We start from the raw sequence: 55732 nt of genomic DNA, 5'->3' as shown, positions 1-55732 counted from the left end.
CCACCACCCACCCCGCCGAACACCTCCTCACCCCCGCCGCCCTCCGCACCTGGATCACCACCACCCCCCTCGTCCCGTCCGGCACCGACCTCTCCCACGTCGACCCCGCCTGGCTCCCCCCGTTCCGCGAACTCCGCGACCACACGGCCCGGTTGACCGAGGAGACCCTCGACCCCCGCACCACGCCCGCCGACGTCCTCGCCGAAGCCCTCGCGCACCTCAACGCCCGCGCCCGCCAGGCGGCACCCCCCGCCCCCCGTGCGCTCCGCGCCCCCGACGGCACCCTCGTCCGCACCCTCCAGGCACCGCCCAGCTGCGCCGCGCTGCTCGCCGCGCTCGCCCGGGACGCCGTGGACCTGCTCACCGACCCGGCCGCCCGTGCGCGGCTGCGCCGGTGCGAGGGCGACAACTGCCCCCTCGTCTACCTGGACACCTCGCGCGGCCGGCGCCGCCGCTGGTGTTCGAGCGAGCTGTGCGGCAACCGCGAACGCGTCGCCCGCCACCGGCGCCGCGCGGCGCTGGCGCGCACCTGAGCCCGCGATACGGAAACCCGGAATACGAGCGCGAATCCGCACGAGCGCGCACGAGCGGCCACGAGCCCGTACGAGCCCGCACGACCCGGACATGCCGTTTCGACATTTTCTCCACACGGGTCAAGCCGAATTTTCACGCCAGGATCTCCGTGCATCACGAAGTGATTAAGACGCCCCTGTGACCTGCGTCTCCCGGCGGTCGCGGCCGAATGTCCCGTAGCGGGTGAAATGGATGCCCACTCGCGTGACCTCCCACACCTGTCGCAACAAAATCGTGCTGTCACGTTGAACACAACGACACCCGCCCACGTACCCGGATGTGAGCGACCGACTGGGGGAACCCCCGGACATCGGAGGTGGGCGTGCGCAAGGATTCCGCCGTGGCTGATGAACGAAGGCCAAGGGCCCGACATCGCATGACTCCGTCCGCGTCGAACTCCTCGGCCGAACCGGACGAGGAGCTGATGCGTGCGTTGTACCGGGAACACGCGGGACCGTTGCTCGCCTATGTGCTGCGTCTGGTCGCGGGCGACCGGCAGCGTGCCGAGGACGTCGTGCAGGAAACGCTCATCCGTGCCTGGAAGAACGCCGGTCAGCTGAATCGAGCGACCGGTTCGGTACGCCCCTGGCTGGTGACGGTCGCCCGGCGCATCGTCATCGACGGCCACCGCAGCCGGCAGGCCCGGCCGCAGGAGGTGGACCCGTCGCCGCTGGAGGTCATCCCCGCGGAGGACGAGATCGACAAGGCGTTGTGGCTGATGACACTCTCGGACGCGCTGGACGACCTGACCCCTGCTCACAGGGAGGTCCTGGTTGAAACGTACTTCAAAGGGCGTACGGTCAATGAGGCGGCCGAAACGCTCGGGATACCCAGCGGCACGGTGCGCTCACGGGTGTTCTACGCCCTGCGGTCGATGAAGCTGGCTCTCGAGGAGCGCGGGGTGACGGCATGAGCAACGTCTACGGGGGATACGGAACCGGTTCCCCCGGCTCCGTGCAAGGTCCACGCGGCGGCTCCGGGGACGACAACGTCCACGAGACCGTCGGCGCCTACGCCCTCGGCATCCTCGACGACGCCGAGGCCACGGCCTTCGAGGCCCACCTCGCCACGTGCGAGTGGTGCGGACAGCAGCTCGACGCTCTCGCCGGGATGGAACCGATGCTGGCCGCGCTCGCGGACCTGCCCGGCGCCGGGACCCCCGCGATCGGCGAGTCCCTCTCCGCGAAGCCCAGCCCGCGTCTGGTCGAACGACTGGTCGACGAGGTGTCGGAGAAGCGTGCGCTCAAGCGGCGCCGCGGTTTCTACCTGGTGGCCGCCGCGGCCGCGCTCATCATCGGCGGTCCGCTCGCCGTGATGGCGGTCAACGGCGGTGACGACGGGGGCGGTTCGACCACCCAGGCGTCGGCGCCGGCCGCCGCGAAGGCGGCGTTCGAGAGCATCGACGACAAGGTGTCCCACACGGACGCGGGGACGGCGGTCAGTGCGGTCGTCGCCATGCAGCAGAAGGACTGGGGCACCGATGCGGTGCTGGAGCTGAAGAACGTCAAGGGGCCGCAGAAGTGCTCGTTGATCGCCGTCGGCAAGAACGGTGAGCGGGAGACGGTGAGTTCGTGGTCGGTGCCGAACTGGGGGTACGGCATCGAGAACGCGAAGTCCGACGAGGCGAAGCAGCCGCTGTACGTGCGCGGGGGCGCGGCCTTCAAACCGAACGACATCGACCACTTCGAGGTCATGACGTTCGACGGCAAGCGGTTGGTCGAGGTCAACGCGTAGCCCTTGGGCCCCGCCGGGTGCGTTGTCGGCTGACCGCCGGTGGGGCTTCTCGCGCAGTTCCCCGCGCCCCTCGAGGGGCGCGGGGAACTGCGCATCTTTTGGGGGTCCGGGGGCGAAAACCCTCGTGGGCGCCGCATCGCGTAGCCGCACGCGTCTCCCTTCGCGTACGGTGGACGGCTGCTCAGCACGTCAGAAGGGGAGCCGGTGGCCGCGCAGGTTCAACCGCCACAGATCACGCCCGCCGCAGGCGACACCGCAGGCGGTGCCGACTCCGCGCGCGACCAGGAAATCCTCGTCGAACAGCGGCACCTCGACCGCGTCTACCGCCGCCTCGAGGAGAAGATCCACGAGGCCGAGTTCCTGATGCACGACGCGGCCCGCCGCGGCCAGGTCGGCACGCCCGGCGCCCTCGCCGAGCGCGACGCCCTCGTCTTCCGCGCCGGCATCCACCTCAACCGCCTCAACAACGAGTTCGAGGACTTCCTCTTCGGCCGCGTCGACCTCCTCCTCGGCAAGGACGGCAAGAAGGGACCCGACGGCGCGTACACCGCCGTCGAGCCCGCCGAGGGCGCCGTCCGCCCCGACGCGACCGCCGACATCGCCGAGACCCTGCACATCGGCCGCATCGGCGTGCTCGACGCCGACTACTCCCCGCTGGTCATCGACTGGCGGGCGCCCGCCGCGGCCCCCTTCTACCGGGCCACTCCGGTGGACCCCGGCCGGGTCGTGCGCCGCCGGGTCATCCGCTCCAAGGGACGCCGCGTCCTCGGCGTCGAGGACGACCTGATGCGGCCCGAGCTGACCGCGTACCTCGACGGCCGCGAGCTGCCCGTGATCGGCGACGGCGCCCTGATGGCCGCGCTCGGCCGGGCCCGTACGCACTCCATGCGGGACATCGTCTCCTCCATCCAGGCCGAGCAGGACCTGGTGATCCGCGCCCCCGCCGCCTCCGTCACGTACGTCGAGGGCGGGCCCGGCACCGGAAAGACGGCCGTCGCGCTGCACCGCGCGGCCTATCTCCTCTACCAGGACCGGCGCCGGTACGCGGGCGGCATCCTGATCGTCTCGCCGACGCCGCTGCTCGTCGCGTACACCGAGGGCGTGCTGCCCTCGCTCGGCGAGGAGGGCCAGGTCGCGATCCGCGCCCTCGGCTCCCTCGTCGACGGCGCGGAGGCCGGGCTCTACGACTCCCCGGCCACCGCCCGCGTCAAGGGCTCCCTGCGCATGCTGAAGGTGCTGCGCAAGGCGGCCCGCGGCGCCCTGGAGACGGGCGGCGCACCCACCCGCCTGCGGGTCGTCGCCTTCGGCCGCCGCCTGGAACTGGAGGCGGAGGAGCTGGCGGAGATCCGCCGCACCGCGCTCGGCGGCACCGCCCCCGTCAACCTGCTGCGCCCGCGCGCCCGCAAGCTGCTCCTGGACGCGCTGTGGGCGAAGTCCGGCGCCGGGTCCCGGCACACCGACCCCGAACTCGCCGCCGAGCTGCGCTCCTCCTTCGACGAGGACGTCTCCACCGAGGACCCCTTCACCGACTTCCTCGACGCCTGGTGGCCCGAGCTGACCCCGCGCGGCGTGCTGGACGCGATGGCCGACGAACGGCGGCTCGGCCGCTGGGCCCGGCGCGTGCTCAACCCCGGCGAGGTCCGCCGGGTCGCGAAGTCCCTGCGCCGCGACGGGTTCTCCGTGCACGACGTGGCCCTGCTCGACGAACTCCAGGCGATCCTCGGCGTCCCCGCCCGCCCCCGCAAGCGGCGCGAGGCGGACCCGCTGGACCAGCTCACCGGCCTGGAGGAGCTGATGCCGGTGCGCGAGGAGTCCCAGCGCGAGCGCGCCGAACGGCTGGCGCAGGAGCGCACCGAGTACGCGCACGTCATCGTGGACGAGGCCCAGGACGTCACCCCCATGCAGTGGCGGATGCTGGGCCGGCGCGGCAGGCACGCCACCTGGACCGTCGTCGGCGACCCCGCCCAGTCCTCCTGGTCCGACCCGGACGAGGCCGCCGCCGCCCGCGACGAGGCCCTCGGCACCCGGCCCCGCCGCCGCTTCACCCTCACCGTCAACTACCGCAACCCCGCCGAGATCGCCGACCTGGCCGCCCGCGTCCTGGCCCTGGCCATGCCGGGCTCGACGGCCCCCTCGGCGGTCCGCTCCACCGGCCTCGAACCCCGGTTCGCGGCAGTGGGGGAGTCACTGGCGCGGACCGTGCGGGAGGAGACGGCAGCCCTGCTGGAGCGGGTCGACGGCACGGTCGGCGTCGTCGTCGCCATGCGGCGGCGTGAGGAGGCGGCCCGCTGGCTGGCCGGGCTCGGCGACCGCGTCGTCGCGCTCGGCAGCCTGGAGGCCAAGGGCCTGGAGTACGACGCCACGGTCGTCGTCTCGCCCGCGGAGATCGCCGACGAGTCGCCCGCCGGGCTGCGCGTGCTCTACGTGGCGCTGACCCGGGCGACCCAGCAGCTCACCGTCGTCTCCGGCGACCGGGACGAACCGGACGCGCACGGGGTGCCGGACCTGCTGCGGGACTGAGCAGGACCCCCAAGAACGAGAGAAGGGCCCGTACCGGCGCACAGCCGGTACGGGCCCTTCTCCTACGTCTATGACACCGGCCCGCCATGCTCGCCTCGCGGCAAGTGGTCGCTCGAAGCGACTAAGGTTGGGCCCGGGGGCTTGGATCGAGCCGGTGCCACATCCAAGGTAACAAACGATTCCCGTAGGGCAATTCCCCTCTCGCGACTTCCTTGCCGAAACCCGAATCTCGCGGTGATTTCCCGGACCCGCGCGCTCCCGCCGCGAGGTTTCCGGCGAACGTGTCCACGAACACAACGTTCGCAATCGGGGGCGGCTACCACGTACTCCGCGGTAGGTGCGACGATCGGACGGCACACCGCGCGCAATACCACGCGCAGACGCGGTCGCGCGAGACCCCGTCCGTGGGGTTCACGCGTCCGCGCCCCACAGCACTACGCCTTGTACGGTGAAAGCAGAGGAAGTCGGCCATGGCAACGGCGCCCAGCGTCTCCTACTCGATGACCATCCGGCTGGAGGTGCCCGCGAGCGGAACGGCCGTCTCGCAGCTCACCCACGCCGTGGAGTCCTCCGGAGGCTCGGTGACCGGCCTCGACGTGACCGCCTCCGGTCACGAGAAGCTCCGGATCGACGTCACCATCGCGGCCAGCTCCACCGCGCACGCCGACCAGATCGTGCAGCAGCTGCGCGGCATCGAGGGCGTCACGCTGGGCAAGGTCTCCGACCGTACGTTCCTGATGCACCTCGGCGGCAAGATCGAGATGGCGTCGAAGCATCCCATCCGCAACCGTGACGACCTCTCCATGGTCTACACCCCCGGCGTCGCCCGGGTGTGCATGGCGATCGCGGAGAACCCCGAGGACGCCCGCCGGCTGACCATCAAGCGCAACTCCGTCGCGGTCGTCACCGACGGTTCGGCCGTCCTCGGCCTCGGCAACATCGGCCCCAAGGCGGCGCTGCCGGTGATGGAGGGCAAGGCGGCCCTGTTCAAGCGGTTCGCGGGCATCGACGCCTGGCCGATCTGCCTGGACACCCAGGACAGCGACGCCATCGTGGAGATCGTCAAGGCGATCGCCCCCGGCTTCGCCGGCATCAACCTGGAGGACATCTCCGCGCCGCGCTGCTTCGAGATCGAGGCGCGGCTGCGCGAGGCCCTGGACATCCCCGTCTTCCACGACGACCAGCACGGCACCGCGATCGTGGTGCTGGCCAGCCTGACCAACGCGCTGCGCGTGGTCGGCAAGGCGATCGAGAACGTGCGGGTCGTCATGTCCGGCGCGGGCGCGGCCGGCACCGCCATCCTGAAGCTGCTGCTGGCGGCCGGGGTCAAGAACGCGGTCGTCGCCGACATCCACGGCGTCGTGCACGCCGGGCGCGAGGACCTGGTGGACGCCGCCCCCGACTCGGCGCTGCGCTGGATCGCGGACAACACCAACCCGGAGAACCTCACCGGCACGCTGAAGGAGGCCGTGCGCGAGGCCGACGTCTTCATCGGCGTCTCGGCCCCCAACGTCCTGGACGGCGACGACGTGGCCACGATGGCCGAGGGCGCGATCGTGTTCGCGCTCGCGAACCCGGACCCCGAGGTGGACCCGGCCGTCGCACGTCAGACGGCCGCGGTGGTCGCCACCGGCCGCTCGGACTTCCCGAACCAGATCAACAACGTCCTGGTCTTCCCGGGCGTCTTCCGCGGCCTGCTGGACGCGCAGTCCCGCACCGTCAACACCGAGATGATGCTGGCCGCGGCGGCCGCCCTGGCGGACGTGGTGAGCGAGGACGAGCTCAACGCGAACTACATCATCCCGTCCGTCTTCAACGACAAGGTCGCCGGCGCGGTGGCCGGCGCGGTCCGCGACGCGGCGAAGGCGGCGGGCGTCACGGCATGACGCCCCCGGCGGCCACGGCGTGACGTTCCGGGACGTCCGGTAGGTTCTGTGCCCCCGCTGTGACGATGGACACGGCGGGGGCGTACCCGGCGCGTCGCGGGGCAGAGGGGCTGCGAGCGCCGCCTAGGGTCTGTCCGGCCGGTACCGGTGGCCGCTTTTCGTGTGACACGCGGGAGTGTTCTCACCATTCCTGCGGGTGCCGGATTGGCTTTACCGCCGCAGGTAGGGGCAGGATGCCTCCCTGGGCGCGAGGGTTCGGACGACGGACCCGGGTCCGGGGACTCACCGGGGACCCTGGCAGCATCGGCTTCGCCGTGCCCGACATGCGGCCTGGCCGCGTGGCACGCCTCCATGGCAAGAAGAACACGGGAGTAAGAACATGAACCGCAGTGAGCTGGTGGCCGCGCTGGCCGACCGCGCCGAGGTGACCCGCAAGGACGCCGACGCCGTTCTGGCCGCCTTCGCCGAGACGGTCGGCGAGATCGTCGCCAAGGGCGACGAGAAGGTCACCATCCCCGGCTTCCTGACCTTCGAGCGCACCCACCGTGCCGCTCGCACCGCCCGCAACCCGCAGACCGGTGACCCGATCCAGATCCCGGCCGGCTACAGCGTGAAGGTGTCGGCGGGCAGCAAGCTCAAGGAAGCCGCGAAGGGCAACTGACGTTGCCGGTCCTGTCGCGCGTCGGGGGACGGCGCGCGGCACCGTAACAGCCGCCGCTGGGGCGGCCCCGGACCCCGGGGCCGCCCCAGCGGCGTACGGGCCACACAGCCCCGCGCCCCTTCAGGGCGCGGTCACGCCAGGGCCTTGCCCGGGAGTTCCACCTTGGCACCGAGTTCGACCAGCTTCTCCATGAAGTTCTCGTAGCCGCGGTTGATGAGATCGATGCCGTGGACCCGGGACGTCCCCTGCGCCGCCAGCGCGGCGATCAGGTAGGAGAAGCCGCCCCGCAGGTCGGGGATGACCAGGTCCGCGCCCTGCAGCTTCGTCGGCCCGGAGACGACCGCCGAGTGCAGGAAGTTGCGCTGCCCGAACCGGCAGTGCGACCCCCCGAGGCACTCGCGGTACAGCTGTATGTGCGCCCCCATCTGGTTCAGCGCGGACGTGAACCCGAGCCGGGACTCGTACACCGTCTCGTGGATGATCGACAGCCCCGTCGCCTGCGTCAGCGCGACGACCAGCGGCTGCTGCCAGTCCGTCTGGAACCCGGGGTGCACGTCCGTCTCCAGGGCGATGGACTTCAGCTGCCCGCCCGGATGCCAGAACCGGATGCCCTCGTCGTCGATCTCGAACGCCCCGCCCACCTTGCGGTAGGTGTTGAGGAAGGTCATCATCGACCGCTGCTGCGCCCCGTGGACGTAGATGTTCCCCTCGGTGGCGAGCGCGGCGGACGCCCAGGACGCGGACTCCAGCCGGTCCGGCAGCGCCCGGTGGGTGTAGCCGCCGAGCGTGTCGACACCGGTGATGCGGATCGTCCGGTCGGTGTCCATGGCGATGATCGCGCCCATTTTCTGCAGCACGCAGATCAGGTCCTCGATCTCCGGTTCGACCGCCGCGTTGGACAGCTCCGTGACGCCCTCCGCGAGCACGGCCGTCAGCAGCACCTGCTCGGTGGCGCCCACCGACGGGTACGGCAGTGCGATCTTCGTACCGCGCAGCCGCTGTGGCGCCTCCAGGTACTGCCCGTCCGCCCGCTTCTCGATCTTCGCCCCGAACTGCCGCAGCACGTCGAAGTGGAAGTCGATGGGCCGGCCGCCGATGTCGCAGCCGCCGAGACCCGGGATGAACGCATGGCCGAGCCGGTGCAGCAGCGGGCCGCAGAACAGGATCGGGATGCGGGAGGAGCCCGCGTGGGCGTCGATGTCGGCGACGTTCGCGCTCTCCACCCGCGTCGGGTCGAGCACCAGTTCGCCGGGCTCCTCGCCCGGGCGCACCGTCACGCCGTGCAGTTGCAGCAGTCCGCGCACCACCCGCACGTCGCGGATGTCGGGGACGTTGCGCAGCCGGCTCGGCGCGCTGCCCAGCAGGGCCGCCACCATGGCCTTCGGTACGAGGTTCTTCGCACCGCGGACACGGATCTCGCCCTCCAGCGGGGTTCCGCCGTGGACAAGCAGGACGTCGTCATTGCCGTTGACGGTCATGTATCTCGCGTTCCGGTGAGGGGGGCAGGGCCGAAGAGGCAAGGGTAATGGCCGCGCACCCCCCTGGAGTAAGCCCAGGGACCACCCAGGCAGGTCATAGCTTTGCCACAACACGAGCCGTACGTGCGCGGGCACTTGCGGTGACCGGCGGGCGGCCGGGAGGCGGCCGGCGGATGGCCGGAACCGTACCTGCCCCCCGCCGTGCGCCCGGTGCCGCTTCCCTGCGCCCCGGCCGGCCCTCACCCGCGTACCGGATTGCCTCCCCACGCGGGGGGAAGATGCGGGATCATGTCTGGCATGACCGAGGTGTCCTCGCTCACGGGGCGGCTGCTCGTGGCCACGCCCGCCCTGTCGGACCCGAACTTCGAGCGCGCGGTGGTGCTTCTCCTCGACCACGACGAGGAGGGCTCGCTCGGCGTCGTCCTCAACCGTCCGACCCCGGTCGACGTGGGGGACATCCTCGAGGGCTGGGCGGATCTCGCCGGCGACCCCGGGGTCGTCTTCCAGGGCGGGCCCGTCTCCCTGGACTCGGCGCTCGGCGTCGCGGTCATCCCCGGCGGCGGCTCCGGCGAGCGGACACCGCTGGGCTGGCGGCGGGTGCACGGCGCGATCGGGCTCGTCGACCTGGAGGCCCCGCCGGAGCTGCTGGCCTCCGCGCTGGGCTCGCTGCGGATCTTCGCCGGGTACGCGGGCTGGGGCCCGGGCCAGCTGGAGAACGAACTCTCGGACGGCGCCTGGTACGTCGTCGAGTCCGAACCCGGGGACGTCTCGTCGCCGTCGCCGGAGACGCTGTGGCGCGAGGTGCTGCGCCGGCAGCGCAGCGAGCTGGCGATGGTGGCCACGTATCCGGACGACCCGTCGCTCAACTGAACCGGGCGCGTTTCAGTACCCTTGGCCCCATGAGCACTCTCGAGCCCGAGCGCGGGACCGGTACGGGGACCCTCGTCGAGCCGACGCCGCAGGTGTCGCACGGCGACGGCGATCACGAGCGCTTCGCGCACTACGTCCAGAAGGACAAGATCATGGCGAGCGCCCTCGACGGCACGCCCGTCGTGGCGCTCTGCGGCAAGGTATGGGTCCCGGGCCGCGACCCGAAGAAGTACCCGGTGTGCCCCATGTGCAAGGAAATCTACGAGTCCATGGAAAACGGCGGCGGCGACGAGGGCGGCAAGAAGTAACTGCCGCGGGCGTCCTACGGGGGTGCAGGGGGCGGAGCCCCCGCCGGGGTACCGGGGCGGAGCCCCGCACACACCCCACCCCACCCCCACCCCCCTCGGGGTCGAAGGGGCGGAGCCCCTTGGGGATGGGAAGGGTAAGGGCGGCGGGGGCGAACACCTCTTCGGTGAGGCCACCGCCCCGCACCCCTGGAGGCCACCGCATGACCGACCCCGAACCCGCACCCCCCGCCCTCGTCCCCGCCCCCCGTCACACCACCCCCACACCCCACACCCGCACCCCCACCCTCGACGCACACACCACCCTCGAAGAGCCGGCCGGCACCACCGCCACCGCCCACTGGCTCCGCACCACCCTCGGCCCGGCCCTCGGCCTGCCTCTCCCGCCGCACACCCCCGGCACCCCCGCCCGCACCCGCATCCGCCTCGCCCTCGCCCCCCACCTCGGAGCGGAACTCGGCGGCCCGGAGGGCTACCGCCTCACCACCACCCCCCACTCCGTCACGCTCACCGCCGCCGCGGAACCCGGCCTCTTCCACGCCGCCCAGACCCTGCGTCAGCTCCTCGGCCCCGAGGCCTTCCGCCGCGCCCCCGTCACCCCCCGCCGGCACTGGCCCGTCCCGGCCGTCACCCTCCACGACAGCCCCCGCTTCCACTGGCGCGGTCTCATGCTGGACGTGGCCCGGCACTTCATGCCGAAGGACGGCGTCCTGCGGTACCTCGACCTGATGGCCGCGCACAAGCTCAACGTCCTCCACCTCCACCTCACGGACGACCAGGGCTGGCGCATCGAGATCCGCCGCCACCCCCGCCTCACCGAGGTCGGCTCCTGGCGGTCCCGTACCAAATTCGGCCACCGCGCGTCACCCCTGTGGGAGGACAAACCGCACGGTGGTTTCTACTCACAGGACGACATCCGCGAGATCGTCGCGTACGCCGCCGCCCGGCACATCTCCGTCGTCCCCGAGATCGACATACCGGGTCACTCCCAGGCCGCCATCGCCGCGTACCCCGAGCTCGGCAACACGGACGTCGTCGACACCTCCTCCCTCGCCGTCTGGGACAACTGGGGCATCTCTCACAACGTACTCGCCCCCACTGACACCACCCTCCGCTTCTACGAAGGGGTGTTCGAGGAGGTCCTGGACCTGTTCCCGCCGGACGCGGCGCGGTTCTCGTCCTTCTTCCACATCGGCGGCGACGAGTGCCCCAAGGACCAGTGGCGCGACTCACCCACCGCGCAGGCGCGCATCCAGGAGCAGGGACTGGCCGACGAGGACGAACTCCAGGCGTGGTTCATCCGGCACTTCGACGACTGGCTGGCCGCCCGCGGCCGCCGCCTCATCGGGTGGGACGAGATCCTCGAGGGCGGCCTCGCGCCCGGCGCGGCGGTCTCGTCCTGGCGCGGCTACGAGGGCGGCGTCACGGCCGCGCGCGCGGGTCACGACGTCGTCATGTGCCCGGAGACGGAGGTTTACCTGGACCACCGTCAGGACCCGGGCCCCGACGAGCCGGTGCCCATCGGCTTCGTCCGCACCCTGGAGGACGTCTACCGCTTCGAACCCGTTCCACCGGAACTCACCCCGGACGAGGCCCGGCACGTCCTCGGCGCCCAGGCCAACGTCTGGACCGAGGTGATGGAGGACCAGGGGCGCGTCGACTACCAGGTGTTCCCGCGCCTGGCCGCCTTCGCCGAGGCCGTCTGGTCCCCCCTGCCCCCGCCCGCCGCCCGGGACTTCACCGACTTCACCACTCGCATGAAGTCCCACTACCCCCGCCTCGACGCCCTCGGCGTCACCTACCGCCCACCCCAGGGCCCCCACCCCTGGCAACGCCGCCCGGGAGTACAGGGCCGACCCCGCTGACAAAGGGGCGGGGGGAACTGCGCAAAACGGAGCGAAGCTCCGTAGGGGGGTCCGGGGGCGCAGCCCCCGGGGAAGGGGCGGCGGGGGCGAAAAAGCCCCCCACCTCCACGGCCGAAACCCCCACCCCGCAACCCCGTCACACCCACCCAACCCCGCCAAACAACCCCAACCCACCCCGACCCGTAATGCCGGGCCAAACCACCCGCAACCCCCGCCGGGAGGGCGAACACCCCCTAGCGGACCCCCGCATCCACCCCTCGCGAAGATGTGCCAGAGTTGCCACGTCCGCCCTGTCAGCACGTACCGTACGGCAGCACAGGCAGGACCAGGTGGGGCAGCGGGAAGGGGCAGCCGGTTTGACCACGCACGCACCGCAGGCGGCGCAGGCCGTGACGCTGCCCGGGTCGCTGGACGAGGCCGTGGCGGCACTCGCCGCCATGCCCGCCGCAGTGCCCGTGGCGGGCGGCACGGACCTCATGGCGGCGGTCAACTCCGGGCAGTTGCGCCCCGCCGCCCTCGTCGGCCTGGGCCGCATCAGCGAGATCCGCGGCTGGCAGTACCAGGACGGCCACGCCCTCCTCGGCGCCGGCCTCACCCACGCCCGCATGGGCCGCCCCGACTTCGCCGCGCTCATCCCCGCCCTCGCGGCGGCGGCCCGCGCGGCCGGCCCTCCGCACATCCGCAACGCGGGCACGCTCGGCGGCAACATCGCCTCCGCCGCCCCCACCGGGGACGCGCTGCCCGTACTGGCCGCCCTGGAGGCGACGCTCGTCATCGCCGGACCGGGCGGCGCCCGCCGCGAGATCCCGGTCTCGCACCTCCTCGCCGGCATGGAGATGCTGCGCGGGGGCGAACTCATCGGCTACGTGCGCGTGCCGCTGCTGCACGCCCCCCAGGTCTTCCTCAAGGCCACCGGGCGCACCGGCCCCGGCCGCGCCGTGGCCTCCGTGGCCCTGGTCCTCGACCCCGCCCGGCGCGGGGTGCGCTGCGCGGTGGGCGCCATAGCGCCGGTGCCGCTGCGCCCCCTGGACGCCGAGCACTGGGTCGCCCAGCTCATCGACTGGGACAACAACCGCACGATCGTCCCGGAGGCGCTGACCGCCTTCGGGGACTATGTCGCCGCGGCCTGCATCCCCGACGCCGTCCCGGCCGAGGACGGCACGGTGGAGCAGCTGCCGCCCGCCGTACTGCACCTGCGGCGCACCGTCGCCGCGCTGGCCCGACGAGCACTGGGGAGGGCGCTGTCGTGACCGACGACCAGCACGGGGAGGACCCGCGCCCGGAGGCCCCCCGCGGCTCCTGGGAGCGACTGCCCCAGGGTGACTACGACGACGGTGCCACCACCTTCGTCCAGCTCCCCGAGGGCGGCATCGACGCCCTGCTCGCCTCGCACACCCCGCTCGCCGCGCCCGGTCACGGCTATGTGCCGCCGTCCATCACGCCGACCCCGCAGCAGGGCGATCCCGCCGACGGCGCCGCTCCCAACGCCCCCGGCGCGCCCGGCGGCTGGGGCGCCCCCGCCGAGGGCACGGGCTGGCCCGACGCGGCCCCCGGCACGGACCCGGGATACCCGCGGCACCCGCGGCCGGCCCATCAGGACCCGTACGGCAATCCGCACCACGACCCGCACCACGATCCCCGCCGGGACCCCCCTCACGATCCCCGCCAGGACCCTCGTCAGGGGCCGGCGGGCGGTGACACGTCGGGCCACGGGTTCGCCTACCACCCGCAGTCCACCGGGCAGTGGACCTTCGAGGAGCCCGCGCACCCGGGCGCCGCCCAGGGCGACGCCCGCCCCGGTCACGACGTCACCGGCGAGTGGTCGATCCCCGTCGCCGGCGGCGATCTGCCGGACGAGTCGGGCGAGTTCACCACGTCGTCGCTGGTCGAGCAGTGGGGCGGCACCCCGCCGCCGACCCTGCCCGGCGGTGCCGCCGCGCCCTGGGCGCCCCCGGGGTCCGAGGAGCGGCCCGCCGAGGCCCCTGGCGGCCCGTTCGACGGGCCGTACGCGCCGGAGGGCCCCGCGAGTACCCCGGACGCCCCCCAGGCCGTCCAGGGCCCGTCCACGCCCACCGGCCCCGTACACCCCGGCCCGCACGACCCGTACGCCGGGAACCGCCCCGGCACGGACCCCTACGCCGCCCACGGGGACCCGGCGCGCCCGGAGCCGTACGCCGCCGGACCGGACCCGGCCGCCGGTGCCGACGCCGGCCGTGCCCCCGTCGAAGAGCACGCCCCGGACGCCGAACCGCCCGTAGCGACACCCGAGGACGCCCCCGAGGGCGATGAGGCTCCTGAAGAGGCGGATCAGCCTCAGGAGGCCGATCAGCCTCAGGAGGCGGATCGGCCTCAGGAGCGGCCTTCCGCCGAGGAGCTCACCCCGCACCCCCAGGACGCACCCGCACCCCGGGACGCCGACGCGCCCCAGGAGGCGGACGCCCCGGACGGCACCCAGGAGGACCCCGCCCCCGTCGGCGAGGCGCCCGCGCCCCTCCCCGACGAGCACCCCCTCGTCTCGTACGTCCTCCGGGTGAACGGCACCGACCGCCCCGTCACCGACGCCTGGATCGGTGAATCGCTGCTCTACGTGCTGCGCGAGCGCCTGGGCCTCGCGGGCGCCAAGGACGGCTGTTCCGAGGGCGAGTGCGGGGCCTGCAACGTCCAGGTGGACGGCCGGCTCGTCGCCTCCTGCCTGGTGCCCTCGGTCACCGCCGCCGGCACCGAGGTGCGCACCGTCGAGGGGCTCGCCGTCGACGGGCAGCCCTCCGACGTGCAGCGGGCGCTCGCCCGGTGCGGGGCCGTGCAGTGCGGCTTCTGTGTGCCGGGCATGGCGATGACCGTGCACGACCTCCTGGAGGGCAACCCGGACCCCACCGACCTGGAGACCCGTCAGGCGCTCTGCGGCAACCTGTGCCGCTGCTCCGGCTACCGGGGCGTGCTCGACGCCGTACGGGAGGTCGTCGCCGAGCGCGAGGCCCTCGGTGCGGCCGAGGACGAGGCCGACGACGGTCCGGGCGACGAGGCCGGGCCCGGCGAGCCGCTCATCCCGCACCAGGCGGGCCCCGGCGCGGGCAGCGTCCACCACGACCAGTCGTACGGCCAGGACGGAGGCCAGCGTTGAGCAACGAAGCCGTCACCGCGCCCGCCGCGGCGGCCGTACCCGCCCCCGAGCCGCTGCCGCACGGCATCGGTGTGTCCCTGCCCGGCGCCGACGCCCGCGCCAAGACCGAGGGCACCTTCCCGTACGCGGCCGACCTGTGGGCCGAGGGCCTGCTGTGGGCCGCCGTGCTGCGCTCGCCGCACCCGCACGCGCGCGTGGTGTCCATCGACACCAGCCACGCGCGCGAGATGCCCGGCGTGCGGGCCGTGCTCACCCACGAGGACGTGCCCGGCACCCCGCTGCACGGCCGGGGCCGCGCCGACCGCCCGGTGTTCGCCTCCGAGGTCGTACGCCACCACGGGGAGCCGCTGGCCGCCGTCGCCGCCGACCACCCGGACACCGCGCGGATGGCCGCCGCCGCCGTCATCGTCGAGTACGAGGTGCTCGACCCGGTCACCGACCCCGAGCAGGCGTTCGAGGCCGAGCCGCTGCACCCGGACGGCAACCTGATCCGGCACATCCCGCTGCGCCACGGCGACCCGGAGGCGGCCGGTGACATCGTCGTCGAGGGCCTGTACCGGATCGGCCGCCAGGACCCCGCCCCCATCGGCGCCGAGGCCGGACTCGCCGTGCCGCGCCCCGACGGCGGCGTCGAGCTGTACCTCGCCTCCACCGACCCGCACGCCGACCGCGACGCGGCCGCCGCCTGCTACGGCCTGCCACCCGATCAGGTGAAGATCGTCGTCACCGGGGTGCCGGGCGCCACCGCCGACCGCGAGGACCAGGGCTTCCAGCTGCCGCTCGGCCTGCTGGCGCTGAAGACCGGCTGCCCGGTCAAACTCACCGCCACGCGCGAGGAGTCCTTCCTCGGCCACGTCCACCGCCACCCCACCCTGCTGCGCTACCGCCACCACGCCGACGGCGAGGGCAGACTCGTCAAGGTCGAGGCGCAGATCCTGCTCGACGCGGGCGCCTACGCCGACACCTCCGCCGAGGCCCTGGCCGCCGCCGTCTCCTTCGCCTGCGGCCCCTACGTCGTCCCGCACGCCTTCATCGAGGGCTGGGCGGTGCGCACCAACAACCCGCCCTCCGGGCACGTGCGCGGCGAGGGCGCCATGCAGGTGTGCGCCGCCTACGAGGCGCAGATGGACAAGCTGGCCAAGAAGCTCGGCGTCGACCCGGCCGAGCTGCGGCTGCGCAACGTGCTGGCCACCGGTGACGTGCTGCCCACCGGGCAGACCGTGACCTGCCCGGCGCCGGTCGCCGAACTCCTCCAGGCGGTACGGGACTTCCCGCTGCCGCCGCTGCCCAAGGACACCCCCGCCGACGAGTGGCTGCTCCCGGGCGGCCCCGAGGGCGCGGGCGAGCCCGGCGCGATCCGCCGGGGCGTCGGCTACGGCCTCGGCATGGTGCACATGCTCGGCGCGGAGGGCACCGACGAGGTCTCCACGGCGACGGTGAAGGTCCAGGACGGGGTCGCCACCGTGCTGTGCGCGGCCGTCGAGACGGGGCAGGGCTTCAGCACGCTGGCCCGGCAGATCGTCCAGGAGACACTCGGCATCGACGAGGTGCACGTGGCCCCCGTCGACACCGACCAGCCGCCCGCGGGCGGCGGCGCCCGGGGCCGGCACACCTGGGTGTCGGGCGGGGCGGTGGAACGGGCCGCGAAGATGGTCCGCACCCAGCTTCTCCAGCCGCTCGCACACAAGTTCGGCATGTCCACCGAGCTGCTCCAGATCACCGACGGCAAGATCACCTCGTACGACGGCGTCCTGTCGACCACCGTCACCGAGGCGCTCGACGGCAAGGAACTGTGGGCCACCGCCCAGTGCCGCCCGCACCCGACCGAGCCGCTGGACGGCTTCGGCCAGGGCGACGCCTTCGTGGGGCTCGCGTTCTGCGCGATCCGCGCGGTGGTCGACGTCGACATCGAGCTCGGCTCGGTACGGGTGGTCGAACTGGCGCTCGCCCAGGACGTGGGCCGCGTCCTCAACCCGGCACAGCTCGCCGCGCGCATCGAGGCGGGCGTCACGCAGGGCGTGGGCGTGGCGCTCACGGAGAACCTGCGCACCGCGCGCGGGGTCGTGCGCCACCCGGACCTCACGGGGTACGCGCTGCCGACCGCCCTCGACGTCCCCGACATCAAGATCGTGAAGCTGGTCGAGGAGCGGGACGTGGTGGCGCCGTTCGGCGCCAAGTCGGTGAGCGCGGTGCCGGTGGTGACCTCCCCGGCGGCCGTCGCCTCGGCGGTGCGCGCGGCGACGGGCCGCCCGGTCAACCGCCTCCCGATCCGGCCGCAGGCCGCGGTGGTGACGTCGTGACGTCCCCGAGCGCCGACCCGGGGCCCGGGGCGGACCCGCAGCCGGACGCGGAGCCGACGGCCGTGCCGGGTGCGGTGCCCGGGGAGCGGTACGAGCCGCCGCCGAGCATGGGCAAGCTGCTGCTGTGGATCCTGGTGTTCGTCCTGGCCGCGGTGGTCGTGGTGGCGGGCGGGGTCTACTTCACCTGAGCCGGCCGGGTCGCGGCCGGAACCCGGCGGCGCGCGCGGGCCCCGGTGCGGGGGTCACGGTGTGCGGGCCATGGTGCGCGGGCCACGTCCTGCGAGCCGCGGTGTGCCCCAATTCACGCTCCGAATCGGCCTGTTGGGGCCATCCGGCGGTGCGTTGTGCGGGCCGTTGTCAGTGGGGCGGCGTATGGTTTTTCGTGTCGGGGAGGCCCGCGGGGGATGTGGGCCGCCTCGCCGCTGTGACCACATGCGGCGGGGTGCACAGGACACGGGCCACGGTGCACGGGGGAAGCGATGAACACGATCTGCCCGAACGGGACGGCGGACACGGCGGCGGAGCAGCTGCCGCTGTGGACGGCCGTCCGGGCCCGCACGGAGACGCGCCGCTGGCCGACGGGCCGCCCCGGCCGGCCGGGCGGACTCGCCCTGGACCTCCCGGACCGCTTCCTGGACGACGCGTTCGGCCCGGGGGCGATCGTCCGCTTCGAGGACGTCGACTTCCCGGCCACGCTCACGCACGAACCCACCCGCCGCTTCCTGCGCGAGGTCGGCCTGCCCGAACGGGGCTACGGCTTCGAACTGGACACGGACGTCCCGCTGCCGACGCTCACGGAACACGCCGAGTACGAGGCGGAGCACGCGCACTTCGGGCCGGCCCCGGCGCCCCGTCGACTCCCGTACCTGGCCGACCGCCTGATACGCCTGGGCACCCTGACGCCCGGCACGGAGCTGGTCCTCGACGGCGCCACCGGCGAGGTGCGGTGCTGGCGCGGCCCGGACCCCGCCCCGCACCCGCTGACGGCCGACCTGTCCACGCTCATGGTCACCATCTGGCTCCTGCACCGCGACCGCCGTATCCCGACGGCCCACCGGACGTACGTCTGACCCGGCGCCCCGGGCGGGCCCCCGGCGCGCATGGCCGTGCGTGCCGCGGGTCAGCCGACGTGGGTCCGGTCCACGCCGTTCAGCAGGGCACGGACGGTCTCGCGAGCGGCGGGAACCGTGTGACCCGCCTCCAGTTCGACGAGGGCGGCCTCCGAGCCGAGCGCCATGATCAGGCGGGTACTGATCGGCGCCGGGGCCAGGCCCATCGCGCGCACGCTCGGCTCCGCCAGGTCCATGAGCCGTGCCACGCGGTCGGTCATCGTGACCGTGAGTTCTTCCCGCGCCCTCGCCTCGAAGACGAGTGCCTTGACGCCGTGGTGGGCGAGGCACGCGTCGAGATAGGCGTCGAGCGCGGCGAGCAGGAACTCCCGGCCGGGTGCGAGCCCGGCGGTGGCGGTGGCGACGGCGCTGCCGATCTGCTCGTAGAAGCGCTGGTGGAGGGCGTCGACGAACGCGTTGCGGTCGGGGAAGTACACGTAGAAGGTTCCCTTGGCGACGCCCGCCTGCGCGGCGACGGCCGCCACGCTCAGCCCGCCGAGCCCGTCCCGCTCGGCGACCGCCTCTCCCGCCCTGAGCAGGGACTCCTTGGTGCTGCGCCCCTTCGGGGTCACCGGTGTGGAGTCGGGGCGCGCGGCGTCGGCGGGAGGTGTGGGCACGCCGTCATTGTAGGAGGCCGGCACGGACATGACCGAGCAGTCATAAAAAACTGACCGAGAGGTCACTTCGGTGCTACCGTCGAGAACGACCCGAAGCACGGGCCGGCGGCCCGGGCATGCGAGCAGCCGTGCGAAGAGAGGGAAGTGAGGCGTCATGAGTGAGGAGACCGGCGAAGGGGCGAGTGGCGGGCCGCGGGGCGGGCCGGTGCTGGTCACCGGGGGCTCGGGGTTTCTGGGGGTGCACTGCGTGCTGCGACTGCTCGAAGCCGGACACCGGGTGCGCACGACCGTCCGTACGCCCGCGCGCGAGGAGACGGTCCGGGAGATGCTGCGCACGGCCGGCGCCGAGCCGGGGGACGCGCTCGACGTCGTGGTCGCCGACCTCACGTCCGACGAGGGGTGGGCGGCCGCGGCGAAGGACTGCGCCTACGTCCTGCACGTCGCCTCCCCCTACCCGCCGACCGTGCCCCGGCACGAGGACGAACTGATCGTCCCGGCCCGTGACGGCACCCTGCGCGTGCTGCGCGCCGCACGCGACGCGGGGGTCCGCAGAACGGTGCTGACCTCGTCCTTCGCGTCGATCAGCTACGGCCATGCCGAACGGGAGCGGACGTACACCGAACGGGACTGGAGCAACCTCGACGGCCCGCACCTCTCGGCGTACGCGAAGTCCAAGACGCTCGCCGAGCGGGCGGCGTGGGACTTCGTGGAGCGCGAGGGGGACGGGCTCGAACTGTCCGTGATCAACCCGGTCGGCGTGCTCGGACCGGTCTTCGGCCCCGACTACTCGACGTCCATCACGCTGGTCCAGCGTCTGCTCGACCGTGATCTGCCGGGCGTGCCCCGCCTGTCCTTCTGCTTCGCCGACGTCCGCGACCTCGCCGACCTCCATCTGCGCGCCATGACCGACCCGGCCGCCCGGGGCGAGCGGTTCCTCGGCTCGTCGGGCGGGCCGATGTGGGTCGCCGACGTCGCCCACGTCCTCCGGGACCGCCTCGGACCGCCCGCCGCCCGTGTCCCCACCCGCCGCATACCGGATGCGTTGATCCGCCTGGCCTCCCGCATGGACGCCACCCTGCGCGGCTTCGTGCCGGACCTGGGCCTGGTGAGAGGGGCGAACGCCGACAAGGCCCGCGACGTACTGGGCTGGCGCCCCCGCCCGCCGGAGGAGGCGATCGTCGCCACGGCGGAAAGCCTGCTGAGGCTGGGCCTGGTCAAGAGCGCTGCGAGTCAATACACCTAGGGCCCGCTGTGGGTCGTTCACTTGAGGCCGTGGCGGGAATCGAACCCGCGTGATTCCCCGCGGACGGAGTCCGCTGATGGATGCTGCGCAGGCGAATCCCTGAACCACTCGGGCACACGGCCCGGGGTCGGACTAGGACCATGGTCGGAGGGGAGCACCGCCCTCCGACAGGGGTCATTGTCAGTGACGCCCCTTACTCTGGCCTGCATGAGCGCCCTCGACCCGCGCGACACCGATGTCGCCGACGCCGTACCGACCGCCCTGCCGCCCCCGCCCGTCGCCGCCGAGGGCGTGCTGAGCGGGCCGTACCGGGCGCTGAGCATCGGCATCGTCTCCGTCGTCCTGCTGATCGCCTTCGAGGCGACGGCGGTGGGGACGGCGATGCCGGTGGCCGCCCGGGAACTGCACGGGGTCTCGCTGTACGCGTTCGCGTTCTCCGGGTACTTCACCACCAGCCTGTTCGGCATGGTGCTCGCCGGGCAGTGGGCCGACCGGCGCGGTCCGCTCGGCCCGCTGACCACCGGCATCGCCGGCTTCGCGGCCGGGCTGCTGCTGTCCGGGACCGCCGGGGCGATGTGGACGTTCATCCTGGGCCGGGCCGTGCAGGGGCTCGGCGGCGGGCTGGTGATCGTCGCGCTGTACGTGGTGGTGGGGCGGGCGTATCCGGAGCCGTTGCGGCCGGCCATCATGGCGGCGTTCGCGGCGGGATGGGTGGTGCCGTCGATCGTCGGTCCGCTGGCCGCCGGTGCGGTCACCGAACAGCTCGGCTGGCGCTGGGTGTTCGTCGGGATACCCGTGCTGGTGGTCCTGCCGCTGGCGCTCGCCCTGCCGCAGATACGCCGCCGGGCGGGCGGCCCGGCCGAGGACGCGGCGCAGACGGCGGCCGAGTCCAGGGCGTCCAACCGGCGCCGGCTGCGGCTCGCCCTCGCCGTCTCGCTCGGCGCCGGGCTGCTGCAGTACGCCGCGCAGGACCTGCGGTGGCTCTCGCTCCTGCCCGCCCTCGCCGGCGCCGCCCTGCTCGTACCGGCCGCGCGCGGACTGCTGCCGCACGGCACCTGGCGGGCCGCCCGCGGACTGCCCTCCGTGGTGCTGCTGCGCGGGGTCGCGGCCGGCTCCTTCATGGCGGCCGAGTCGTTCGTGCCGTTGATGCTGGTCACCCAGCGGGGTCTCTCCCCGACGCTCGCCGGGTTCTCGCTCGCGGCGGGCGGCGGGACGTGGGCGATCGGCTCGTGGGTGCAGTCCCGGCCGCGTCTGGAGCGGTACCGGGAGCGGCTGGTCACGGCGGGGATGGTGCTGGTCGCGGCGGCCGTCGCGACCGCCCCGAGCGTCCTCGTCGACGCCGTGCCCGCCTGGACGGTGGCGGTGGCCTGGGCGTTCGGATGCTTCGGGATGGGGCTGGTGATCTCCTCCACCAGCGTGCTGCTGCTGAAGCTGTCCGCGCCCGAGGAGGCGGGCGCGAACAGCGCGGCGCTGCAGATGTCCGACGGCCTGAGCAGCGTGCTGCTGCTGGCCGCCGGGGGAGCGGCCTTCGCCGCGCTCGGCGGCGGCACGGTCGCCCACACGGCCGCGCAGTCGACGACGACCGGCGCCCACCCGGCCGCCTTCGCCGCGGTGTTCCTGCCGATGGCGGCGGTGGCCCTGGCGGGGGCGTGGGTGGCGGGGCGGTTGCGGGTGCCGCTGCGCTGATACCATGCGGTACCGCGCGGTACCATGCGGACATGGCTGGACTGAACCTTCGCTTCACCGACGAAGAACTCGACGCCCTCCGCGAACGCGCGGCGGCCGAGGGGCGCAGTATGCAGACGTTCGCTCACGATGCGGTGATCGCGGCCATCAACGAGCACTCACGGCTGTTCAACGAGGCCGCCGACCACGTACTCCAGGCCAGCGTCGAGCTGAACCGGAGGCTCGCCTGATGCACTACCTCACGCTCCCCGAGCTGCTGAACCTCTCGAAGCGGCTCGGGGCCGCCGAGGTGCGCGACTACGGGCTCCTGGACTCCGCCCTGGCGCGTCCCCAGTCGAGTGTCTTCGGCCAGGACGCCTACCCGGACGTGTGGCAGAAGGCCGCCGCCCTGATGGAGTCCCTCGCCCGCAACCATGCCCTTGTGGACGGGAACAAACGCACCGCCTGGTACGCGACGTGGGTCTTCCTCCACATGAACGAACATCCACTGGACCCGGACTTCGACGTGGACGAAGCCGAGCGGTTCGTGCTGGACGTGTCGCAGGGTGCCCTGGACGTACCCAAGATCGCTGCTCAGTTGCCGCAGTTCGCACGTTGAGACCGCCGTGGCCACTCCTGTGACGCGTGTCGCAGTCGCAGGGGAGGCCGCACCGTCGGCCGGGGGACCGGGCCACGTCCCCGGTAGGGTGGCCCGGTTGCCGTGCCCGCGCCCGACCCCGCCCCGGAGACCGTGACTACTACCCCCGCCGCCCCCGCAGCCTCCTCCTCGCACCACCTCTCGCCCGCCTTTCCCGGCCGTGCCCCCTGGGGTACCGCCGGCAAGCTGCGGGCCTGGCAGCAGGGGGCGATGGACAGGTACATCCAGGAGCAGCCGCGCGACTTCCTCGCCGTCGCCACCCCCGGCGCCGGCAAGACCACCTTCGCGCTCACCCTCGCCTCCTGGCTGCTGCACCACCACGTCGTGCAGCAGGTCACCGTCGTCGCGCCCACCGAGCACCTGAAGAAGCAGTGGGCCGAGGCCGCCGCACGCATAGGCATCAAGCTCGACCCCGAGTACAGCGCGGGCCCGCTCGGCCGGGAGTACGACGGCGTCGCCATCACGTACGCGGGCGTCGGCGTACGGCCGATGCTGCACCGCAACCGGGTCGAGCAGCGCAAGACGCTCGTCATCCTCGACGAGATCCACCACGCCGGTGACTCCAAGTCCTGGGGCGAGGCCTGCCTGGAGGCGTTCGAACCGGCCACGCGCCGGCTCGCGCTCACCGGTACGCCGTTCCGCTCCGACACCAACCCGATCCCCTTCGTCGCGTACGAGGAGGGGCAGGACGGCATCCGGCGCTCGGCCGCCGACTACACCTACGGCTACGGCAACGCGCTCGCCGACGGCGTCGTCCGCCCCGTCATCTTCCTCTCCTACAGCGGCAACATGCGCTGGCGCACCAAGGCGGGCGACGAGATCGAGGCCCGGCTCGGCGAGCCGATGACCAAGGACGCGATCAGCCAGGCCTGGCGCACCGCGCTCGACCCGCGCGGCGAATGGATGCCGAGCGTGCTGCGCGCCGCCGACCAGCGGCTCACCGAGGTCCGCAAGGGCATCCCGGACGCCGGCGCGCTCGTCATCGCCTCCGACCAGGACTCCGCGCGCGCGTACGCCAAACTCATCCGCGAGATCACCGGCCACAAGGCGACCCTCGTCCTCTCCGACGACGGCGGCGCCTCCGACCGCATCGACGAGTTCAGCCACGGCGACGACCGGTGGATGGTCGCCGTCCGCATGGTGTCCGAGGGCGTCGACGTGCCCCGGCTCGCCGTCGGCGTGTACGCGACGACGATCTCGACGCCGCTCTTCTTCGCCCAGGCCGTCGGCCGTTTCGTACGGTCCCGGCGGCGCGGCGAGACCGCGTCCGTCTTCCTGCCGACCGTGCCGGACCTGCTCTCCTTCGCGAACGAGATGGAGCGCGAGCGCGACCACGTCCTCGACAAGCCGAAGAAGCACGGTGAGGAGGACCCGTACGCCGAGTCCGAGAAGGAGATGGACGAGGCCAACCGGGAGCAGGACGAGGACACCGGCGAACAGGACATGCTGCCGTTCGAGGCGCTGGAGTCCGACGCGGTGTTCGACCGGGTCACCTACAACGGGGCGGAGTTCGGGATGCAGGCGCATCCCGGCAGCGAGGAGGAGCAGGACTACCTCGGCATCCCCGGGCTGCTCGAACCCGACCAGGTGGAACTGCTGCTGCAGAAGCGGCAGGCACGGCAGATCGCGCACAGCCGGAAGAAGCCGGCCGAGGAGGCGGATCTGCTGGAGATGCCGGCGGAGCGGCGGCCCGTGGTCACCCACAAGGAGCTGCTGGAGCTGCGCAAGCAGCTGAACGGACTGGTCGGCGCCTACGCCCACCAGAGCGGGAAGCCGCATGGTGTCATCCACACGGAACTGCGCCGCGTCTGCGGCGGCCCGCCCAGCGCGGAATGCACGGCCGGCCAGCTGACCCAACGCATCACCAAGGTCCGCGAATGGGCGACCCGCATGAAGTAGCCCGGCCCGGGCGTGCGCCCTAGGGTGGTGGGCCCTGTGGACCGTTCATATGCGGGCAAAAACCGCCCGTCTCCACCCGCCCCTGCCCGGATTCTGGACGGAGGCTTCCGCTCAGCGAACTCGCTTCGCTACTGTCCCGCTACGCACACGCCCCGTGGCAGTGCCGCCGCGGAGCGCAGCCGTGAAGCGACTCGAGGTCCGGAACCACCGGGCCGCCGGCCGATCGGCGGCCTTCACGCGCGCCACTGACGGGACATCGGTGACGCATCCGCCGGCGCGGAGGCCCGCCGACCTCACCACTGAAGGAGTGGGCGTCGTGACCGCGGAGACATCCCAGACGCTCGATCGGGGCCTGAAGGTCCTGAAACTGCTCGCCGACACCGACCACGGGCTGACCGTCACCGAACTCTCCACCAAACTGGGCGTCAACCGGACCGTGGTGTACCGGCTGCTCGCCACCCTCGAACAGCACTCCCTCGTCCGCCGCGACCTCGGCGGCCGCGCCCGCGTCGGCCTCGGCGTGCTGCGCCTGGGCCGCCAGGTGCACCCGCTCGTACGGGAGGCCGCGCTGCCCGCGCTCCGCGCGCTCGCCGAGGACATCGGCGCCACCGCCCACCTCACCCTCGTCGACGGCACGGAGGCACTGGCCGTCGCCGTCGTCGAGCCGACCTGGACCGACTACCACGTCGCCTACCGCGCCGGCTTCCGGCACCCCCTCGATCGCGGCGCCGCCGGCCGCGCCATACTCGCCGCCCGCCGCACCCCGCCCGACGACCCCGGCTACACCCTCACCCACGGCGAACTGGAGGCCGGGGCGAGCGGGGCCGCGGCCCCGCTGATCGGGGTCACCGGCGTCGAGGGCAGCGTCGGCGTGGTCATGCTCGCGGACGCGGTCCCCGAGCGCGTCGGCGCCCGCGTCGTCGACGCCGCCCGCGAGGTCGCCGAAGCCCTGCGCTGAGGCGCTCCGGATGCCGGGGGGGGGGGAAGGCCGGACGGTCGTCCGCCGGCGTCACGTTAGATTGACTCCGTGCTCTCTCGCCTCACACGCCCCCGGGCCCTCGCCGTCTGTGCCCTGCCCGTCGTGGCCCTGCTCGCCACGGCGGGCCTCGCGCCGCTGCCGTTCTCCCTGGCGCAGCCCGGGATGACCGCGAACGTCCTCGGCGAGAACAAGGGCGACCCGGTCATCACCATCACCGGGGCCCCCACCCGCCGCACCACCGGGCAGCTGAGGATGACGACGATCGAGGCGACCGGCCCCGACGCGCACATCTCGCTCGGCGACGTGCTCGACGGCTGGTTCCGCACCGACCAGGCGGTCATGCCGCGCGACTCGGTCTACCCCAGCGGCGACAACATCAAGGAGATCGAGCAGCACAACACCGCCGAGATGAAGGAGTCCCAGGACGACGCCACCAAGGCGGCCCTCGCCCACCTGGGCAAGTCCGCCTCGGACGTCGACGTCACGCTGAAACTCGCCGACGTCGGCGGCCCCAGCGCCGGACTGCTCTTCACCCTCGGCATCATCGACAAACTCGACGGCGACGGCAGCGGCGGCGACCTCACCGGCGGCCGCACCATCGCCGGTACGGGCACGATCGACGCCGACGGCAAGGTCGGCCCCGTCGGCGGAGTCGGCCTCAAGACGCAGGCCGCCCGGCGCGACGGTGCCACCGTCTTCCTGGTGCCGAAGGCCGAGTGCTCCGACGCGAGCGCCGACCTCCCCAAGGGGCTGCGGCTGATCCCGGTCACCACCCTCAAGGGCGCGGTCTCCGCACTCGTCGCCCTGGAGAAGGGCAAGGGCTCGGTCCCCAGCTGCTGAACCCTTCCAGCCGCCGGAACCGAGCCCCTCGTCACCCGTCGTCAACGGGTCACAGATTGCCGCGCTTCTCCTGCTCCCGCTCGATGGCCTCGAACAGCGCCTTGAAGTTGCCCTTGCCGAAGCCCATCGAGCCGTGCCGCTCGATGAGTTCGAAGAACACCGTCGGCCGGTCCTGCACCGGCTTGGTGAAGATCTGCAGCAGATACCCGTCCTCGTCCCGGTCGACGAGGATCTTCAGCTCGCGCAGGGTCTCCACCGGCACCCGGGTCTCGCCCGCCCACTCGCCGAGCGTGTCGTAGTACGAGTCGGGCGTGTTCAGGAACTCCACCCCGGCCGCCGACATCGTGCGCACCGTCCGCACGATGTCGTTGGTGGCCAGCGCGATGTGCTGGACGCCGGGACCGCCGTAGAACTCCAGATACTCGTCGATCTGCGACTTCTTCTTGCCCATCGCGGGCTCGTTGATCGGGAACTTGACCTTCAGCGTCCCGTCGGCGACCACCTTGGACATCAGCGCGCTGTACTCGGTCGCGATGTCGTCGCCCACGAACTCCTTCATGTTCGTGAAGCCCATGACCTTGTTGTAGAACTCGACCCACTCGTTCATCCGGCCGAGCTCCACGTTGCCGACGCAGTGGTCGACCGCCTGGAACGTGCGGTGGGCCGGCGGTTCGACGATCGGGTCGGCCGCCACGTACCCGGGCAGGTACGGGCCGTCGTACCCGGTCCGCTCGACGAGCGTGTGCCGCGTCTCGCCGTACGTGGCGATCGCCGCGATCACCACCGTGCCGTGCTCGTCCTTCAGCTCGTACGGCTCGGCGATCGAGGTGGCGCCGTGCTCGACGGCGTACGCGTGCGCGGCCCGCGCGTCCGGGACGGTGAGGGCGAGGTCGACGACGCCGTCGCCGTGGTCGTCCACGTGCTGGGTGAGGAAGTGGCCCCAGGTGGAGGTCGGCTTGATGACGGAGGTGAAGACGAACCGGGCGGAGCCGTTCTCCAGCACGTAAGCAGCGGTCTCGCGGCTGCCGTTCTCCGGTCCGGAGTAGGCGACCAGCCGCATGCCGAAGGCGGTCGAGTAGTAGTGGGCGGCCTGCTTGGCGTTGCCCACGGCGAAGACGACCGCGTCCATTCCCTTGACCGGGAAGGGGTCTGCCTGCCGTGCGGTGTCGGGAGTGTGGTGTGTGGTCTGCGTCATACTCGCAGGCTCTCCCGCATCCGCAAGGTGCGCAATAGTTTGCGTTTCGGCTGGGCACTCTGCCCAGTGAGGGGCCCGTAAGGGCCGTCGATCTGTACAGGATGCCCATGGCCGGGAGGTGGATATGACGATCGACCGCCTGGACGCCCGGCTCATCGTCCTGCTGGCGCGCGAGCCGCGGATCGGGGTGCTGGAGATGTCGCGCCGGCTGGGCGTGGCCCGCGGCACGGCCCAGGCCCGGCTCGACCGGCTGCGGGAGCGGGGGGTCGTACGCGGCTTCGGCCCCGAGGTCGACCCGGCGGCGCTCGGCTACCCGGTGACCGCGTTCGCCACGCTGGAGATCCGCCAGGGCCAGGGCGCGGACGTCCGTACCCACCTGGCGAGCGTCCCCGAGGTACTCGAACTGCACACGACCACGGGCCGCGGCGACATGCTCTGCCGCCTCGTCGCCCGCTCGAACGCGGACCTCCAACGCGTCATCGACCGCGTAGTGGCCCTCGACGGCATAGTCCGCGCCTCCACAGCCATCGTCATGGAGAACCCGGTCCCACTGCGCATCATCCCGTTGGTGGAACAGGCGGCGAGGGACGCGGAGTAAGGGGCGCCCGTCAGGGGCGCGGGGCTGTGTCTTTTGCGCGGCTCCGCCGCGGGTGCGCGAGCAGCTATCCGTGCCCCGTCAGGGGCGCGGGGCTGTGTCTTTTGCGCGGCTCCGCCGCGGGTGCGCGAGCAGCTATCCGTGCCCCGTCAGGGGCGCGGGACTGTGTCTTTTGCGCGGCTCCGCCGCGGGTGCGCGAGCAGCTATCCGTGCCCCGTCAGGGGCGCGGGGAACTGCGCGGCGCACCCCCACCCACCCGCACTCGACAACGCACCCCCGGGGTCCAAGGGGCGGAGCCCCTTGAAGGGATGGGAAGGGTAGGGGCGGCGGGGGCGAAAACATCCGACGCGAACTCCCACCCAGCGGGGTTCACACCCCCACCCCACCAATGCCACGCTCGGATCATGAGCCGCACCGACGCACGCCCCGACGCAGCGACACCCACCACCACCCTCCTCACCCGCCTCCGAACCACCCTCCCCCCGGACGCGATCCTCACCGACCCCGACATCACAGCCACCTACGCCCACGACATGGCGAGCTTCTGCCCCTCCGGCACCCCCGCCGCCGTCGTCCTCCCCCGCACCGTCGAACAGGTCCAGCACACCCTGCGCACCGCCACCGACCTCCGCATCCCCGTCGTCCCGCAGGGCGCCCGCACCGGCCTCTCCGGCGGAGCCAACGCCACCGACGGCTGCCTCGTCCTGTCACTCGTCCGGATGGACCGCATCCTGGAGATCGACCCCGTCGACCGCATCGCCGTCGTCGAACCCGGCGTCGTCAACGCCGCCCTCTCCCGCGCGGTCGCCGCCCACGGCCTCCACTACCCCCCGGACCCCTCCAGCTGGGAGAGCTGCACCATCGGCGGCAACATCGGCACCGCCTCCGGGGGCCTGTGCTGCGTCAAGTACGGCGTGACCGCCGAGTACGTCCTCGGCCTGGACGTCGTCCTCGCCGACGGCCGCCTGCTGCACACCGGCCGCCGCACCGCGAAGGGCGTCGCCGGCTACGACCTCACCCGCCTCTTCGTCGGCTCCGAGGGCTCGCTCGGCGTCGTCGTACGGGCCGTGCTGGCGCTGAAGCCGAAGCCGCCGGAGCAACTCGCGCTCGCCGCCGAGTTCCCCTCCTCGGCCACCGCGAGCGACGCCGTGTGCCGGATCATGGAGAGCGGGCACGTCCCGTCCCTCCTCGAACTGATGGACGCCACGACGGTCCGGGCGGTCAACGCGATGACCCGCATGGGCCTGCCCGAGTCGACGCGCGCGCTGCTGCTCGCCGCGTTCGACACCCCCGACCCGGCGGCCGACCTCGCCGCCGTCGGCGCGCTGTGCGAGGCGGCGGGCGCCACCGCCGTCGTACCGGCTGAGGACGCCGCCGAGTCCGAACTCCTGCTCCAGGCGCGGCGCATGGCGCTCCCCGCGCTGGAGGCGGCGACCGGCACGACGATGATCGACGACGTGTGCGTCCCCCGCTCCCGGCTCGGCGACATGATCGAGGGCGTCGAACGCATCGCGGAACGGCACCGGTTGACCATCGGCGTCTGCGCCCACGCGGGCGACGGCAACACCCACCCCGTGGTCTGCTTCGACGCCGCCGACCCCGACGAGACGCGGCGGGCCCGCGTCTCGTTCGACGAGATCATGGCGCTCGGCCTGGACCTCGGCGGCACGATCACCGGGGAGCACGGGGTGGGCGTACTGAAGAAGGAGTGGCTGGCCCGCGAACTCGGCCCGGTCGGTGTGGAGATGCAGCGCGGGATCAAGCAGGTGTTCGACCCGCTGGGCATCCTGAACCCGGGCAAGCTGTTCTGAACCTCGGACGTCACGCGAGCAGTTGGGACAGATCATCGTCCCACCCGAGCCGGTCGCCCTCGGACCCCGGCGGCACGATCCGCAGGGTCCGCTCCAGCCACGCGGCGACCGGGTCGGCGGGGGCCTGGAGCAGGGCGTCGCCGTCGGGGGAGGTGAGCGCGAGCATCAGGGCGCGGGCGGCGAGCCGGCCGTCGGTCTCCGTCTTCACCGGCCACACCCGTACGTCGCCGTGGCCGGACGGGCGGAAGATCCCGTCGATGAGGATGTCCCGGGCGAAGGTCCAGCGGATCGGATGGACGGAGTCGATGTGAAAGGTGAGGTGGACGGCGTACGGGTCCTCGGTGCGGTAGGCGAACAGGGCGGCCACGGGGACGCTCCGTTCGGGGGAGAGGACCAGTCTCAGCTCCAGCTCCCGCTCGACCTCGGTGAGGTGTTCGTGGCCGGTTCCGTGCGTGTGTCCGTGCATGTGCTCGTGAGCGTGCTCGTCCTGCCCCATGCGGCGCTCTCCTTCTTCCCGTTCTTCCCGTCGCTTCCCACGCGTGCCTGTCGTACGCGTGCCCGCGGTCGGTCCGCGTACGGGGGAGAGCACCCGGGCGTGGGAAGCATTACGCGAGTCGGGGGAAAAAATTCCGACCGATGTGGTCCAGGTGTGAGAAGGGCGTGCGCGGTGTCGCCCGTAAAGGGCCGGGTCCACCCGGACCGGGGTGTCATGTGCGCCGATTCTGATAGAGATGTGGAGCCCCCGATGACCCCTCGAGCAGATACGGGACGACGGACATGAGCGCCCCCACCCCGGCCCCCGGCGACGACAGGCCCCGCGAGGGGTATTACCCGGACCCGTCCATCCCCGGCTACGTCCGGTACTGGAACGGTGCGACGTGGGTGCCGGGCACCAGCCGCCCGGCCCCGACGGACGGCGGCCCGCTCGCACCCCCACCGGGCGTGCGGCCCGCGGCGCCGGCTCCGGCACCGGCTGCGCCCGCGGCTCCGGCCCAGGTGGAGGAGACGGGGCCGCACTTCTTCGACGAGGAAGAGACGGGCGGCGGGGGCAGTGGTGGGTCGGCGGCCGGGCCGACGGCCGACGCCGCGCGCCCACAGCCGAACTCGCGGCCGGAGTCGGAGCCGCAGCCGCAGGCCGCCGAGGGCCCCGGTTCCGCCGACGCCCAGCACGGGCGGCGGCCGGAGCCGGCCTCGGCGTGGGGCGCCGACCGCGCCCAGCAGTCCGGCTTCGGCGGCGACCGGGACCGTCAGGTCTCGTGGGGCGCCCCGGCGGCCGCCGATCCGCGCGTCCCGCACACGTCCGCGCCGCCGGCCCAGCCGGACGGCCGGGCGGCGCGCACGGACGGTACGGCGACGATCCCGCCCGCGGAACCGGAGCCGCAGCCGGGCGCGGGCGCGCGGCCCGAGGGCACGATGGTCTTCCGCCGTCAGGCGAAGGCGGGGGAGACGCCGGGCGGCGGCGCCGACCCGGCGTCCGCCGCGCGCCAGGCGCTCGGCCTGGACCCGAACGCACCGGCGGGACGGGTACCGCAACAGGGCCCGGTGGCGGCGCCGGCACCCCCACCGCAGCCGGCGACACCGGCGGCGCCCGCCGCGCGGGCAGCGACCCCGCCCGCAGCGACCCCGCCCGCCGCGGCCGTACCCGCGCAGGGCCAGAGCGCGCCTCCGTCCTCCCCCGTGACCACGGGCCCCGGCGGCGGACAGCCCTCCTGGGCACAGCAGGTGCACCAGTTGGCCGGCGGATCCGCCGGACCTGCCGGAAACGCCGGCTCCGACGGCGAGCAGGTGGCGCCGTGGAAGCCGGTGGTCGAGGACCCCTTCCAGGCACTCGTCCGCAACCAGGCCGCGGCCAGGCCCGCGGGCCTGGGGAAGCGGCTGCTGGCCCGGCTGATCGACACGGTGGTCGTCGGCGCGATCACGGCCACGGCGGCGGTCCCCCTCGGAACGAAGGCACTCGACCACGTCAACGACAAGATCGACGCGGCGAAGCAGTCCGGCGAGACGGTGACGGTCTGGCTGCTCGACGGCACGACGTCCGTGTACGCCGGCATCGTGCTGGCGGTTCTCCTGATCTTCGGCGCGCTGTACGAGGCGCTGCCGACGGCGAAGTGGGGCCGCACGCTGGGCAAGAAGCTGTGCGGGCTCCAGGTCCGGGACATCGAGGCCCACGAACCGCCGGGCTTCGGCGCGGCACTGCGCCGCTGGCTGGTCTACAGCGTGCCGGGCCTGCTGGCGGTCGGCATCGTGGGCGTCGCCTGGTGCCTGTTCGACCGCCCCTGGCGCCAGTGCTGGCACGACAAGGCGGCGCACACGTTCGTGGCGGCGTAACCCCTCTGCCCAGGGGCTCCGCCCCGCGCCCCCGGGTGACCCCGGTCACCCGGGGGTCCAGAGGGAGGAGCCCTCTTTCCCGCCGTGTCACTCCTCGATGGTGATCGAGTCAACGCCGTAACGCCGGGCAAGGCGGCGCTTGGAAGTCGCCACCACTCCGTCCCCTGTGATGTAGGCGCCTTCCGCTTCCCCGAGATCCCTGAACGAGGCATCGGGATAGCGCTGCTGAAGGTAACTCATACATCCCCTCACGGAACCTCCGATGAGAGAAATCGTCCATCCTGCTCCGGTGCCCATCGCCACAAGCGAGTTGATGCCGTCCTTGAGGCTGGTGCGACCGAATCCCGAGGTGCCGGTGGAGTCGCTGTGAATCATGAAGGCCGTACTGCCGTCGAATCCGCACACGGCAACGCAAGGCCCGAGGTCGGAGGTGTAGAGGACCTTGTCACGACTCCGGGTGGTCTTTCCGTTTCTGTTTCCTTGTCGAACGTATTTCCCCTTGAAAGTCATCGTGCTGCGTTCGGGGGAGGAGCGAGGGGAGCGCTGAACAACCGACTGCGCACCGCTCGCGTGAGCGGCGTTCTGCCGACTGTTCTCCATCGCGGTGGCCACCGCGGCGTTCCCCGCGGAGCGCTTAAGGGTCAGTAAGGAAGCCGCGGTGGGATACGACAGGGTCGCCGCCGCGTCCGCGACGGTCGTGGTCCCGGACCGCGAGACGCTGTGACCGGGACGCCGCGTCGACCTGCCGTGGATTTCCCTGTCCCGGGCGTTCTCGTCTTGCCTTCGCATACGTCCTCTTCCGTGTGCCGCGCAGGTGCGATGTTCGAGGAGCCCACTGTCCACCGAGCGAGCCCGAGCTGTGTCGGCGGAACTGTAATCCGCTGCCTGTAACGGCACGATCAGTGAGCGCGCGGGGAACCGCGCGAGAAGCCCCCACCCACCCGCACCCCGGGAACCCCGCCCGTACCCCGGACGGGCCCCCGCCGGATGCGCGCCCCCGCCCCGCGCGGTCGACTCGTGGCCATGAGCACCGAACCGCCGCCGCCCGACGACGACCCGCTCCGAAAACCCCCGTACGGCAACCCACCCCCACCCGGCGGCCCCTACGACCACCCCGGGGGAAGCCCCTACGGCACCCCCGGGCAAGGGCCCCCTGGATACCCGGGGTACCCAGGCGGCGGTGACCCGTACGGGGGTGGGCCCTACGGGCCGGGCCCGGATCCGCTGGCCGGTATGCCGCCCCTCGCCGACAGCGGCAGACGCGTCCTCGCCCGCGTCATCGACCTCATCCTCGTCGGCATCGTCGTCTGGCTGCTCTCCTACGCCTTCCACACCACCCAGTACGACTACGACATGGACGGCGGCACCGTCGACTACGGCGCGTCGATCGGGCAGTCCGTCATCGCCGCCGTGCTCTACATCGCGTACGACACCGTGCTGATCAGCCGCACCGGCCAGACCCTCGGCAAGAGATGGCTCCACCTCAGGGTCGCCGACCTCGGCAACGGCGCCACGCCCTCCGTGTCCGCCAACCTCACCCGCGCCGCGGTGCTCTGGCTGCCCTTCGCGTTCTGCTGCGCCTGCGTCTGGACGGCGATCTCGGGCGGCTGGAGCTTCTTCGACCGGCCCTACAAACAGGGCCTGCACGACAAGGCGGCCAAGACGGTGGTGGTCAGCACCGACAGATGACGCCCACGGCGCACCTCACGGCTTGGCCGGCTCCCGCACCGCCCCGGCACCGGCGCCCACAGTCTCCGGGGACCTGCCGGCCCTCCTGGAGGACGGCGACGTCGCCGGCGTCGGCACCGGCACCGTGACCGCCACCAGCAGCCCCAGCACCATCGCCGCGACCGCGATCAGGGCGATCGCGAGCACCGAACTCGCCTGCGACAGCAGCAGCATGGCGAGCGTGGAGAAGATCACGGTGCAGGATCCGTAGACGAGCTGTGCGGTGGTCGGACGAGGCATGGTCAGTCCTCGGGGTGGTTCTCCCCCCGGTGCCTCTCGCGCTGGGGGAGATGGCGGACAACGGCTGTGGTGGTGGCGAAGCGGCGGAGCGGACGAGGACGCTTCCGCCGGGCACACTGGGCATCGCAGGGCGACAACGGTGTCAGCCTGACGATCGGTCACCGGTCCGGCGTTCCGGCCTCGACTTCCGCCCGTCGACTCCCTTCCGCTGGCATGCCCCGGGGGAACGTGCGGTAAGCGTGCCCTCACCCCGGGGGCCGGTGCACAGGGGGCGCACGGAGTCATGGACTATGCCAACACGCCGATGCCACGCGCCCGTCGACGGTGAACAGCCATCCACGGGCCACCCGTCCGTATAGCGGACGTAACCTCCGCATAATGCAATTGACCTGTCCAAGTCAAGGACTGTTTTTTCCGGGCAACGTCCGGTCAAATGTTCGTCACTTGACTACACGCGTATACCGCGCGCGGACCCTCGACGGGAACCCCCGTCAACAGGCCCTGGCCCCCCTTCCGCGCACGGGACGCGTCAGGGGAGGACATCAAGTGATACGCAGACCCTGGACGTATCGAGCGGCGACGACACTCGTCGCGCTCGCGACCGCGACCGCGACGTACTCCACGTTCGCCGTCGCCCAGGCCGCCGACAAGGCACCGGCCCCGGCCGTCGACCGGCACGACCCGCAGCCGGTGAACACCCGTGCGCACGACCTCGACGGGCCCATGAGCAAGACCCAGAAGGCCCAGCGCGCCGAGGCGCTCGACCAGGTCATCTCCGGCGACGCCAAGGTCAAGAGCCGGGACGGCTCGCAGGTCGTCCAGCTGCACGGCCGCAAGGGCGACAGCAAGTACGTCGAGCTGGGCCGGGAGAAGACCGACAAGATCTTCACCATCCTGGTCGAGTTCGGCGACAAGGTCGACAGCCGCTACGGCGGCACCGCCGGCCCGCTGCACAACCAGATCGCCGCGCCGGACCGCCGCAAGGACAACAGCACCGCCTGGCAGGCCGACTACAACCAGCAGCACTTCCAGGACCTCTACTTCGGCACCGGCAAGAACACCGAGTCGCTGAAGAAGTACTACGAGAAGCAGTCCTCGGGCCGCTACTCGGTCGACGGCGAGGTCACCGACTGGGTCAAGGTCCCCTACAACGAGGCCCGTTACGGCTCCAACTCGTGCGACGAGTGCGCGTGGAACGCGGTCCAGGACGGCGTCAACGCCTGGGTCGCCGACCAGGAGGCGCAAGGCCGCAGCGCCGCCGACATCAAGGCGGACCTCGCCCAGTACGACCAGTGGGACCGCTACGACTACGACGGCGACGGCGACTTCAACGAGCCCGACGGCTACATCGACCACTTCCAGCTCGTGCACGCCGGTGAGGACGAGTCCGCCGGCGGCGGCGCGCAGGGCGAGGACGCCATCTGGGCCCACCGCTGGTACGCCTTCGGCACCGACGCCGGCGCCACCGGCCCGGCGGACAACAAGCTCGGCGGCACCCAGGTCGGCGACACCGGCATCTGGGTCGGCGACTACACCATCCAGCCGGAGAACGGCGGACTCGGCGTCTTCGCCCACGAGTACGGCCACGACCTCGGCCTGCCGGACGAGTACGACACCAACGGCGGCGACAACTCCACCGGTTTCTGGACGCTGATGTCCTCCGGCTCCTGGCTCGGCACCGGCAAGCAGGCCATCGGTGATCTGCCCGGCGACATGAACGCCTGGGACAAGCTGCAGCTCGGCTGGCTGGACTACGCCACCGCCAAGGCCGCCACCAAGTCCCGGCACACCCTGGGCCTGGCCGAGTACAACACCAGGAACAAGCAGGCCCTGGTGGTCACGCTGCCCGAGAAGGCGGTCAAGACCGAGGTCGTCCCGCCCGCGCAGGGCTCGACCCAGTGGTGGAGCGGCCAGGGCAACGACCTGCGCAACTCGCTGACCCGCAGCGTCGACCTCACCGGCAAGTCCGCCGCGTCCCTCACCCTCGACGGCTGGTGGGACATCGAGAACGGCTACGACTACCTGTACACCGAGGTCTCCACCGACGGCTCCAACTGGACCGCCCTGGACGGCACCCTGGCCGACGGCACCGCCATCCCGCGGGACGCCAGCGACAAGCCGGCCCTCACCGGCTCCGTCGACGCCTACCAGAAGCTGACCTTCCCGCTGGACGCCTACGCCGGCCAGAAGATCCAGCTCCGCTTCCGCTACCAGACCGACGGCGGCGTGGCCCAGAAGGGCTTCGCGGCCGACGAGATCGCGGTCACGGCCGACGGCGCCACCGTCTTCTCCGACGACGCCGAGTCCGCGGACGCCGCCTGGACCGCCGACGGCTTCTCCCGCATCGGTGCGGACTTCACCAAGGACTACGCGCAGTACTACATCGCCGAGAACCGCCAGTACGTGTCGTACGACACCACGCTGAAGACCGGCCCGTACAACTTCGGCTTCTCGACGACCCGTCCGGACTGGGTCGAGCACTACCCGTACCAGAACGGCCTGTTGATCTGGAAGTGGGACACCTCCCAGCCCGACAACAACACCACCCAGCACGCGGGCACCGGCCTGATCCTCCCGGTCGACGCCCACCCGAAGGCGCTGAAGTGGAACGACGGCACCCTGATGCGCAACCGCATCCAGTCGTACGACTCCACGTTCACCACCGCCCGCACCGACGCGCTCACGCTGCACTCCGCGGACAAGGCGACGCGGGTTCCCTCCCAGAAGGGTGTGCGGGTGTTCGACGACGGGGCGAGCACGTACTACGACACCGCCAACCCGACCGGCGGCGTCAAGATCACTGACACCCACACGACGATCCGCATCGTCCGGGCCCCGCACGACGGCTCGACGATCACGGTCGAGGTGGGGCGCTCCCACAAGTAAACGAGCGTTAGTGCAGGTCAGAGCGTGATCGGCCGCGACCCCCTGGCGGGTCGCGGCCGATCGTGTTTAGGTGCGTGCTGTGAGCTGCTTATTGACGCCGGTCCTCGTGGAGGTGTGACTGCATGGCCGCAGGAGGTTTCTGCAAGCTGCCGAACGGCCATGTGGTCGTGGCCCTGAACCTGCCCAGTCCGGCGGAGACGGCGGGGCCGGCCTCCGGGGCGGTACCGCCGGGCGGGGTACGCGTGCTGGTGCACGCGGTGAACCGGGCGCGGGCGCTGACGCGGTTGCGGAATCTGGGGATGCGGGCGGTGTACTTGCGGGGCAACGCGGCGCCCCCGACGCCGGACGAGATCACAGCGGTGCTGCACCACCCCGACGGCCTGGTCTGGCGCACGACGCCCGGTGTCGGCCTACCGACCCCCGAACTCTGGCACCCCATCCGCGCGCTACTACGCCGCCCGGCGGTGCGAATGTAGTGGGGGCTCCGCTTTCAAGGGGCGCGGGGAACTGCGCGACCAGCCACAACGCACCCGCACCCGCCGACGAACCCGCCCACCCCCACCCCCGGGGTTCAGGGGGCGGAGCCCCTTGAAGGGACGGGACGGGTAGGGGCGGCGGGGACGAAGGAAACCGCCGTCAGGCCACCACCGGCTTGCCCGTCAGGGCGACCCCCGCCGCGCGCAGCTCATCCAGCGCCCGCTCGGTCGTCTCGGCGGCAACCCCCGCCGTCAGATCGAGCAACACCTGCACCCGGAACCCCTCCCGCACCGCATCCACCGCGGTCGCCCGCACACAGTGATCCGTGGCGATCCCCACCACGTCCACTTCCTCCACCCCCCGCTCCCGCAACCAGTCCCCGAGCCCCACCCCGTTCTCGTCCGTCCCCTCGAACCCGCTGTACGCCGCCGCGTACGCCCCCTTGTCGAACACGGCGTCGATCGCCCCCGAGGCGACCGCCGGCGCGAAGTTCGGGTGGAAGCCCACCCCCTCCGTACCCGCCACACAGTGCGCGGGCCAGGAGTGGACGAAGTCGGGGTTGTCGGCGAAGTGGCCCCCGGGCGCGATGTGGTGGTCGCGGGTGGCCACCACGTGCCGGTACCCGGCCGGAGCCGGGGCCTGGGCGATCAGCTCGGTGATCGCGGCGGCCACGTCGGCCCCGCCGGCCACCGCGAGGCTGCCGCCCTCACAGAAGTCGTTCTGCACGTCTACGACGATCAGCGCGCGGCGCATGGTCGGTGTCCTTCGGGTCGACGGGATGGTTCCGAGCGTAGAGACTCAGGGGCCGCAGGGGGAGGGGGCGGGTGCCGCACACGCACGCGGGTCGGCCCCTCACACGTATTCGGTCGGGATGACCGCTTCCCCGCGCGAGAGCTGCGTCGCCGACAGCGGCAGCCCCGCCCGCGCGGCCGCGTGCCGGTCCCGCACGGCGTCCAGCGGCTCGCGCCCGACGACCTGCCCGCCCCTGACCAGCTCCACCAGGAGCTGCTCGTCGGCCAGCTCGGCCGGGACCGGTCCGGTGCCGATCACCTCGGCCTCGGCCACCCCGTACGCGTCCAGGCGCCGCGCGGCCCACTTGCGGCCGCCGATGGACGTCTTGCCGCCGCTGGACTTCTTCGCCACCGGCACCAGCGGCGCCTTCGGATCGTCCGACTCGGCGCGCGCGACCAGCTTGTAGACCATCGATGCCGTCGGATGGCCGGAGCCGGTCACCAGCTGCGTACCGACGCCGTACCCGTCCACCGGGGCGGCGGCCAGCGAGGCGATGGCGTACTCGTCCAGGTCCGAGGTGACGATGATCTTCGTGTCGTGGGCGCCCAGCTCGTCGAGCTGCTGCCGCACCCGGTGGGCGACGAGGAGCAGGTCGCCGGAGTCGATGCGCACCGCGCCCAGCTCCGGCCCGGCGACCTCCACCGCCAGCCGTACGGCCTCGGTGACGTCGTAGGTGTCGACGAGCAGCGTGGTGCCCCGGCCGAGGGAGTCGACCTGGGCGCGGAAGGCGTCGCGCTCGTTGTCGTGGAGCAGGGTGAAGGCGTGCGCGGAGGTGCCGACGGTCGGAATGTCGTACCGGAAGCCGGCCGCGAGGTCGGAGGTGGTGGCGAAGCCGCCGACGTACGCGGCGCGCGAGGCGGCCACGGCGGCGAGCTCGTGGGTGCGCCGGGCGCCCATCTCGATCAGCGGGCGCTCCCCGGCGGCCGAGGCCATCCGGGAGGCGGCGGCGGCGATCGCGGAGTCGTGGTTGAGGATGGAGAGGATCACGGTCTCGAGGAGCACGCACTCGCCGAAGGAGCCCTCCACGCGCATGATCGGCGAGCCGGGGAAGTACACCTCGCCCTCCGGGTAGCCCCAGACGTCACCGGAGAAGCGGTAGCCGGCCAGCCAGTCGAGGGTCTTGTCGTCCACGATCCGGCGCTCGCGCAGGAAGCGCAGGACGTCCGCGTCGAAGCGGAAGTTCTCCACCGCGTCCAGGACGCGGCCGGTGCCCGCCACGACGCCGTACCGGCGCCCCTCGGGCAGCCGCCGGGTGAAGACCTCGAACACCGACCGCCGGTCCGCGGTGCCGGCCTCCAGCGCGGCCTGCAGCATCGTCAACTCGTAGTGATCCGTGAAGAGCGCCGTCGAGGGAACGTCCACCGGCAGCCCTAGGTCCGCTGTGTTCATGGCAGATGATCGTACCCTCATTTCGTCAGACTGACGATTTGGGGTCCCGCGACCGGGCCCCACGGGCTCGTTTATGCGAGTGACCCCCTGGGGTGGCAGCATGGGGCGTGTGACGGCTGCCGCACCCCTAGAGATCGAAAAGACCGAGTCGGCGGAGGAGACGTTCGCCGTACCCGAGCCCGACCTGCCCTGGGTGACGATCGTCCACAACGACCCGGTCAACCTCATGAGCTATGTGACGTACGTCTTCCAGACGTACTTCGGCTACTCCAAGGACAAGGCCACCAAACTCATGCTCGACGTCCACCACAAGGGCCGGGCGGTGGTCTCCAGCGGGTCCCGCGAGGAGATGGAACGCGACGTGCAGGCCATGCACGGCTACGGTCTGTGGGCCACGCTGCAACAGGACCGCAAGTAGCCGCGCGCTCATCCCCACCTCCCACGACACGCTCCAGCGAACGGACCCTGACGGACGCCATGCCCGGACACTTCGAACCGCTCCCCGGCGGCGGCGCGACCGTCGCGCTCGACGAGGTCGAGATCTCCATCATCCGGTCGCTGGCGGTCCAGCTCCTGGAACTGATCGGGCCCGGGCCGGCCGAGGACGACTCGGCGGACCCGCTCGCCGAACTGTTCGCCGAGGGGCCGAGCGAGCCGCCGTCCGACCCGGTGCTCAGGCGGCTCTTCCCGGACGCGTACGGCGACCCGGAGGGCGAGCCGGTCTCGGCCGCGGAGGCGGAGGAACGGCGGGCGTACTCGTCGGAGTTCCGCCGGTTCACCGAGAACGACCTGCGGGCGGGCAAGCGGGACAACGCGCTGGTGATCGTGCGGACCCTCGACCGGCTGACGGTGACGCGGGGGCGCGCGGTGCTGGAGCTGACGCCGGAGGAGTCGCAGCAGTGGCTGCGCGCGCTGAACGATCTGCGGCTGGCGATCGGGGCCCGGCTGGAGATCGCGGACGAGGACGACGCGGAGGTCCTCTACCGCCTCTCCGACGAGGACCCGCGCAAGCCGATGGTCATGGCATACCTGTGGCTGGGCGGCCTCCAGGAGACCCTGGTCACGACGCTGCTCCCGTAGGCGTTTCCTCGCCCCCGCCGCCCCTTGAGGGGCGCGGGGAACTGCGCGAGAGGACCCCACCCACCCGCACCCGACCACGCACCCCCGGGGTCCAAGGGGCGGAGCCCCTTGAAGGGACGGGAAGGGCAGGGGCGGCGGGGGCGAAAAAACTTCCCGGCGAACCCCTCTCCGCACCCACCCCGTACCCACTCCACACCCCCACCCCGTTCGCTCAGCGGGCCCTCAAATCCGCATAACGATCCCGTCAACCACTCCGCCCGTTTCGCCCGCCCCCACCCCCCTTACGCCCGTTCTCCCTGTGCACCGCGCCACATCCACCCCCCTCGATCACAATCGCAACCGTGATAGATCTTCACGACCGCCCGGCAGGCACACCCACGCCCGCCGGGGGCGCCACCCGCCCGGCAGACCGCCGGCACGGCACCGCTCCATCGCATCCGGGGGGGATCGAGACCCGATCCACGGCCGACGCCAGGCCGTGATCGACATGGAGAAAGGCGCACCACACATGACCTCTGCGCAGGTCGGCAAGAGGCACGGCGAAGACGATCGCGGCCGCGACGCGGCAGCGGCGAAGGCAGCGACGGCAACGGAGGGAACGGCGGCCACACCGCCCCCCGACGGCACCCCCGAGGAGGGCTACCAGCGCGGCCTCGGCAGCCGCCAGGTCCAGATGATCGCCATCGGCGGCGCGATCGGGGTCGGCCTCTTCCTCAAGGCCGGCGCCAACATCGAGAAGGCCGGCCCCAGCCTCATCCTGATGTACGCGCTCGCGGGCACGGTCATCTTCTTCATCATGCGGGCCCTGGGCGAACTCCTCCTCTACCGCCCCGTCTCCGGCTCCTTCGCCGATTACGCCCGCGAATTCCTGGGCCCCTTCTTCGGCTACTTCACCGGCTGGACGTACTGGCTGATGTGGGTGGTCACCGGCATGGCCGAGCTGACCGCCGCCGCCATCTACGTCAACTACTGGTGGCCCCAGATCCCCCAGTGGGTGACGGCACTCGTCTTCCTCGTCGTCCTCTTCGTGGCCAACCTCATCTCGGTGAAACTGTTCGGCGAGATCGAGTTCTGGTTCTCGATGGTGAAGGTCACCGCGCTCATCGGCATGATCGTGATCGGCGTCGGCGTCCTCACGTTCGGCTTCAGCTCCGCCGGCGACACCGCCGCCGTCTCCAACCTCTGGGAGTTCGACGGCTTCTTCCCCAAGGGCATCGGCTCCTCCCTGATGACACTGCAGGGCGTGATGTTCGCCTACCTCGCCGTCGAACTGGTCGGCGTCACCGCGGGCGAGTCGGAGAACCCGGAGAAGACGCTCCCCAAGGCGATCAACACCCTGCCCTGGCGCATCGCGCTCTTCTACGTGGGCGCCCTCGCCGTGATCCTCTCCGTGGTGAAGTGGACCGAGTTCGGGGCGGACGTCAGCCCCTTCGTGAAGGCGTTCGCGGTCATCGGCATCCCGGCCGGCGCCGGCATCGTCAACTTCGTCGTCCTCACCGCCGCGCTGTCGTCCTGCAACTCCGGGATGTACTCCACCGGCCGCATGCTGCGCACCCTCGCCGACAACGGCGAGGCGCCCCGCGTGTTCCAGCGGCTGTCCAGCACCCGCACGCCCGCCCTCGGCATCACCGTCTCCACCGCCTTCATGGCCATCGGCGTGGTCCTCAACTACGTCGTCCCGGAGAAGGCGTTCGGGTACGTCACCTCCGTCGCCACCGCGGCCGGCATCTGGACCTGGCTGATGATCCTCGTCAGCCACGTCCGCTACCGCCGGGCCGTGGACGCCGGCCGACTGCCCGCCTCCTCCTTCCCGGCGCCGGGCGGCGCGACGTTCTCCTACGTCGCCATCGCGTTCCTGCTCTTCGTCACCGGCCTGATCGCCTACGACAAGGACTCCAGGATCTGTCTCTACGTGATGGCCGTCTGGGCGGTCGCCCTCGGCATCGGCTGGGCGGTCCTCAAGGCCCGCAGCCCCGAGGTCACCGCACGCCGCGAACCGGAGCCGGCGACCGAGCGCGTGGGCTGAACGCCTGCACCGTCCGGCATGTGGGCCGCCGCGTACCACCCCTCGGTACGCGGCGGCCCGTTGCCTATGCTGGCCGCATGCTGACCCTCACCCAGGAGCTCTACGACCGGATCGTGGCCCACGCCCGCCAGGACCACCCCGACGAGGCGTGCGGCGTGGTCGCCGGCCCCGCCGGCTCCGGCCGCCCCGAGCGGTTCGTCCCCATGCTGAACGCGGCCCGCTCGCCCACGTTCTACGAGTTCGACTCCGGCGACCTGCTCAAGCTCTACCGCGAGATGGACGACCGCGACGAGGAGCCGGTGATCGTCTACCACTCGCACACCGCCACCGAGGCCTACCCCTCGCGCACCGACATCTCCTACGCCAACGAACCGCACGCGCACTACGTCCTGGTCTCCACCGCGGACACCGACGGCGCCGGCGAGTTCCAGTTCCGCTCGTTCCGCATCGTGGAAGGAGAGGTCACGGAGGAGGAGGTCGAGGTCGTCACGGCGTACTGAGACCACGCACGCACCCGGCTCACACCTCCGGCGAACCGACCGCACCCCCGGCGCACACCGCCCCCGATCTCACCCCTCGGTTGAATATCGTCCGAACTCTGGGATCACACTCCGGGCACCAGGGCGGGAATCGATACGATGACCGCATGGTTCTGAACGACGTGAGCGACAAGACGCCGAGCGCGCTGCTCGTGGCGCGGCTGCACGTCGACCTGTGCAGGCTGAACAGCGCCATCTGTTGACGTTCCCTGCCGCCGTACGGCCGTGAGCCGCGGCGCGGCACCGCTGCGCGCCCACCGACCCCACCCATCCGACAGGAGCCGCCACCATGGCCATCGAGGTCCGCATCCCGACCATCCTCCGCACGTACACCGACGGCCAGAAGGCCGTGGAGGCCACCGGGGACACCCTCGCCGCCCTCTTCACCGACCTCGACGCCCGCCACCCGGGCATCCAGGCCCGCATCGTGGACGGCGAGCAGCTGCGCCGCTTCGTCAACGTGTACCTGAACGACGAGGACGTCCGCTTCCTCGACGGCATCAACACCAAGGTCACCGACGGCGACAACGTGACGATCCTGCCGGCCGTGGCCGGCGGCATGCGCTGATCGGCCGCCGAGCCGATGCGCTACGACTCCCCGCTGGCCGCGGTGGGCAACACCCCTCTGGTGCGCCTGCCGCGGCTCTCGCCGTCCGCCGACGTCCGTATCTGGGCCAAGCTCGAGGACCGCAACCCGACGGGTTCGGTCAAGGACCGGCCCGCCCTGCACATGATCGAGCAGGCCGAGAAGGACGGCCGGCTCACCCCCGGCTGCACCATCCTGGAGCCGACCTCCGGCAACACCGGCATCTCGCTCGCCATGGCGGCCAAGCTCAAGGGCTACCGCATGGTGTGCGTGATGCCGGAGAACACCTCCCAGGAGCGCCGGGACCTGCTCGGCATGTGGGGCGCGGAGATCATCTCCTCCCCGGCGGCCGGCGGCTCCAACACCGCGGTCCGCGTCGCCAAGGAACTCTCCGCCGAGCACCCCGACTGGGTCATGCTCTACCAGTACGGCAACCCCGACAACGCGGGCGCCCACTACGCCACCACCGGCCCCGAGATCCTCGCCGACCTGCCCTCCGTCACGCACTTCGTCGCCGGGCTCGGCACCACCGGCACGCTGATGGGCGTCGGCCGCTTCCTGCGCGAGCAGAAGCCGGACGTCAAGATCGTCGCCGCGGAGCCGCGCTACGACGACCTCGTCTACGGCCTGCGCAACCTCGACGAGGGGTTCGTACCGGAGCTGTACGACGCCTCGGTCCTCACCACGCGCTACTCGGTCGGCTCCGCCGACGCGGTCACCCGCACCCGCGAGCTGCTCCAGCAGGAGGGCATCTTCGCGGGCGTCTCCACGGGCGCGGCCCTGCACGCGGCGATCGGCGTCGGCAGGAAGGCGGTGACCGCGGGCGAACCCGCCGACATCGTCTTCGTCGTCGCCGACGGCGGCTGGAAGTACCTCTCGACGGGCGTCTACACCGCCGAGACGACAGAAGCAGCGATCGAAACCCTCCATGGACAGCTCTGGGCGTGAGGGCCCGTGCAGTCGGGGCGGGAACGGGGCCGCGGTCCCGCCCCGTTCCCCCTCCGCAGCGGAGCGCTACGGCGTGCAGACCTTCGTCAGTTCGCCCGCCGCGTCCGTCACCGGGCTGACGTCGGGTGTCTCGTCGCCGTTGCGGACGGCCGTGCGGACGTTCGACACGGCGTCGCGCAGATCGTCGACCGCCTTGTTGACGTCCGCGTCGTCCGTCTTGTCGCCGATCTTGTCCAGGTTCTTCTCTATCGCGTCGAGCGACTCGTCGGTCTGCGTCGGGTCGTTCGACGCGTTCTCCACGGCCTGCTGCAGGTCGGTGACGCTGTCGGCGATGGCGTCGGCGGTCTGGACGCAGTCCAGCGCCTTGTTCACCGCGTCGCAGCCGACCGCGGCCGGTACGGCGACGAGTACGGCGGCAACGGCGAACGCTGCGGTACGGCGGCGGTGGCGGCGCGCGGCCATGGAAGGTCCTCCCCGTGAACGTGAGCGCGTACATGCTTGAACATGCCCGCACATGCGTGGCCGGGCGCACGGCCGGAAGACCGTACGCCCGTACCGATAAGAACGCGCCCGCTCAGTCGGCGGTTGCCTCCAGGACCGCGCGCTGGGCGGCGGCCAGCTCGTCGCACCCGGCGACCGCGAGGTCCAGCAGCGCGTTGAGCTCCTTGCGGTCGAACGGCTCGGCCTCCGCCGTGCCCTGGACCTCGACGAAGCGGCCGTCACCGGTGCAGACCACGTTCATGTCGGTGTCGGCGCGGACGTCCTCCTCGTAGCAGAGGTCGAGCAGCGGGACGCCGCCGACGATGCCGACGGAGACGGCGGAGACGGTGCCCGTGAGCGGCTTGCGGGTGGGCTTGATCAGCTTCTTGGTGTGCTGGGCCCAGGTGATGGCGTCGGCCAGGGCCACGTACGCGCCGGTGATCGCGGCGGTGCGGGTGCCGCCGTCGGCCTGGAGGACGTCGCAGTCCAGGACGATGGTGTTCTCGCCGAGCGCCTTGTAGTCGATGACCGCGCGCAGGGAGCGGCCGATGAGCCGGGAGATCTCGTGCGTACGGCCGCCGATCCGGCCGCGGACCGACTCGCGGTCGCCGCGGGTGTTGGTGGCGCGCGGCAGCATCGAGTACTCGGCGGTCACCCAGCCCTCGCCACTGCCCTTGCGCCAGCGCGGCACGCCCTCGGTGACGGAGGCGGTGCACAGCACCCTGGTGTCGCCGAAGGCGACGAGTACGGACCCCTCGGCGTGCTTGCTCCAGCCGCGCTCAAGGGAAACGGGACGAAGCTGCTCGGCCGCACGGCCGTCGATACGAGACATGGGAGGAGCCTAGCGGGACCGGGCCGTTCGAAGGGGCGCGGGGAACTGCGCACCGGGGGTCCGGGGCGGAGCCCCGAGGGACGGGAAGGGCAGGGGCGGAGAGGGCGAAAACCCCACCGGCACCCCACCCCGCCCGCACCACTCACATCAGGTCTTCGATCTCCGCCGCGATCGGGTCCGCGTCCGTCCCGATCACGACCTGAATCGCGGACCCCATCTTCACCACCCCGTGCGCCCCCGCCGCCTTCAGCGCCGCCTCGTTGACCAGCGACGGGTCGTGCACCTCGGTCCGCAGCCGCGTGATGCAGCCCTCGATCTCCTCGATGTTCTCGATCCCGCCGAGCCCGGCGACGATCTTCTCAGCCTTGGTGGCCATGTCCACTCCCTGCGTGTCCCTGCGTGCGCTGGCGCTGATGCGGCGTACTGGTCTACACCACGCGGACCACGGTAGCCGACCCAGGTGGCGGGCGGCGGACCCCGCTGAGCCGCACGGAGCGTGACATTCCGGCAGCGGAAATCGTGGGTTCCTTATGCCGACCTCATCTGCTACAACAGGTCTACACCACTCAGTGGTGTAGACCACCACCGATGGAGGAACGTATGACCACCGCCACCGAAACGGCGGCCCCCGCGAAGAAGCGGGGATCGGGCCTGTTCCAAGGCTTGCAGAAGGTCGGCCGCAGCCTACAGCTGCCCATCGCCGTGCTGCCGGCGGCGGGCATCATGGTCCGGCTGGGCCAGAACGACATCTTCGGCAAGGACGGCCTCGGCTGGGACAAGGTGGCCGCCGTCTTCAACAACGCGGGCAGCGCGCTCACCGGCTCGCTCCCGCTGCTGTTCTGTGTGGGTGTCGCCATCGGCTTCGCCAAGAAGGCGGACGGTTCCACGGCCCTCGCCGCCGTGGTCGGCTTCCTCGTCTACAGCAAGGTACTCCAGGCCTTCCCGGTCACCGAAGCGGTGGTGAAGAAGGGCGAGGACGTCGCCGCGACCTACAACGACCCCGGTGTCCTCGGCGGCATCATCATGGGTCTGCTGGCCGCCGTGCTGTGGCAGCGCTACCACCGCAAGAAGCTGGTGGACTGGCTCGGCTTCTTCAACGGCCGCCGGCTGGTGCCGATCATCATGGCCTTCGTCGGCCTCGTGATGGGCGTCTTCTTCGGCCTGATCTGGGAGCCCATCGGCAACGGCATCTCCAACTTCGGCGAGTGGATGACCGGCCTCGGCTCCGGCGGCGCGGCGCTGTTCGGCGCGGTGAACCGCGGGCTGATCCCGATCGGCATGCACCAGTTCGTCAACACGGTGGCGTGGTTCCAGCTCGGCGAGTTCAAGGACTCCGCCGGCCAGGTCTTCACCGGCGACTACAACCGCTTCCTGCACGGCGACCCCACCGCCGGAATGTTCATGTCGGGCTTCTTCCCGATCATGATGTTCGGCCTGCCGGCCGCCGCGCTCGCCATGGCGCACACCGCCCGCCCCGAGCGCCGCAAGGCCGTCCTCGGCATGATGGTCTCCCTCGCCGCGACCTCGTTCGTCACCGGCGTCACCGAGCCCATCGAGTTCTCGTTCATGTTCATCGCGCCGCTGCTGTACGTGCTGCACGCGCTGCTGACCGCCGTGTCGATGGCGGTGACCTGGGCCCTGGGCGTGCACGCCGGGTTCAACTTCTCGGCCGGCTTCATCGACTACGTGCTCAACTGGCACCTGGCGACGAAACCCTGGCTGATCATCCCCATCGGCCTGGTCTTCGCGGTGATCTACTACGTGACCTTCCGCTGGGCCATCGTCAAGTTCGACCTCAAGACCCCGGGCCGCGAGCCCGAGGAGGAGGTCGAGGACCTCACCAAGGCGTGAGACCCGGCCGCACGGCACGACGACGCCGTACGCGTACGGCATGACGCGGGCCCCGGAACCCTGTCGCAGGGTTTCGGGGCCCGTGTGCGTGCGGGTCCGGGCGGCCGTCAGATCTCGTACGCCGCTCCCGGCGCCGCCAGTTCCGTCGGGCCGGGGAAGGCCTCGCGGGCGTCGGCGAGGTTGACGTGAGGGTCCGTCCACGGGGGGATGTGGGTGAGGACCAGGCGGCGGGCGCCGGCCCGGGCCGCGCTCTCGCCGGCCTCGCGGCCGTTGAGGTGCAGGTCCGGGATGCTCTCCTTGCCGTGCGTGAACGCCGCCTCGCACAGGAACAGGTCCGTGTCGCGGGCGAGTTCGTCCAGCGCCTCGCTCACACCGGTGTCCCCGGAGTACGTCAGCGAGCGCCCGCCGTGCTCGACGCGGATGCCGTACGCCTCCACCGGGTGGCGGACCCGCTCGGTGTGCACGGTGAAGGGGCCGATGTCGAACGTGCCCGGCTTGACCGTGTGGAAGTCGAACACCTCGCTCATCGAGGAGGCGGACGGAGTGTCGGCGTACGCCGTGGTCAGCCGCTGTTCGGTGCCCTCGGGGCCGTAGACCGGGAGGGGGGCGCAGCGGCCGCCGTCGTGCCGGTAGTAGCGCGCGACGAAGTACCCGCACATGTCGATGCAGTGATCGGCGTGCAGATGACTGAGGAAGATCGCGTCGAGGTCGTAGAGACCGCAGTGGCGCTGCAGCTCGCCCAGGGCGCCGTTGCCCATGTCGAGGAGCAGCCGGAAGCCGTCGGCCTCTACGAGGTAGCTCGAACAGGCCGATTCCACGGACGGGAACGACCCCGAGCAGCCGACGACGGTGAGCTTCATGGAGCCGGAACCTCCGCGTGGCGTGGCGTGCGGGCAGGGGGACGGAACGGGGGGTCGTGCGGTCCGTCGAGCGTAAGGCGCGAAAGGGTGGGTCGCTCCTCCGCCAGGGGCCGTTGTGGGCGAACTCACCTGTGGTGTCACGCGTTCGGCTGGAGATGCGGCACGGGGCTGACGGCCGGGCGGGGACGGCGCCGGCGTCGTACTGTCGTGTGCATGGACACGTCCTGGTGGCTCGCGCTCGCGGCGGTGGTGCTGCTGGCCTTCGTCGCGGCACTGGTGGACGGGTGGGGGCGCCGGGGCCGGCGCCGTCCGCCGCGGAGCGCGCGGCCCGGGAGCCGCGGGGCGGGCGGGGAGCGGCCGCGCCCGGCGGAGATCTGGTGGGCGGACGTGCCCCCCGACGACGGCGCGGAGGGCGACCTGCCCTGCCTGGTGCTGGCGGTACGCGGGGACCGGGCGGTGGTGGCCCGGATCACGAGCCGCTACCGCGAGGAGCGCACCGGCGTGATCCCGCTCCCGCCGGGCACGGTGGGCGACGCGCACGATCCCCCGCGCTTCCTGGAGACGGACGAACTCAGCGACGTACCTCTGTGGGACTTCCGCCGCAGGGTCGGCGCGGTGGACCCGGCGCTGTGGGACCAGGTGCGGTACCTGGCGGGCTGAACACGGGGCGGACGATACGGGCCGGCCGGCCGTACCGACGGGGGGCGGGCCTGCGCGGCGCTCCCCGGGCACCGGCGATACTGGGCGCATGACCCGCCTGATCCTCGCCACCCGTAACGCCGGGAAGATCACCGAGCTGCGCGCGATTCTCGCCGATGCCGGGATTCCGCACGAGCTCGTCGGTGCCGACGCCTTTCCCGAGGTGCCCGACGTCAAGGAGACCGGCGTCACCTTCGCCGAGAACGCCCTGCTCAAGGCGCACGCCCTGGCCCGCGCCACCGGGCTGCCGGCGGTCGCCGACGACTCCGGGCTGTGCGTGGACGTCCTCGGCGGCGCCCCCGGCATCTTCTCCGCCCGCTGGGCCGGCCGGCACGGCGACGACCAGGCCAACCTGGACCTCCTCCTGGCCCAGCTCGGCGACATCGACGACCCCCACCGCGGCGCCCACTTCGCCTGCGCCGCCGCCCTCGCGCTGCCCGACGGCACCGAACGCGTGGTCGAAGGCCAACTCCGCGGCACGCTCCGCCGCACCCCCGCAGGCGCCAACGGCTTCGGCTACGACCCGATCCTCCAGCCCGACGCCGACACCCGCACCTGCGCCGAACTGACGCCCGCCGAGAAGAACGCCATCAGCCACCGAGGCCAGGCCTTCCGTGCTCTGGTCCCGGCGGTACGCGAACTGCTGGGCTGAGGGTGTCGTAAAGGAGGGGCGGACACCACGTCATGGTGTCCGCCCCTCTTCGGTGCGCCCGGTCGGACTCGAACCGACAACATCTAGTATCTAAGACTAGCCTCTCTGCCCATTGGAGTACGAGCGCTCGTATCGTGCCCACTCTACTGGCTGGGCCGATCGGGGCGGGCGAAGGGCCACTACGTACTTCTGCGGCGACCGCCCCGGCACCATGTACTGGTGACCGCATGGCAGTTGGGGCACAGGAGCCGCAGATTCGGGCGCCGGTCGTCGCTCCAGTCGCCGTTGACATGGTCGATCTCCAACGTCATGGGCCGCCCGTGCCATTCGGGCGGCGTTCCGCACTCGTCGCACCGTTCGGGCACGCCCGCCTCAAGGAGGGCTCGGCGCAGCAGGGCGGTCTTGGTGCGCCGTCGACCGTCGTGTTGCACGAATACGTCGACCGCCCTCTTACGAGGATTCGGCCCGGGCTTTCCACGCTGGTGAGCCTGCCCCAGGAAGTGCGAGGTGTCGAGGCCGAATTCCGCGACCCATGCACGGAAGTGCCTGCGGACCGAGGAAGTGTCGGGCAGCCGGAGTCTCCGTAGCGTGTCCGCGATCGACGACGCTTCCGTCACGGCCGTGACGAGTTCACTTCGGGACGGTTTCGAGCATGAGCGTGCCGTCTGTTTCACGCCGCCCGTCCCTTTTTCCTGCCTCGGTACGTGTCCGTGGCCGAATGACAGTTGGGGCAGAGCAGACGCAGGTTCTCCGGGCGGTTGTTGCGCCAATTACCGTCCACGTGGTCCACCTCCAGCGGCAGGGGTCGACCGCGCCACATCGGCTCAGTTCCGCAGGAGGCGCACCGCTCGGCCGTGCCGAGTTCGATCATGGCTCGCTTGAGCCGCTCACCGGGCACGCGCCGGGCATGGGGAGAGGTCTGTTCGACCAGCAACTGTCCGGGGGCTTGGCGCTGTTTCGGGACGCCGGCTCGGGCTTCCCTGCGGAAGTGAGAGGTGTCGATCCCGTAGGCCTTGATGCGGCGACTGATGTTCGTGTGGTGGCCGCCCACAACGTCGATCCCCAGGTGTCGCAGCACACCGTTGACACTCGTGGACGCGGCCACGGCGGGTTCGAGGATCTCTCTGGTCCATCGCGTTGCCGTCTCGCTTTCGAAGTGGGACGTGTCCACTCCGCATGCGCGCATCCGATCGTGCAGATAGCGACGCGACCGACCCTTGGGATCGACTCCCAGCATCACCAGTGCTTCGGAAAGCGTCCTGGACGACGCTGCCGCATCAGCCAGGACTTCGCGCGTGTATCGGCTCACCGGCATGATTCCCCCGCTTTCGCTCACCTGTCGCGGACTCGTACGAAATGGCGACTCGTATGGAGTAACGATCTATGCGTCCGGCGGTTACGCGAACAGGGTGCGGATGCGGTGGTGGGCGAAGTCGAGGGACCCGTGAGCCGCATGACAAAGGGGCCGGTGACGTTTGCCACCGGCCCCCTTTGCCGGGTCTGCTACAAGTACAACCCCGTCGAGTCCTCCGAACCCTCGAAGCGGTCGGCGGCCACCGCGTGGAGGTCACGTTCGCGCATGAGGACGTAGGCCGTGCCGCGGACCTCGACCTCGGCGCGGTCCTCGGGGTCGTACAGGACGCGGTCGCCCGGTTCGACCGTGCGGACGTTCTGGCCGACCGCGACGACCTCGGCCCAGGCGAGGCGCCGGCCGACGGCCGCCGTCGCGGGGATCAGGATGCCGCCGCCCGAGCGGCGCTCGCCCTCGGCGGTGTCCTGCCGTACCAGCACCCGGTCGTGCAGCATCCGGATGGGCAGCTTGTCGTTGCGGTCGTCGTGGGTCTTCTCGCTCACACCACGAACCTACCTGTCCGGCGCGCGGGAGTCCGCAGTCGGGTCAGCGCTTACGGCGGCGCCGGGCCGCCGGGGTCGAGTCCCGGCGCAGGCCGACGACGAGCAGGCCGACGACCCCTGCCACCACCAGCGCCGCCGGCACGATGCGCTCCAGGCGCGGCGCGCCCTCCTCGTCGACGAACTGGGCCTTCACATCGCTGACGGCCCGGTTCACCCCGACGTAGGCGCGGCCGAGGGTGTGGTCGACCTGTGCGGCGACCTTCGCCTTCGCGTCGCCGACGATCGTCTTGGGGTGGACCCGGACGCCGATCTCGTCGAGCGTCTCGGCCAGGGTTTCGCGGCGGCGCCTGATGTCCGCCTCGATCTGTGCCGGAGTCCTGGTGTCCGGCGTGCTCGGCGTGTCCGCCACCGCGTTTCCTCCGTGGTCGTTGCGAAGTGTGCTGTGCGAAGTGTGCTGGTCGACAGTCTGTCAGCTTCCGGGCGAACGCACCCCACGGCACCCCCGGTGGGCGGACGGCCGGGACGGTCGGGCGGGCGATTAGGCTCGGAGGCGCACCACCTGTTCACCTGTCACGCCACACCTGCACCCCCATCTGCCCCGCCCCCAGTGAGGTATCCATGAGCGAGCGACTCCAGCCCGGCGACCCCGCCCCCGCCTTCACCCTGCCGGACGCCGACGGCAACGAGGTCTCCCTCGCCGACCACAAGGGCCGCAAGGTCATCGTCTACTTCTACCCCGCCGCCCTCACCCCCGGCTGCACCAAGCAGGCGTGCGACTTCACGGACAACCTCGAACTCCTCGCCGGCGCCGGCTACGACGTCCTCGGCATCTCGCCCGACAAGCCGGAGAAGCTCGCGAAGTTCCGCGAGAAGGAGTCCCTGAAGGTCACCCTCCTCGCCGACCCCGACAAGCAGGTCCTGGAGGCCTACGGCGCCTTCGGCGAGAAGAAGCTCTACGGCAAGACGGTCGTCGGCGTCATCCGGTCGACGGTTGTCGTGGACGAGGAGGGGAAGGTCGAACGCGCCCTGTACAACGTCAAGGCGACCGGCCACGTGGCGAAGATCATCAAGGATTTGGCGATCTGATGTGGTGTGGGGGGCGGCGGGGGCGAAAACCCCCCGCCGCCCCCCACCGGCAGCCGCGCCCCCTACTCCCGCCGCTCGCCGGCCAGCTGCGGGATCAGGCCCCCGGCCCCCTGCCCCGCGTCGCCGCCGTCCCCGCCGGCGCCCGCGTCCGCCCCGGTGGACGTCCCGGTGCCGCCCGCGTCGGAGGCCCCGGCGTTGGCCCCGCCGGCACCCCCCGCCCCGGCCCCGGCCGTCTGCGACCCGGCGCCGGCGGTGGCGGAGGCGCCGCCGCCCGCGTCCGTGCCGCCGCCGTTCGCCGCACCGCCGTCCGCCGGCGTGCCGCCCGCGTCGCCGCCAGGCGTCTCGCTCTCGCCCGTACCCGCGTCCGCGCCCGTGCTGCCGGTCGCGTCCGGGCTGCTGGACGAGGACGGGTCGCCGCTCGCGTCGTTGCTCGGCTCGATGGTCTGTTCGGCCCCGCTCTGCAGCTTCAGGTCGAAGTCCTTGACCGGCTTGCCCTTCAGGGCCGCCTTGGTGAACTGCGCCCAGATCTGCGCGGGCGCGCCACCGCCGTTGATGCGGGGCAGGCCCATCGCGCCGTACAGAGACTTGTGCGCGCCGGTGCCCGGGTCCTGGCCCATCACGGAGACGACCGTGGCGAGGTCGGGCGTGTAGCCCGCGAACCAGGCGGCCGTGTCCTCCTCCGCCGTACCGGTCTTGCCCGCCGCCGGCCGGCCCGCCTGGAGCGCGGCGGTGGCCGTACCGGTCTGGACGACGCTGCGCAGCACCTGCGTGGTGGTGTCGGCCGAGGCGCGGCTGACGACCTGCTTGGCCGCCGCGTCCGGCAGCTTCACCTGCTGCGAGCCGTCCTTGGTGATCTTGTCGACGAGCGTGTACGTGCCGTGCTTGCCGTGGTTGGCGAGCGTGGCGTACGCCTCCGTCATGTCGAGCACGCTCGCGGTGGCGGTGCCGAGCGCGATGGACGGGTACGGCTGCAGGTCGGGGGTGTCGGAGGGCAGACCGAGGGCGACCGCCGTCTTCTTGACGGTGGACGGGCCGACGTCGACGGCCATCTGCGCGTACACCGAGTTCACCGACTTGTCGGTGGCCTGGCGGACGGAGATCTTGCCGTACGAGACGTTGTCCTCGTTCTCCGGCGCGTACGCCCCGCCGCTCCAGCCCTGCACGGACCGCTTGTTCGTGCCGTCGTACACCGTGTTGGGGGTGATGGCGGCGCCGCTCTGGGTGTGCGAGTCGTTCTCCACGGCCGAGGTGAACACGAACGGCTTGAAGGTGGAGCCGACCTGGTAGTCCCGGCGGGTGGCGTTGTTGTAGTACTGCTTCGTGTAGTCGATGCCGCCGTACATCGCGAGGACCTTGCCGCTGGCGGGGTCGATGGCGACGCCGCCGGCCCGGACGTACGTGTCGACCTTGCGGTTCTTCTTGTCGAGCTTGGCGGTCACCTGGTCGTTGACGGCCTTGATGAACGCGTTCTGCTTGGACTTCTGCAGGGTCGTGGTGATGCGGTAGCCGCCGGCGGAGAGGGTGTCCTCGTCGATGATGTCGTTCTCGGTGAGGTAGTCGTTGACGGCCTTGACGAGGTAGCCGCGCTGTCCGGACATGCCGGCGGCGATCACGGTCTGCTTGGGCTGCGGGAACTTCGCCGCGGCCCGCTCGGACTTGCTGAGCCAGCCCTTGTCGACCATGCCGTCCAGGACGTAGCCCCAGCGGGCCTTGGCGGCGGCCTTGTTCTCGGGGTGCGCGACGACGTCGTACTCGCTCGGCGCGTTGAGGAGGGCGGCGAGGTAGGCGCCCTGCTCGGCGGTGAGGTCCTTGGCGTCGATGCCGTAGTAGGCCTGCGCGGCGGCCTGGAGGCCGTAGGCGTTGCGGCCGAAGAAGCTGGTGTTGAGGTAGCCCTCGAGGATCTCGTCCTTGCTCTTCTCCCGGTCCAGCTTGATCGAGATGAAGAACTCCTTGGCCTTGCGGGTGACCGTCTGCTCCTGCGCCAGGTAGTAGTTCTTGACGTACTGCTGGGTGATCGTGGAGCCGGACTGCTTGCCCTTGCCGGTGGCGGTGTTCCAGGCGGCGCGGATCATCGCCTTGGGGTCGATCGCGGCCTCGGTGTAGAAGTCGCGGTCCTCGGCGGCGAGGGCGGCGTGCTGGGCGTCCTTGGAGATCTGGGAGAGGGTGACGTTCTCGCGGTTGACCTTGCCGTCGCGGGCGAGCTGGCTGCCGTCCGCGTAGAGGTAGACGTTGCTCTGCTTGACGGCGGCGGTGTTGGCGGCGGGGATCTTGACGACGTGGTAGCCGTAGAAGAACGCGCCCATCACGGCGATGCAGAGGAAGAGGAACGTCCCGAGCACCATGCGCCAGGTGGGCAGCAGACGCCGCCATCCGTGGCGCTTGGCCTTGCGGGCGGCTTTCTTGGCGGCGCGGCGTTCCTTGCGGGTGGTGGGGGGTGCGGTGGTGGTGCTGCCGTCGGCGAAGGAGGCGGCGAGG

The 55732-nt window shown here is 71.9% G+C and carries 54 protein-coding genes and 2 tRNA genes (2 of these 56 cut by a window edge); 38 read left to right on the top strand and 18 right to left on the bottom strand.

Annotated features, from left to right (window positions below):
- From OIE12_RS12555 to OIE12_RS12530, 6 genes are all read left to right on the top strand, one after another.
- Nucleotides 1–533, top strand: partial view of a CGNR zinc finger domain-containing protein gene (locus tag OIE12_RS12555; protein WP_329134747.1) — the 3' portion only. 79 nt of this gene lie to the left of the window's left edge; 533 of the gene's 612 nt are visible here — the last part of the coding sequence; the start codon falls outside the window, past its left edge; it ends in the stop codon at nt 531–533.
- A 356-nt stretch (nt 534–889) separates the two neighbouring features.
- A complete protein-coding gene (locus OIE12_RS12550) occupies nt 890–1486 on the top strand; it encodes a sigma-70 family RNA polymerase sigma factor (protein ID WP_030380473.1) in 597 nt (198 codons plus the stop codon).
- Nucleotides 1483–2307 carry an anti-sigma factor family protein gene (locus tag OIE12_RS12545; RefSeq protein WP_329134745.1) on the top strand — a complete coding sequence of 275 codons (825 nt, stop codon included), beginning with the start codon at nt 1483–1485 and terminating at the stop codon, nt 2305–2307. The genes OIE12_RS12550 and OIE12_RS12545 overlap by 4 nt, the downstream gene beginning before the upstream one ends.
- 204 nt (nt 2308–2511) lie before the next feature.
- Entirely contained in the window at nt 2512–4827 is a 2316-nt protein-coding gene (locus tag OIE12_RS12540) for a HelD family protein (RefSeq protein WP_443053807.1), read from the top strand.
- Nucleotides 4828–5297: 470 nt separating this feature from the next.
- Nucleotides 5298–6713, top strand: coding sequence for an NAD-dependent malic enzyme (locus OIE12_RS12535; protein ID WP_329134742.1), 1416 nt, complete (start codon nt 5298–5300; stop codon nt 6711–6713).
- Between the two features lie 379 nt (nt 6714–7092).
- On the top strand, nt 7093–7374 hold the full coding sequence (locus tag OIE12_RS12530; RefSeq protein ID WP_006139383.1) for an HU family DNA-binding protein: 282 nt from the start codon (nt 7093–7095) through the stop codon (nt 7372–7374).
- Nucleotides 7375–7505: 131 nt separating this feature from the next.
- On the opposite strand, the gene murA is transcribed toward OIE12_RS12530, so the two are convergent.
- Nucleotides 7506–8852 carry a UDP-N-acetylglucosamine 1-carboxyvinyltransferase gene (murA, locus tag OIE12_RS12525; protein WP_329134740.1) on the bottom strand — a complete coding sequence of 449 codons (1347 nt, stop codon included), beginning with the start codon at nt 8850–8852 and terminating at the stop codon, nt 7506–7508.
- A gap of 297 nt (nt 8853–9149) precedes the next feature.
- Here murA and OIE12_RS12520 point away from each other — a divergent pair, with 297 nt between their 5' ends.
- From OIE12_RS12520 to OIE12_RS12485, 8 genes are all read left to right on the top strand, one after another.
- Nucleotides 9150–9722 (top strand): YqgE/AlgH family protein, encoded by a 573-nt coding sequence (locus OIE12_RS12520; RefSeq protein ID WP_329134738.1) that lies wholly within the window; start codon nt 9150–9152, stop codon nt 9720–9722.
- 29 nt (nt 9723–9751) lie between these two features.
- Nucleotides 9752–10030 carry a DUF3039 domain-containing protein gene (locus OIE12_RS12515; RefSeq protein ID WP_030380467.1) on the top strand — a complete coding sequence of 93 codons (279 nt, stop codon included), beginning with the start codon at nt 9752–9754 and terminating at the stop codon, nt 10028–10030.
- A 200-nt stretch (nt 10031–10230) separates the two neighbouring features.
- Nucleotides 10231–11892, top strand: a complete 1662-nt coding sequence (locus OIE12_RS12510; RefSeq protein WP_329134735.1) for a beta-N-acetylhexosaminidase — start codon at nt 10231–10233, stop codon at nt 11890–11892.
- Between the two features lie 356 nt (nt 11893–12248).
- The gene (locus tag OIE12_RS12505; RefSeq protein WP_329134734.1) at nt 12249–13142 is read left to right on the top strand and encodes an FAD binding domain-containing protein; all 894 of its coding nucleotides are present in this window, start codon (nt 12249–12251) and stop codon (nt 13140–13142) included.
- Entirely contained in the window at nt 13139–15013 is a 1875-nt protein-coding gene (locus OIE12_RS12500) for a (2Fe-2S)-binding protein (RefSeq protein WP_329134732.1), read from the top strand. Before OIE12_RS12505 ends, OIE12_RS12500 begins: the two co-directional genes overlap by 4 nt.
- Entirely contained in the window at nt 15010–17313 is a 2304-nt protein-coding gene (locus OIE12_RS12495) for a xanthine dehydrogenase family protein molybdopterin-binding subunit (protein ID WP_329134731.1), read from the top strand. Before OIE12_RS12500 ends, OIE12_RS12495 begins: the two co-directional genes overlap by 4 nt.
- Nucleotides 17310–17501 (top strand): hypothetical protein, encoded by a 192-nt coding sequence (locus tag OIE12_RS12490; RefSeq protein ID WP_329134730.1) that lies wholly within the window; start codon nt 17310–17312, stop codon nt 17499–17501. Before OIE12_RS12495 ends, OIE12_RS12490 begins: the two co-directional genes overlap by 4 nt.
- A gap of 291 nt (nt 17502–17792) precedes the next feature.
- On the top strand, nt 17793–18383 hold the full coding sequence (locus OIE12_RS12485; RefSeq protein WP_329134729.1) for an SUKH-4 family immunity protein: 591 nt from the start codon (nt 17793–17795) through the stop codon (nt 18381–18383).
- Nucleotides 18384–18433: 50 nt separating this feature from the next.
- Here OIE12_RS12485 and OIE12_RS12480 read toward each other — a convergent pair whose 3' ends face one another.
- Nucleotides 18434–19039: a TetR/AcrR family transcriptional regulator gene (locus OIE12_RS12480; protein ID WP_329134728.1), complete on the bottom strand. Its 606-nt coding sequence runs from the start codon at nt 19037–19039 to the stop codon at nt 18434–18436.
- Between the two features lie 154 nt (nt 19040–19193).
- Between OIE12_RS12480 and OIE12_RS12475 the strand changes: the two genes are divergently transcribed.
- On the top strand, nt 19194–20282 hold the full coding sequence (locus OIE12_RS12475; RefSeq protein ID WP_329134726.1) for an SDR family oxidoreductase: 1089 nt from the start codon (nt 19194–19196) through the stop codon (nt 20280–20282).
- Between the two features lie 24 nt (nt 20283–20306).
- On the opposite strand, the gene OIE12_RS12470 is transcribed toward OIE12_RS12475, so the two are convergent.
- Nucleotides 20307–20404: transfer RNA gene (locus tag OIE12_RS12470), tRNA-OTHER, on the bottom strand.
- Between the two features lie 85 nt (nt 20405–20489).
- On the opposite strand from OIE12_RS12470, the gene OIE12_RS12465 reads away from it, so the two are divergent.
- The 6 genes from OIE12_RS12465 to OIE12_RS12440 all read left to right on the top strand — a co-directional run bounded on the left by OIE12_RS12465 (nt 20490) and on the right by OIE12_RS12440 (nt 26323).
- Nucleotides 20490–21968 carry an MFS transporter gene (locus tag OIE12_RS12465; protein ID WP_329134724.1) on the top strand — a complete coding sequence of 493 codons (1479 nt, stop codon included), beginning with the start codon at nt 20490–20492 and terminating at the stop codon, nt 21966–21968.
- A gap of 32 nt (nt 21969–22000) precedes the next feature.
- Nucleotides 22001–22198, top strand: a complete 198-nt coding sequence (locus OIE12_RS12460) for a hypothetical protein (protein WP_329134723.1) — start codon at nt 22001–22003, stop codon at nt 22196–22198.
- Entirely contained in the window at nt 22198–22566 is a 369-nt protein-coding gene (locus OIE12_RS12455) for a type II toxin-antitoxin system death-on-curing family toxin (protein WP_329134721.1), read from the top strand. The genes OIE12_RS12460 and OIE12_RS12455 overlap by 1 nt, the downstream gene beginning before the upstream one ends.
- Before the next feature lie 132 nt (nt 22567–22698).
- Nucleotides 22699–24504 (top strand): DEAD/DEAH box helicase, encoded by a 1806-nt coding sequence (locus tag OIE12_RS12450; protein WP_329134719.1) that lies wholly within the window; start codon nt 22699–22701, stop codon nt 24502–24504.
- A gap of 316 nt (nt 24505–24820) precedes the next feature.
- The gene (locus tag OIE12_RS12445) at nt 24821–25462 is read left to right on the top strand and encodes an IclR family transcriptional regulator (RefSeq protein ID WP_329134717.1); all 642 of its coding nucleotides are present in this window, start codon (nt 24821–24823) and stop codon (nt 25460–25462) included.
- Between the two features lie 69 nt (nt 25463–25531).
- A complete protein-coding gene (locus OIE12_RS12440) occupies nt 25532–26323 on the top strand; it encodes a S16 family serine protease (RefSeq protein WP_329134715.1) in 792 nt (263 codons plus the stop codon).
- A gap of 49 nt (nt 26324–26372) precedes the next feature.
- Here OIE12_RS12440 and hppD read toward each other — a convergent pair whose 3' ends face one another.
- The gene (hppD, locus tag OIE12_RS12435; RefSeq protein WP_329134713.1) at nt 26373–27518 is read right to left on the bottom strand and encodes a 4-hydroxyphenylpyruvate dioxygenase; all 1146 of its coding nucleotides are present in this window, start codon (nt 27516–27518) and stop codon (nt 26373–26375) included.
- Nucleotides 27519–27642: 124 nt separating this feature from the next.
- On the opposite strand from hppD, the gene OIE12_RS12430 reads away from it, so the two are divergent.
- Nucleotides 27643–28116, top strand: coding sequence for an Lrp/AsnC family transcriptional regulator (locus tag OIE12_RS12430; RefSeq protein ID WP_030383405.1), 474 nt, complete (start codon nt 27643–27645; stop codon nt 28114–28116).
- Nucleotides 28117–28517: 401 nt separating this feature from the next.
- Entirely contained in the window at nt 28518–29924 is a 1407-nt protein-coding gene (locus OIE12_RS12425; RefSeq protein ID WP_329134710.1) for an FAD-binding oxidoreductase, read from the top strand.
- A 10-nt stretch (nt 29925–29934) separates the two neighbouring features.
- Here OIE12_RS12425 and OIE12_RS12420 read toward each other — a convergent pair whose 3' ends face one another.
- A complete protein-coding gene (locus tag OIE12_RS12420; protein ID WP_329141894.1) occupies nt 29935–30390 on the bottom strand; it encodes an SsgA family sporulation/cell division regulator in 456 nt (151 codons plus the stop codon).
- Nucleotides 30391–30701: 311 nt separating this feature from the next.
- On the opposite strand from OIE12_RS12420, the gene OIE12_RS12415 reads away from it, so the two are divergent.
- Nucleotides 30702–32252 carry an RDD family protein gene (locus OIE12_RS12415; RefSeq protein ID WP_329134708.1) on the top strand — a complete coding sequence of 517 codons (1551 nt, stop codon included), beginning with the start codon at nt 30702–30704 and terminating at the stop codon, nt 32250–32252.
- Between the two features lie 87 nt (nt 32253–32339).
- Here the strand turns inward: OIE12_RS12415 and OIE12_RS12410 are convergent, their stop codons facing one another.
- Entirely contained in the window at nt 32340–32864 is a 525-nt protein-coding gene (locus tag OIE12_RS12410; protein ID WP_329134706.1) for a hypothetical protein, read from the bottom strand.
- Between the two features lie 411 nt (nt 32865–33275).
- Here OIE12_RS12410 and OIE12_RS12405 point away from each other — a divergent pair, with 411 nt between their 5' ends.
- Nucleotides 33276–33941, top strand: a complete 666-nt coding sequence (locus OIE12_RS12405; RefSeq protein ID WP_329134704.1) for an RDD family protein — start codon at nt 33276–33278, stop codon at nt 33939–33941.
- Between the two features lie 15 nt (nt 33942–33956).
- Here OIE12_RS12405 and OIE12_RS12400 read toward each other — a convergent pair whose 3' ends face one another.
- A complete protein-coding gene (locus tag OIE12_RS12400) occupies nt 33957–34220 on the bottom strand; it encodes a hypothetical protein (protein WP_329134703.1) in 264 nt (87 codons plus the stop codon).
- A gap of 546 nt (nt 34221–34766) precedes the next feature.
- Here OIE12_RS12400 and OIE12_RS12395 point away from each other — a divergent pair.
- Together OIE12_RS12395 and OIE12_RS12390 are read left to right on the top strand one after the other, a co-directional pair.
- Entirely contained in the window at nt 34767–37106 is a 2340-nt protein-coding gene (locus tag OIE12_RS12395; RefSeq protein ID WP_329134701.1) for an immune inhibitor A domain-containing protein, read from the top strand.
- A gap of 122 nt (nt 37107–37228) precedes the next feature.
- Nucleotides 37229–37582 (top strand): hypothetical protein, encoded by a 354-nt coding sequence (locus tag OIE12_RS12390; protein WP_329134700.1) that lies wholly within the window; start codon nt 37229–37231, stop codon nt 37580–37582.
- Nucleotides 37583–37742: 160 nt separating this feature from the next.
- On the opposite strand, the gene OIE12_RS12385 is transcribed toward OIE12_RS12390, so the two are convergent.
- Both OIE12_RS12385 and OIE12_RS12380 read right to left on the bottom strand, forming a co-directional pair.
- Nucleotides 37743–38336, bottom strand: coding sequence for an isochorismatase family protein (locus OIE12_RS12385; protein WP_329134698.1), 594 nt, complete (start codon nt 38334–38336; stop codon nt 37743–37745).
- 99 nt (nt 38337–38435) lie between these two features.
- Nucleotides 38436–39764 carry a nicotinate phosphoribosyltransferase gene (locus OIE12_RS12380; protein ID WP_329134696.1) on the bottom strand — a complete coding sequence of 443 codons (1329 nt, stop codon included), beginning with the start codon at nt 39762–39764 and terminating at the stop codon, nt 38436–38438.
- A 100-nt stretch (nt 39765–39864) separates the two neighbouring features.
- Between OIE12_RS12380 and clpS the strand changes: the two genes are divergently transcribed.
- The 7 genes from clpS (at nt 39865) to OIE12_RS12345 (ending at nt 44943) form a co-directional block, all read left to right on the top strand.
- A complete protein-coding gene (clpS, locus tag OIE12_RS12375) occupies nt 39865–40182 on the top strand; it encodes an ATP-dependent Clp protease adapter ClpS (protein WP_030382794.1) in 318 nt (105 codons plus the stop codon).
- A gap of 59 nt (nt 40183–40241) precedes the next feature.
- Nucleotides 40242–40844, top strand: coding sequence for a DUF2017 domain-containing protein (locus tag OIE12_RS12370; protein WP_329134693.1), 603 nt, complete (start codon nt 40242–40244; stop codon nt 40842–40844).
- Nucleotides 40845–41352: 508 nt separating this feature from the next.
- Nucleotides 41353–42870, top strand: a complete 1518-nt coding sequence (locus tag OIE12_RS12365; protein ID WP_329134691.1) for an amino acid permease — start codon at nt 41353–41355, stop codon at nt 42868–42870.
- Nucleotides 42871–42947: 77 nt separating this feature from the next.
- Nucleotides 42948–43370, top strand: a complete 423-nt coding sequence (locus tag OIE12_RS12360; protein ID WP_329134690.1) for a M67 family metallopeptidase — start codon at nt 42948–42950, stop codon at nt 43368–43370.
- 146 nt (nt 43371–43516) lie between these two features.
- Nucleotides 43517–43612 carry a putative leader peptide gene (locus OIE12_RS12355; protein WP_329134689.1) on the top strand — a complete coding sequence of 32 codons (96 nt, stop codon included), beginning with the start codon at nt 43517–43519 and terminating at the stop codon, nt 43610–43612.
- A gap of 86 nt (nt 43613–43698) precedes the next feature.
- Nucleotides 43699–43977 carry a MoaD/ThiS family protein gene (locus OIE12_RS12350; protein WP_329134688.1) on the top strand — a complete coding sequence of 93 codons (279 nt, stop codon included), beginning with the start codon at nt 43699–43701 and terminating at the stop codon, nt 43975–43977.
- Between the two features lie 15 nt (nt 43978–43992).
- Nucleotides 43993–44943: a PLP-dependent cysteine synthase family protein gene (locus OIE12_RS12345; protein WP_329134687.1), complete on the top strand. Its 951-nt coding sequence runs from the start codon at nt 43993–43995 to the stop codon at nt 44941–44943.
- Between the two features lie 66 nt (nt 44944–45009).
- Here the strand turns inward: OIE12_RS12345 and OIE12_RS12340 are convergent, their stop codons facing one another.
- The 3 genes from OIE12_RS12340 to OIE12_RS12330 all read right to left on the bottom strand — a co-directional run bounded on the left by OIE12_RS12340 (nt 45010) and on the right by OIE12_RS12330 (nt 46670).
- A complete protein-coding gene (locus OIE12_RS12340) occupies nt 45010–45405 on the bottom strand; it encodes a hypothetical protein (protein WP_329134685.1) in 396 nt (131 codons plus the stop codon).
- A 112-nt stretch (nt 45406–45517) separates the two neighbouring features.
- Nucleotides 45518–46255, bottom strand: a complete 738-nt coding sequence (gene rph, locus OIE12_RS12335; protein ID WP_329134683.1) for a ribonuclease PH — start codon at nt 46253–46255, stop codon at nt 45518–45520.
- Between the two features lie 142 nt (nt 46256–46397).
- On the bottom strand, nt 46398–46670 hold the full coding sequence (locus OIE12_RS12330; protein ID WP_329141892.1) for a PTS glucose/sucrose transporter subunit IIB: 273 nt from the start codon (nt 46668–46670) through the stop codon (nt 46398–46400).
- 185 nt (nt 46671–46855) lie between these two features.
- Here OIE12_RS12330 and OIE12_RS12325 point away from each other — a divergent pair, with 185 nt between their 5' ends.
- Entirely contained in the window at nt 46856–48106 is a 1251-nt protein-coding gene (locus OIE12_RS12325; protein WP_329134681.1) for a PTS transporter subunit EIIC, read from the top strand.
- Between the two features lie 107 nt (nt 48107–48213).
- Here the strand turns inward: OIE12_RS12325 and OIE12_RS12320 are convergent, their stop codons facing one another.
- Nucleotides 48214–48966 carry an MBL fold metallo-hydrolase gene (locus OIE12_RS12320; protein WP_329134679.1) on the bottom strand — a complete coding sequence of 251 codons (753 nt, stop codon included), beginning with the start codon at nt 48964–48966 and terminating at the stop codon, nt 48214–48216.
- 213 nt (nt 48967–49179) lie between these two features.
- On the opposite strand from OIE12_RS12320, the gene OIE12_RS12315 reads away from it, so the two are divergent.
- Together OIE12_RS12315 and rdgB are read left to right on the top strand one after the other, a co-directional pair.
- Nucleotides 49180–49626 (top strand): type II toxin-antitoxin system PemK/MazF family toxin, encoded by a 447-nt coding sequence (locus tag OIE12_RS12315; RefSeq protein ID WP_329134677.1) that lies wholly within the window; start codon nt 49180–49182, stop codon nt 49624–49626.
- Nucleotides 49627–49714: 88 nt separating this feature from the next.
- Nucleotides 49715–50317 carry an RdgB/HAM1 family non-canonical purine NTP pyrophosphatase gene (gene rdgB / locus OIE12_RS12310; protein WP_329134675.1) on the top strand — a complete coding sequence of 201 codons (603 nt, stop codon included), beginning with the start codon at nt 49715–49717 and terminating at the stop codon, nt 50315–50317.
- Nucleotides 50318–50370: 53 nt separating this feature from the next.
- Here the strand turns inward: rdgB and OIE12_RS12305 are convergent.
- From OIE12_RS12305 to OIE12_RS12290, 4 genes are all read right to left on the bottom strand, one after another.
- A tRNA-Leu gene (locus tag OIE12_RS12305) sits at nt 50371–50444 on the bottom strand.
- Between the two features lie 543 nt (nt 50445–50987).
- Entirely contained in the window at nt 50988–51632 is a 645-nt protein-coding gene (locus OIE12_RS12300; protein WP_329141890.1) for an HNH endonuclease signature motif containing protein, read from the bottom strand.
- Nucleotides 51633–51820: 188 nt separating this feature from the next.
- Complete coding sequence (locus OIE12_RS12295; protein ID WP_051707732.1) at nt 51821–52123, bottom strand: GroES family chaperonin; 303 nt, start codon at nt 52121–52123, stop codon at nt 51821–51823.
- Nucleotides 52124–52214: 91 nt separating this feature from the next.
- The gene (locus tag OIE12_RS12290; RefSeq protein WP_329134671.1) at nt 52215–52580 is read right to left on the bottom strand and encodes a DUF3618 domain-containing protein; all 366 of its coding nucleotides are present in this window, start codon (nt 52578–52580) and stop codon (nt 52215–52217) included.
- Nucleotides 52581–52789: 209 nt separating this feature from the next.
- Here OIE12_RS12290 and bcp point away from each other — a divergent pair, with 209 nt between their 5' ends.
- On the top strand, nt 52790–53257 hold the full coding sequence (gene bcp / locus OIE12_RS12285) for a thioredoxin-dependent thiol peroxidase (RefSeq protein ID WP_329134669.1): 468 nt from the start codon (nt 52790–52792) through the stop codon (nt 53255–53257).
- Nucleotides 53258–53319: 62 nt separating this feature from the next.
- Here bcp and OIE12_RS12280 read toward each other — a convergent pair whose 3' ends face one another.
- Nucleotides 53320–55732, bottom strand: partial view of a transglycosylase domain-containing protein gene (locus OIE12_RS12280; protein WP_443053805.1) — the 3' portion only. Its footprint extends 365 nt past the window's final position; 2413 of the gene's 2778 nt are visible here — the last part of the coding sequence; the start codon falls outside the window, past its right edge — the gene reads right to left on this strand; it ends in the stop codon at nt 53320–53322.

The sequence above is a fragment of the Streptomyces sp. NBC_00670 genome (genome assembly GCF_036226765.1).
GTDB lineage: Bacteria > Actinomycetota > Actinomycetes > Streptomycetales > Streptomycetaceae > Streptomyces.
Note: the sequence above shows the minus strand (reverse complement) of the source record. Positions and strands in the feature narration are given on the sequence as shown.

Excerpts from the sequence above, each read along its gene's own strand:
- OIE12_RS12545 (WP_329134745.1), top strand. The coding sequence starts at position 1,483 with ATGAGCAACGTCTACGGGGGATACGGAACCGGTTCCCCCGGCTCCGTG.
- OIE12_RS12535 (WP_329134742.1), top strand. The coding sequence starts at position 5,298 with ATGGCAACGGCGCCCAGCGTCTCCTACTCGATGACCATCCGGCTGGAG.
- OIE12_RS12530 (WP_006139383.1), top strand. The coding sequence starts at position 7,093 with ATGAACCGCAGTGAGCTGGTGGCCGCGCTGGCCGACCGCGCCGAGGTG.
- murA (WP_329134740.1), bottom strand. The coding sequence starts at position 8,852 with ATGACCGTCAACGGCAATGACGACGTCCTGCTTGTCCACGGCGGAACC.
- OIE12_RS12520 (WP_329134738.1), top strand. The coding sequence starts at position 9,150 with ATGACCGAGGTGTCCTCGCTCACGGGGCGGCTGCTCGTGGCCACGCCC.
- OIE12_RS12515 (WP_030380467.1), top strand. The coding sequence starts at position 9,752 with ATGAGCACTCTCGAGCCCGAGCGCGGGACCGGTACGGGGACCCTCGTC.
- OIE12_RS12510 (WP_329134735.1), top strand. The coding sequence starts at position 10,231 with ATGACCGACCCCGAACCCGCACCCCCCGCCCTCGTCCCCGCCCCCCGT.
- OIE12_RS12485 (WP_329134729.1), top strand. The coding sequence starts at position 17,793 with ATGAACACGATCTGCCCGAACGGGACGGCGGACACGGCGGCGGAGCAG.
- OIE12_RS12475 (WP_329134726.1), top strand. The coding sequence starts at position 19,194 with ATGAGTGAGGAGACCGGCGAAGGGGCGAGTGGCGGGCCGCGGGGCGGG.
- OIE12_RS12465 (WP_329134724.1), top strand. The coding sequence starts at position 20,490 with ATGAGCGCCCTCGACCCGCGCGACACCGATGTCGCCGACGCCGTACCG.
- OIE12_RS12460 (WP_329134723.1), top strand. The coding sequence starts at position 22,001 with ATGGCTGGACTGAACCTTCGCTTCACCGACGAAGAACTCGACGCCCTC.
- OIE12_RS12455 (WP_329134721.1), top strand. The coding sequence starts at position 22,198 with ATGCACTACCTCACGCTCCCCGAGCTGCTGAACCTCTCGAAGCGGCTC.
- hppD (WP_329134713.1), bottom strand. The coding sequence starts at position 27,518 with ATGACGCAGACCACACACCACACTCCCGACACCGCACGGCAGGCAGAC.
- OIE12_RS12430 (WP_030383405.1), top strand. The coding sequence starts at position 27,643 with ATGACGATCGACCGCCTGGACGCCCGGCTCATCGTCCTGCTGGCGCGC.
- OIE12_RS12425 (WP_329134710.1), top strand. The coding sequence starts at position 28,518 with ATGAGCCGCACCGACGCACGCCCCGACGCAGCGACACCCACCACCACC.
- OIE12_RS12420 (WP_329141894.1), bottom strand. The coding sequence starts at position 30,390 with ATGCACGGACACACGCACGGAACCGGCCACGAACACCTCACCGAGGTC.
- OIE12_RS12415 (WP_329134708.1), top strand. The coding sequence starts at position 30,702 with ATGAGCGCCCCCACCCCGGCCCCCGGCGACGACAGGCCCCGCGAGGGG.
- OIE12_RS12405 (WP_329134704.1), top strand. The coding sequence starts at position 33,276 with ATGAGCACCGAACCGCCGCCGCCCGACGACGACCCGCTCCGAAAACCC.
- OIE12_RS12400 (WP_329134703.1), bottom strand. The coding sequence starts at position 34,220 with ATGCCTCGTCCGACCACCGCACAGCTCGTCTACGGATCCTGCACCGTG.
- OIE12_RS12390 (WP_329134700.1), top strand. The coding sequence starts at position 37,229 with ATGGCCGCAGGAGGTTTCTGCAAGCTGCCGAACGGCCATGTGGTCGTG.
- OIE12_RS12385 (WP_329134698.1), bottom strand. The coding sequence starts at position 38,336 with ATGCGCCGCGCGCTGATCGTCGTAGACGTGCAGAACGACTTCTGTGAG.
- OIE12_RS12380 (WP_329134696.1), bottom strand. The coding sequence starts at position 39,764 with ATGAACACAGCGGACCTAGGGCTGCCGGTGGACGTTCCCTCGACGGCG.
- clpS (WP_030382794.1), top strand. The coding sequence starts at position 39,865 with ATGGGGCGTGTGACGGCTGCCGCACCCCTAGAGATCGAAAAGACCGAG.
- OIE12_RS12370 (WP_329134693.1), top strand. The coding sequence starts at position 40,242 with ATGCCCGGACACTTCGAACCGCTCCCCGGCGGCGGCGCGACCGTCGCG.
- OIE12_RS12365 (WP_329134691.1), top strand. The coding sequence starts at position 41,353 with ATGACCTCTGCGCAGGTCGGCAAGAGGCACGGCGAAGACGATCGCGGC.
- OIE12_RS12360 (WP_329134690.1), top strand. The coding sequence starts at position 42,948 with ATGCTGACCCTCACCCAGGAGCTCTACGACCGGATCGTGGCCCACGCC.
- OIE12_RS12355 (WP_329134689.1), top strand. The coding sequence starts at position 43,517 with ATGGTTCTGAACGACGTGAGCGACAAGACGCCGAGCGCGCTGCTCGTG.
- OIE12_RS12350 (WP_329134688.1), top strand. The coding sequence starts at position 43,699 with ATGGCCATCGAGGTCCGCATCCCGACCATCCTCCGCACGTACACCGAC.
- OIE12_RS12345 (WP_329134687.1), top strand. The coding sequence starts at position 43,993 with ATGCGCTACGACTCCCCGCTGGCCGCGGTGGGCAACACCCCTCTGGTG.
- OIE12_RS12340 (WP_329134685.1), bottom strand. The coding sequence starts at position 45,405 with ATGGCCGCGCGCCGCCACCGCCGCCGTACCGCAGCGTTCGCCGTTGCC.
- rph (WP_329134683.1), bottom strand. The coding sequence starts at position 46,255 with ATGTCTCGTATCGACGGCCGTGCGGCCGAGCAGCTTCGTCCCGTTTCC.
- OIE12_RS12325 (WP_329134681.1), top strand. The coding sequence starts at position 46,856 with ATGACCACCGCCACCGAAACGGCGGCCCCCGCGAAGAAGCGGGGATCG.
- OIE12_RS12320 (WP_329134679.1), bottom strand. The coding sequence starts at position 48,966 with ATGAAGCTCACCGTCGTCGGCTGCTCGGGGTCGTTCCCGTCCGTGGAA.
- OIE12_RS12315 (WP_329134677.1), top strand. The coding sequence starts at position 49,180 with ATGGACACGTCCTGGTGGCTCGCGCTCGCGGCGGTGGTGCTGCTGGCC.
- rdgB (WP_329134675.1), top strand. The coding sequence starts at position 49,715 with ATGACCCGCCTGATCCTCGCCACCCGTAACGCCGGGAAGATCACCGAG.
- OIE12_RS12300 (WP_329141890.1), bottom strand. The coding sequence starts at position 51,632 with ATGCCGGTGAGCCGATACACGCGCGAAGTCCTGGCTGATGCGGCAGCG.
- OIE12_RS12295 (WP_051707732.1), bottom strand. The coding sequence starts at position 52,123 with ATGCTGCACGACCGGGTGCTGGTACGGCAGGACACCGCCGAGGGCGAG.
- bcp (WP_329134669.1), top strand. The coding sequence starts at position 52,790 with ATGAGCGAGCGACTCCAGCCCGGCGACCCCGCCCCCGCCTTCACCCTG.